We start from the raw sequence: 56,523 nt of genomic DNA, 5'->3' as shown, positions 1-56,523 counted from the left end.
TACAATGAGTATTGAAAGAAGGGCAATGTTAAGAGCATATGGAGCTGAATTACAACTAACACCAGGAAAAGAAGGGATGAAAGGAGCCTTAGGTCTAGCTAATGAATTGTCGTCAAGCATAGCCAATAGCTATCAATTTAATCAATTTGAAAACTTCGCCAATCCCGATATTCATGAAAGAACAACAGCTCAAGAAATATGGGCCCAATCTAATCATAAATTAGATGGACTAGTTACAGGGGTAGGCACAGGAGGAACAATTACTGGTTGCGCACGTTTTTTAAAAAAAGTTAATCCAAATTGTAAAATTTATGCTGTAGAGCCCAAAAAAAGTGCTGTGATTTCTGGAGAAAAAGCAGGATCTCACTCAATTCAAGGAATAGGAGCAGGTTTCGTACCAAAAGTTCTGAATACTAAATTAATAGATGAAATTATAAAAATAGATGACGATGAAGCGTTTTATTATGGACGTTTATTAGCCAGATTGGAAGGTCTTTTATCGGGTATCAGCAGCGGTGCAGCTCTAGCAGCAACTATAAAAATCGGGGAAAGGAAAGAACTAATGAATAAAAGATTGATAGTAATTCTTCCAAGTTTTGGTGAAAGATATTTATCAACAGCCATGTTTGAATCGAATACTGCAATTCAAGCAAGAAAAGATGGCTATCTTTAATCCCTCATTTAAACACAATGGAAAAAAATTTTTATGAAGAATTAGGCCTCGAAAAAAATGCAACCAAGAATGAAATTAAATCTTCATATCGTTCTTTAGTTAAGCAGCATCATCCTGATGCAGGCGGAGAAAAAGAACGATTTCTTGCTATACAAAATGCTTGGGAGACTCTAAATGACCCTGTAAAAAAAGAAAAATATGATAAAAAAATTTTCTCTTCCAGTACCTCATTTGATTCATTAAATGGAAATTGGGAAGAGAAAATTAATTCAAATAAGTATAGTTCTTCAACTAAAGACAAAGAATTAGAAAAATGGATTCAGGAAATTTACACTCCGATCAATAGATTAATTAGCCAAATAATTAAACCTTTGAATAATGAAATAAAAGCACTATCTGCAGATCCTTATGATGACCAATTAATGGAAAATTTTTGCAATTACATAACCCTTTCACAAAAGAAAATAGAAAAAGTTGAAAATATTTATAATAAGAAATTAGTACCAAATTCTATTTCATCTTTAGGCCTGGATCTTTATCATTGTTTTTCACAAGTAAAAGATGCACTATCAGAGCTTGATAGATATACACAAGGATACGTAGATGATTACTTATTTGATGGAAAAGAAATGATTAAAGAAGCAAAAAGGATCCAATCAAAGATGGCTATAGAGAAAAAAAATAAAAATTTTTAAATATAAAATATTTATTGAACATATTCTTTCAGTTGATCTAATTTCAACCAAACATCTGGAACAGGTCTGCACCATCGAACCTGAGCATATTCTTCTTTGACAGCAAGAATCTCTCCAGGACCTTCACAAACATAATTAGGTAAATCATCATCACTTGCAAGCGCCTCAAAACTTTTTATATATTTTGCTCTATCGACAAAAACTAAGCTTCCTTTCTTAAGAGGTTTCTTTGGAATAGAATCTGTCATAATAAAGTCTACAAAGCTATCTGAAATTTATTATACAAAATCTTATTTGATAAATATTTAAAAAAAATTGATTATGGAATAATAACTACAAACTTCTAAAAAATTTAATAGCCTTAATTGATAAATATCTATAAAATATGCGTCTATTACTACTTGGTTGTACTGGATTTGTTGGTAAAGAATTAGTACCAACACTACTTAATGAAAATCACGAGATATACATTGTAAGTAGAAAACCTATAAATCAATTAAAGCTTGATTTAGATTTCAATAAATTTAAATTTTTTCAAATAGATTTATCAAAAGAAAAAAACTGGACTAACGAAAATCTTCTAAATATTTTAAGAGAGACAGATGGAATTATTAACTTAATGGGAGAGCCCATAGCAGAAAAAAAATGGACTTATTCACAAAAACAGGAGATGGAAAATAGTAGAATTAACACTACGAAATTTATGATGAAGACTCTTAAAAATTTCAAAGTCAACCCAAAAGTTATTATAAATGGATCCGCAATAGGTTATTACGGGACAAGTTTATCGGATGAATTCACTGAAACAAGTATTGGAGGCAAAGACTTTTTAGCTAATCTTTGCATACGATGGGAAGAAGTTGCTGCTGAAAAACCATTTTTCTCAAGGTTAGTTATTTTTAGAATTGGAATTGTTCTGGAGGCAGATGGAGGTGCATTAGGAAAAATGCTTCCTATATTTAAAATTGGATTAGGCGGTCCAATTGGAGATGGTATGCAATGGATGAGTTGGATTCATAGAAGTGATTTATGTACCTTAATAAGTAACGCCTTAGTTGATAAAAAATATTCAGGCGTATTTAATGCTGTTGCTCCAAAGCCCGTATTAATGAAGAATTTTTCTCAGACTTTAGGGAAATGCCTTAATAGACCTAATTTACTCCCAGTGCCAGGAGCAGTTTTAAAAATATTGTTAGGCGATGGAGCAAAAGTTGTATTAGAAGGACAAAAAGTAATTAGCATTAAACTCAAAAATTTTAATTTTAAATATCCTCTTCTTGAGAAAGCACTTTACGCCTCCACCAAGAATTAATACCATTTACTAAAGCACCAATAATTAAAATTGTTATTAATGGGACTATTAGCGGATTCCATACTATCTGAATAAAATTAATAAAAATAAATATTCCATTAAATTGCATAATTATTGCAAAAACAAAAAATATTGCAAAAAAAATTACTGTAAATAAGTTTATTAACAACAAATTATCAATTATTCGTTTTAAGTTATTTTGATTATTTTCCTTAGTCATTTTTTATGACAAAATTCATATCATCAACCATCTTAATACAAGCTTTGTTTGCACCTAGTCTTTTTTTTGCATTTTCATTACATGCAATCAAAAACTTCTTATTTAGCTTAATTAGATATATTACCTTTATGATCAGGTTTATTGTCTGATTTATTTGATCATTCTTATTTTTATAATTACTGGCACAAAAAACATATTTTCCAAGCAAACGTCTTTGAGCTTCTGCAAAAGATTTTGTAAATTGTGGACCTTTACCTTCAATTTGAATAACTGGTTTTCCTAATCCAGTCGCTTGCTCTGCAGCTGTTCCTGCCATGCTGATACAGCATTTACTTTGCAATAATATTTCGTCAAAATTATTCCAATATACATTAACTTTTAAAGATTTATATTGAAATATTAAGAGATTATTCTCATTTATTTTTTCTAAGTATACCCATTTTCTATTTTTAAATATCTCCCTTATTTTTGATGAAGATAGAGAATTAACTATTGCAAAATTAAATTGAATTTTTTGCAAATAACTCAAACTCGAAAGAGCCTCCAACACTTCTAAAATCAAAACAAAATTATTTAAAATCTCGGGAAATCTACTACCTGGAAATAGTCCAATACTAAATTCAGATTTCTTTAACTCTTTATCTCTAAAAAAAAACTTATCCATAAAAGGATTACCCAAAAAAGATACTTTCTTTTTTAATTGGAAAGTTAAATCATTAGCCGTAAGAAAATCTCTTGTATATATTGATTTTGCCTTTTTTGAGATCAAAAAAAATTTAGAGGGCCATGGTAATTTCAACTTCCCTTCATAATGACTTGAATAAGCAACTAGATATGTAAAAAAATCTTTTTTACATACCCATGCAAAAAATATTGGCACAATATCGCCAACGACAAAAAAATAATTATATTTTTTTCTTATTTTGTAAGTTAAATATAATCTTTTTAGAAGATAAATTATTTCTCCTCCAAATATCTCATTTAATCTTCCCTTAAAAGAATTATAGCCAATACCTCCAGTACTAAATTCTTTAGTGTTTCCAATAATCTTAATTTTTTCTTTTTCGTAATGAATTCCTTTACCAACAATTGGTAAAGCCTCTACAGAAAAGCCACTATTTACCAATTTCTTAGCTATCAAGCTTCCAGATAAATCTTCTCCATGACCATTACTCAATAATAAAATTCTGGGCAATTTAAAAATCCAACCATTTTTTGACTTTGGTTAATTCAGGCCAATCTGGATATCTAATAAATCCGTCTTCAACCGATTCTTTCAACTCACTTTTAACATCTGGCATCATCATAGACATTTTTTTTATTAACTCAATATGATCCCTAACACCTTTATTATTGGTAGCCAAAAGAGCTAAAGACAAATTCATTCTTGCTTGCGGATCTTGCTGATTTAATCGAACAGCTTGTCTGGCAGCTGCCAAAGCTTCTTCATTATTTTTCAAGAGTAATTGAAGCCATGATAGACAAGTCCAGGCAGCAAAGTGATTTGGTATTTGCTGTATAATCTTTTGAAAATCTTGGACTATAGGAATTAAATCTTGCCCAGCCTTATATCTTGATAGAGCTGCATTGAAATCCTCTTCAATGGGATTAATTTCGTTATTCATTATTATTTAAACTGCAAAGGAGCTTCCACAACCGCAAGTTTGCGAAGCATTAGGGTTTACAAAATTAAACCCACCGCCTATTAATTCCTTACTAAAATCTAATTGCATTCCGTATATGTATATAAGACTTTTAGGATCGCAAACAACTTGAAAGCTTTGATCAGAATTCAATGAATAATCATAAACTTTATCATCGGGATTTATTTGATTACTTCCTATAAAATCCATTGTATAACTCATCCCACTGCAGCCTCCTGATCTTACCCCAACCCTTAGAGCTTTCTTGTCAATTTGTCCTTTTAATAAATTTGAAATTTGCTCGATAGCATTATTAGTAATTAAGATACCTTTACCATCATCAGAATTCTTAATTTCCTGTTTAAATTCTACATTTTCCATAAACAAAGATCTCCTACTATTTATAATATAAAAACTTAATTGATTGGTTGCATAGAACAAACATTATCCAAACTTGATTTGTTATAATTTAGAAAAAAGTGAAAATTGCAATAGTCGGTTCTGGATTAGCTGGTCTTACAGCCGCGGTCAATTTAGTTGAAAACGGCCACGAAGTAGAAATTTATGAGAGTAGGTCTTTTTGGGGAGGTAAAGTCGGCAGTTGGGAAGATAAGGATGGCAATCACATAGAAATGGGATTACATGTATTTTTTTATAATTATGCCAATCTATTTAAATTAATGAAAAAAGTGGGAGCTTTTGATAATTTACTCCCGAAAGATCATACTCATCTCTTTATAAATAATGGTGGCAATTTGAAATCTTTAGATTTCAGATTCCCCTTAGGTGCTCCATTTAATGGACTAAAAGCTTTTTTTACAACTGAACAACTTACTTGGGTAGACAAGTTCAGAAATGCTCTAGCTTTAGGGACAAGTCCAATTGTTAGAGGATTAATAGACTATGAAGGTGCAATGAAAATAATTAGAGATCTAGATAGAATTAGTTTTAAAGAATGGTTTTTAAATCATGGTGGAAGTGAAAAAAGTTTAGAAAGAATGTGGGATCCTATTGCATATGCTTTGGGTTTTATCAATTGCAAAGATATTTCAGCAAGATGTATGCTAACTATCTTCATGATGTTTGCTTCAAAAACAGAAGCCTCAAAACTTAATCTTTTAAAAGGTTCTCCTCATAAGTGGTTAACACAACCTATTGTCGACTACATCACAAACAAAGGGGCTAAAATCCATCTAAACCATAAGGTAGAAGAAATTATTTATGAAAAGGAATCTTCCTCTTATTCAGTTAATCAATTAAAAATATCTTCTCCTGAAGGAACTAAGACAGTGATTGCAGATAAATTTCTAGCTGCCTGTGATGTTCCTGGAATTAAAAAAATAATCCCAAAAGAATGGTATCAATTTAAAGAATTTGCAGGTTTAAAAAAGCTAAGAGCTGTTGCAGTAGCCACAATCCAATTAAGATACGACGGTTGGGTTACCGAATTACAAAAAGATAATACTGGAAACTCGCCCACTGGGCTTGATAACCTTCTATATTCTGCTGATGCTTCTTTCAGTTGTTTTGCGGATTTAGCACTAGCAAGTCCAGCAGACTATAGAAAAAAAGATATGGGATCACTACTTCAATGTGTTTTAACTCCTGGTGATAGATGGATGGGAAGATCTACAGAAAGAATTACAAAAGAAATAGATAAAGAAGTCCGCCGGCTATTCCCATCTTCAGAAAACCTTAAATTGCTTTGGAGTAACGTAGTACAAATTCCACAATCACTATATAGAGAATCTCCCGGTATGGAACCTTTTAGACCTGATCAAAAAACATCCATATCTAATTTCTTTATGGCTGGTAGTTATACTAAACAAGATTATATAGACTCTATGGAAGGAGCTACAATGAGTGGTCATTTAGCTGCGGCGGCAATTTTAGAGAAGAAAGCCGAATTAGCAAAAAATCTGGCAGTTAGTTAACTTATGGGTACTTGGCTAAAACATGACGTAATAACAGTAGTTAATGCACCTCTTGAAAATGTTTGGAATACATGGAGTGATTTAGACTCAATGTCACTTTGGATGAGCTGGATAGAGTCTGTAAAAACAGTAGATGAAGAAACCACAAAATTACCAGATTTAACAGAATGGACATTAGCTGCAAATGGTTTTAGGTTTAAATGGAAAGCTCAAATTACGGAAAGGATCGACAAAAGTAAACTTAAATGGAAATCTATAGGAGGTTTACCAACAGAGGGATCAGTAGTTTTTGAAAGCAAAAGTGACAAAATCACATCAGTAAATTTATCAATAACATATGAGCTCCCTAAAATGATTGCTCGATTTATGGAAGAAAATATTTTAGGCAAAATGGTTACAAACGAATTACAAGCGAATATTGATAGGTTTAGAGATTTGGTTGAAAAAAATTATACAAAAGATTTGTCTAACTAAAAATTTTAATTGCTACATCTAGCAGTCCTTCAAAAGTATATTTTTGTGCCTGACTATCAACTCTTCCAAAAGTCTTTTTGCATATTTTTGTTGTTTGAGGACCAATAGTTAACAATTTGGTTTTATCAAAATATTTTAACCATTCTTTACCAAGTGCTTTTTCTAATAAAAAAGCAGAATTTGAAACGGTTTTACCGCTTGAGAAAATAATTGCATCGGCTTTTTTATTAGAAATAAGATCAATTGTATCTGCAGGAATTGCCTCAGGACATCTAGTTTCATATGCAGCAACATCAAATACCTGCGAACCAGCCTTTCTAAATTGATCTGAAATTAGATCCCTACCACCTGTTTGGACTCTTGGAACAAAGACTCTAAGTCCATATCCAGATATTGGGAAATTATCAATTAAACTTTCGGCAACAAATTCTGGAGGGATGAAATCAGCCTTGATACCAAAATCATCAAGAGTTATTGCAGTTTTTTCTCCGACTACGGCAATTTTTGTTTTTTTAGAACACTCTTTTAACGAACTATTAAAATATTTAAGCCTCTTATCTACAAATTTAATCCCATTACTGCTAGAAAAAATAATCCAATGAAAATCATTTATTTGATTTAGTGCTTCGTCAAGAGGATTTAAATTATCAGGATCGCCAATACTTATTGCAGGGAATTCATATATATTAGCTCCCTTGCTTGTGAATATTTTTTTAATATCTTTTATCCCCTCTATTGATCGCGTAATAATTATATTTCTTTGATCAAGAGGTAGATCAACTATTGGCATCCTTATCCTCAACATTATTATTGTCTTGGTTGCTATTTTTTATTTCATCAAGAAGTTTCAAGACTGATAATCCTTTATCAAGAACTATATCGTCTTTAAAAATTATGTCTGGAACTCTCCTCATCTCTATTCTTTTTCCTAAATTATGCCTAATAGAGCTTTTAGCGCTATTCAAATTTTCCACAATTTCTTTCTTCACTGTCTCTTGAGCAGTAGAAGTGATGTAAATTTTACAGTATTGCAAATCACCTGATAAATCAATCTTGGAAATATTTACGAAATGATCTCTAACAAGATCACTTTCCAAATCATTTTGCAAGATAAGGGTTATTTCTTTTTTCAAAAGAGAAGAAACTTTTGCAAGACGGTAATTATTTGGCATTATGATTGTATATTTAATGGATTTGTCATCGCCTGCAAGACAAAATAAACAGTTATGAAAGCACTTAAAACAGAAGATATTAAACCTACTATTGTCAGTGGATTTGATCGATTCTTGAAAAAAGGTTCGAGCAGTGCAACAAGTCCCCCAATAATAATAGATATTAAATACTTGGGATATCTTGCAACATTAGAGAAAAATTCGCCCATTAGCTCCACAAATAGATTACTTTTTTAGCTAAGTTTTAACAAACATTAAACAGCATGATTACATTATATCAATTTAGGCATAGTGCTTTTTGTTTAAAAACAAGAATGGCTCTTCATGCAAAAAAACTACAATATCGAGTTGAAGAAGTAACACCTGGAATAGGTCAATTTGAAATCTTCAAATTATCAGGTCAAAAACAAGTCCCTGTAATAGTCGATAGTAATGATCAAATTATTAATGACTCTTCAACTATTTGCGAATATATAGATAAAAAAAATGATAATAATCCACTCTTTCCTGAAGAACCAATGTTATTTGCGCAATGCAAATTAATTGAAGACTGGGCAGATACTACAATGGCTACAACTTGTAGAAAAGCTTTAATAAAATCTGCGATAGAGAATCCACAGCTAAGAACTGCATTACTTCCGGATGAAATACCTTCTTCAGTTAAAAGTATTGTTGATAAATTACCTTTTGAAAATCTTAGTAAAATCTCTAATGTAGTTTTGTCTTCTAAAGATAATTTAGAGCTCCAAAAATTACTGGAAGCGTTATCAAAATCCTTGATCAACAAAAAATATTTAGTTGGAGGTAGTTTATCAATAGCAGATATTTCAATTGCAGCTCAATTATCCCTTCTTAAATTCCCAAAGTCTGCGGGGCCAATTCTTTCAGGAGAGGGCAGTCAAGAATACATCAATAACCCTTATCTAGAAAATCTTTTCATATGGAGGAACAATTTAGAAGAATATCTTTTTAGTGCTCACTCTCAATAAATTCAAAAGTCAATTGATATTTATTAGTTTTAATAGCATGGATAGAAGGATCACCAACTTTTGAACCATAAGAAGCAACATATTGCACTCCACAAATTGATGGTTTGATTGAATTATTAACTTCCAATATTTCTTCAGAACATTTTTGAAATTTACTAATTGTCTCTACCTGATTAATCCTTGAAGCACCTGGCTTATGCGCTGTTTGTATAACTAGCTCATCTGCAAAAAAAATATCATCATCTTGGATCTGATTTCTCCCTTTAATTCTTGATTCAATATAAAAATCATCTTTTAAATAAGTAATTTGATTATTAATAGATTTAGGATCATTTACAACCTTGATTAAGGTGTCACCAAATATTGCTTTTCCAATAGATTCAGAATTTTTTGCACGATTACCAACAATTAAATCTGAATCATTGTTAAAGAAATTTACTTTATAAATAACTGGCTCTTCTGAATCATTAATTATATCTTGAGAGGTAACAAGCCAATTCCCCTCGAACCATTTAGGATAAATTAAATCTTTAGAAGTATCAGATAATTTAAAATCTGGCAAATATAATTCTGGCCATTGATTTACACGATTTTCCAAAAAATCTCGTAAATTAAAATCTAATAGAGCAAAAGAACTTTCTAAAAAAATTCCTTGAAAAGTCAAGCAAAGAATTAATCCAAAAAGAATTTTCATTATGTCAAATCCAATAATAAGAGCATCAGATCATTATGTATTATTAGAGCCAGATTCAAAAGAAAAAATTGTATCAAAGCAAGAAGCAATTTTATGGTTGAAGAATTGGCTTAGTAAGACAGAAACACAAACAATATATCAAAATATAGAAGATCCTGATCAAGAATTTTTTGAAGAATTCTTGGAAAGCACTTATGAATTAGAAATAAAATTAGGTTATGTTATTAAATGGTTTGCAGTGAGAATTGAACCAGATTAACTAATTATTTCTTTATGAATCGCATTGATTATTTTCATAGCAACTTCTTCAATATTTTCCCTTTTTACCTGAATTCTTAAATCTGCTTGAGAATACAAATTTTCTCTAGATTGAAAAATGCTCATATACAAATCATTGATATTCTTTCCCTGAAGTAGTGGCCTGTTTTCAATTTCATTTTTCAATCTTTCAATTGCTATATCTTTGTCTAGATCTATCCACGCAATTATTCCCTGTCTTAAGATTCCCCAGTTTTCCAATTTGGTAACTATTCCACCCCCAGTTGAGATTACTAATGAAGGAATCTTGATAGTTTCTTTTAGGCAGTTTGCTTCTAATTCACGGAAATTATCTTCTCCTTCATCATTAAAAATTTGATTGATAGATTTTTTTGCCAACTTCTCTATCAATGAATCTAAATCAATGTATTTATACTTCAATAATTCAGCAAGCTTCAAACCAGTTTGTGACTTACCAGAACCCATCATTCCTATTAAAAATATGCTTCTGCCCTTGATAATATGAACTGTTTTTTCGATAATGGATTGTTCCATAAAGACAAAAGCGTATTTAAAACCTTAAGATAGTATTATCGCAGACAGATATGACTTCTACACAATCCAAACCATTACATGGAAAAGGACGTGAATGCGTCATAACTCGACGTGCCTGCTTTAGTTCTAGTCACCGTTATTGGCTTCCTGAAAAAAGCCCAGAAGAAAATTTATCTCTTTTTGGAAAGTGCAGTATTGCTCCAGGTCATGGTCATAATTATGAACTTATTGTTTCAATGGGTGGAGAACTAGACTCTGATGGAATGGTACTTAATCTCTCTGTTGTAAAACACTCTATTAAAAATAAGGTTACTGGACAATTAGATTTTCGTTTTTTAAATGATGTCTGGCCTGAATTTAATGTTAATAATCAAGAGGGTATACTTCCCACAACTGAAGCATTAGTAAAGGTCATTTGGAGTCGTCTAAAGGATGATTTACCTCTTACAAGTCTTAGGCTTTATGAAAACCCAAATTTATGGGCAGATTATTTTGGAAAAAACATGGAAGCATTTTTAACAGTTCAAACTCATTTTGCAGCCGCTCATAGACTTGCAAAAGAAGAGATATCCTTTGATGAAAATAAAAAAATCTATGGAAAATGTGCCAGAGTTAATGGACATGGTCATAACTATCTTGTCGATATAACTGTAAAAGGAGACATTGATAAAAGAACAGGAATGGTTTGCGACTTATCTGCCCTCCAAGAGATAATTAATGATTTGGTTGTTGAACAACTAGATCATACTTTTCTAAATAAAGACATCGAATTTTTCCATAATTGCGTTCCAACTGCTGAAAATATAGCTTTATATATTTCTGATATTCTTAAAAAACCAATACGTAAACTAGGTGCAACATTACACAAAATAAGACTCCAAGAGAGCCCAAATAATGCTGCAGAAATTTATGTTGATCAAAAGTTAACCAATTCATTGAAGCTGAAATTTGAAAATAGTTTAGTCACACAAACTTGAGTATCCCAAGAGTAATAATTGTTATAGCATCTAGTCTTGATGGAAGAATTGCATTTCCTGGAGGTGGAGAATCGCATCTTGGAAGCGAAGAAGATAAAAAAATGTTAAATCAAAACTTATCAATGGTTGATGCCACCATTTTTGGTTTAGGTACTTTAATAGCTCATAAATCAACTTACCTAATTAAAAATCGCTGCGAGACTAACGAAGCAAAAATTTCAAAAAGCCAACCAATTTCTATACTTGCTTCAAATAGCAATAAATTTGACAGGAATTGGGAATACTTTCGACAACCAATTAGAAGATGGCTAATTAGCTCAAATAAATTTGATAATTCGTCAAATAATGACTTTGAGAAACAACTCTTTTTTGAAAATTCATGGGGAAAAACTTTAATTTCACTCAAAAATCAAGGGATCAATGATCTAGCTCTTTTAGGAGGTGGAAAGCTTATAAATTCATTTATAAAAGAGGATCTAATAACCGATATAAAAATTACAATAATTCCAAAAATTATTGGAGGTAAATATACATGGATACCCCCTGAACAATCAAACGAAATTTTTAATCTCAAAAGACTATGGGAAATTAAATCAATTAAAAATTTAATGAATAATGAAATCCACGTTCATTACAAAAAAATTTGAAATAGATTCAATAATCAATGAACCAAAAAATACATAAAGTTGAAGTCAGATTGTCAATTAAGGAAATCTCCAAGGAAATATGGAATGAATTAGCAAATGAAATCAATAATCCATTTTATGAATGGACCTGGCTTAAAAACCTTGAAATATCAAAAAGTGTTTCAAGAGAAACTGGTTGGCAGCCTCTATATTTTGTTGCTTATAACAATGAAGAAATATTAGGAATTGCTCCACTTTTTTTAAAAAATCATAGCTATGGAGAATTCATTTTTGATCAGTCATTTGCAAGATTGGCTCAAGAGCTTAATTTAAATTATTACCCTAAATTAATTGGAATGAGTCCTTATAGTCCTGTCAATGGATATCAATTTCTTTATAAAAAAAATAAAGATAAGAAAGAAATTACAAATTTACTGATAAACCATATCGAAAGTTTTGCGATTACAAACAAAATTTTAAGTTGTAATTTTTTGTATATTGATGAAAGCTGGGGCAACCATCTTAAATCTTTGGGATACCATGAATGGATAAATTCCAGCAGTGAATGGAGGAGTAATGGAGAAAAAACTTTTGATGATTTTCTTTCTAGATTTAACTCTAATCAGAGAAAAAATATAAAAAAAGAGAGGAACTCAATTACTAAACAAGATATTAAAGTAGAAATTTTTAATGAAGCTAATATCAACCAAGAAATCCTCAAAAAAATGCATAATTTTTATGAACAGCATTGTTCGAGGTGGGGGGTTTGGGGAAGTAAATATCTAACATCTACATTTTTCGAAAAAATTGTTGATAATAAAAAAAATCTTTTACTTTTTAGCGCATCAAAAAATAATTCAAATGATATTTTTGCTATGTCAATGTGCGTTAAGAATAAAAACAACTTATGGGGTAGATATTGGGGTAGTGAAGAAGAAATATCAAATTTACATTTTGAATTATGCTACTACCAGCCAATTGAATGGGCAATAAAAAATAGTATTCATTTGTTTGATCCTGGAGCGGGCGGTAAACATAAAAGGCGGAGGGGGTTTTTTGCAAAAAGCACCATTAGCTTGCATAAGTGGTTTGACAAAAATATGGAAAATATAATTTATCCTTGGCTAAATGAAGTTAATAAACAAACCGAGATGGAAATTGATTTGGAAAATAAATCTATACCCTTTAAATAAACAATTATTTGGTTTTACCAAAGATTATATTATTAATATAGTTTTTATTAACTTCTAAGAATGGATTCTAGTAAAAGTTTCTATAAAAAAATAAAGATTGATAATAATCTATCCAACCGATATATAGACTTAGATCCAAACGGTTATTTTATTATAAAAGTAGATTTAGAACAAAATAAAATCATTTTAGAGCACTTTCTAAATAATATTAATGATGAAGGATATGCGCTTGACCCAGAAACAAATGAACCAATTAAATGCGACTCTCAAAATAAAAGAGTTAGTAATGAAGTTTTTGAAGGTATTAGTGCCAAACAACTTGGGATATTGATCACTGAAGAAAGAAATGACTTAATAACCAGATTCGATCATGCTCTATATTTAGGCAGGGAACTACAAAAAGCAGAAGAATGTTTATACAAAAAATTACCATATATCCAAGATTAAGAAATTAAACGAAACAATCTAATCTTTTCATCTGATGTTAAATTAAATAAAAATAAAAAAATTAATGAACATCATTTTCTATTTTGCATTTATTGGTTTTGGTTTTGGAGCTGCTTTCGCATTAGATAAGATCTTAAGAGCAGTTAAATTAATTTAAAAAAACTACAAAATTTCAATAGTCTCTCCATACAAATCATATTCATCCGCAAAAGAAATATTTGCTTCAACAAATTTACCAATATAATTTTTCAAATCATTATTAGCATTAATAGATAAAATCACATTTCCGTCAATTTCAGGCGCAAAATTGTAGGACCTACCTATTAATTCGTTATTATCTGATATTTTTTCTACCAAAATCTTCATTTTGGAACCAACATATGACTGATTTTTATCTTTAGAGATATTTTGTTGAACTGAAATAACGTTATCTTTTCTTGCCTCTGCAACCTCTGGGGATACTTTATTAGGCAAATCAAAAGCTACAGTTCCTTCCTCAGGAGAAAAAATAAACACTCCCACATGATCAAATTTGTGCCTATCCAAAAATTCGAGAAGATGTGCAAAATGTTCTTTTTTTTCTCCTGGGAATCCAACAATGAGACTAGTTCTTAATACAGCAGATGGAATTTCTTCTCTAATTTTCTCCAAAATTGATTCATTCAAAGAAGCTTGCCAAGGTCTATTCATACTCTTCAACACATCTGGATGACTATGCTGAAGTGGCAAATCAAAATAAGGTACTATATTTTTTGCATCTTTGAAAGCTTTAATAACTTCATCAGTTAAACCAGTTGGATAAGCATAATGTATCCTTATCCAAGGAATTTGAACTTTTGAAAGCTCATGCAAAAGTTTGGCTAATGAGGGTTTTCCATAAATATCTTGTCCATAATTAGTTGTTATTTGACTAATTAGTATTATTTCTTGAATACCCTGCTTTGCAAGACTTTTAGCTTCTGAAACTATAGATTCTATTGTTCTACTTCTTTGAGGACCTCTCAACTTAGGAATAATACAAAAAGCGCAATTATAGTTGCAGCCTTCAGCAATACGAAGATAAGCAACAAATTTGTTTTTATCTACAAAACGAGGTATTTCCTCATCTGCAATAAATTCGGGTATTTTTGAAACTTCATTAACAATTTCCCCTTTTTCTACTCTGTCTAAAACCTTGGCTATCTTTTGATAATCTCCTGTTCCAACCAAACCTTTTATTTCAGGGATTTCTTTTAGAAGTTCATCTTTAAAATGCTGAGCCATACAGCCTGCAACTATTACTTCCTTTCCTTGATTTGTATATTCTAGAATTTTTCTAATAGATTCTTCTCTAGCTGTTTCAATAAAACTGCAAGTATTTACAACAACAACATTTGCATCATTTATATTGCTGTCAACTTCATAACCCTCTTTATCTAATAAGCCTTGCATATGTTCAGTATCAACAAGATTTTTCTCGCAACCAACATGACTGAATGCAATCTTAGATAGTTTTTTTTCTTTAACATTTTGATTATTTTGTTTCACAAATTTAAAAATTAAAAAATTTTAACAGCATTTCGTACGCAACTCTCATGCCAAGATAATATTAGGATAGATCATGTAAATAACAAACTTACATTTTTTATGGCGCTTAAAGCTTTTAAAAGTAGAACTCATAAAGAGTTGAAATGGCCAAAAATCATAATCGCAATTCTTAGCACTATAGGCATAGTTGACACAGGTTCGATTACTTTAAAAAACTGGGGATTATTTACGTCGCTTTCATGCCCTGGGATACAAAATGGTTGTGAAACAGTTTTAAATAGTCCTTGGGGTACTTTATTTGAAAATAATCAAGTTAATATTCCTCTCTCATTAGCTGGATTTATAACGTATTTATCAATATTAGTTCTCACAATAATACTTTCAATCAATTTAATTTCTCCAAAAGAAAAGCTAAATAAGTTTTTCTGGTGGTTAATATTTCTAATTTCATGTGCTTCCTCTTCATTTAGCTTTTTGTTAATCAATATAATGTTTTTAAAGATTCAAGCATATTGTTTTTTTTGTATACTTTCAGCAATTATATCGTTTTCTATCTTTATAATCTCTATGATTGGAGCAAAGTTTGAAAGTAGAGAATCTATGATTTTTAGGGGTTTTATTGTAGCCATAAGTGTCCTGCTAGGAGGCCTAATTTGGTCAACTAATGTTGACCCTTCAAATGCTATTGATATTCAACGTCCCACTGAAAATGTATCACCAATAATTACAACTTCTAGTTCTCCCCAGAAAATCGAATTTGCAAAATTTTTAAAAGAAAACAATATTATTATGTATAGCGCGTATTGGTGCCCTCATTGCCACGATCAGAAACAACTATTTGGTAGAGAGGCAGTTAAAGAATTAGCAGTAGTTGAATGTGCTGAAGATGGTAAAAATAATGATTATGAGCTATGCCAATCTAAAGGAATTAGTGGATTTCCTTCTTGGGAAATAAATGGAGAAATAATTAGTGGTACGCGCGACTTGAATGAATTGGCAATAAAGACTGGATATCAAGGAAATTCTAATTTTTAATCAATCTTTTATGAATTTTTTGATCTAACTGCTGTCTAGTATGGCATTCCCAATTTTGATCTTTATCTGGAAAATCATCTCTAAAATGCCCTCCTCTACTTTCTTCTCTAAATAGACAAGCGTTTAATAAAGTTTTAGTTGTTATTTGTCTATTCTTTAAATCAAGCAAAAGGTTCAGTACCCTCCTATTTGGTTCACTAAGTTTAATTCTTTGATCAAATTTTATGTTTTCAAGACTATTTAATAAAGCATTTTTATGTAATTGAGCCATTTCATCTTGAATATTATCAAGAAATTTTCTCATCTTTTCCTTCTTTCGAGATACACCTAAATTTAACCAGCATAGTTTTCTTAAATCATCAATTTTTTCTGCAATTTTAGAAATTTGATCTTCTTTCGGATCTTCAATATCTAACTCTTGAAATGATTTATCTAATTTTATAAATTTAGGAGGATCATTCAAAACAATTGAAGACATTTTCCTCGCAAAAACAAGGCATTCCATCAGTGAATTACTTGCCAATCTATTAGCACCATGAACTCCAGTTGATGCAACTTCTCCTACAGCATATAATCCTTTTCTTGTAGAAGATGCACTTAAGTCAGTTTTTACACCTCCCATCCAGTAGTGAGCTGCAGGAGCTACAGGAATAACCTCATTTAAAGGATTAACCCCATAATCCTGACATCTACTTAAGATAGTGGGAAAACGCTCTACAATTTTTTCGGGATCAATATACCTAAGATCTAAGCCAACATGATCTACATTATTTTCATGCATATTCTTCATAATTGCTCTACTTACCTGATCTCTAGTAGCTAAATCACGATTTTTAAGATTTTTAACTGGGCTTTCACCATTTTTATCAACTAAAATAGCTCCTTCTCCTCTAAGTGCCTCAGATATTAAGAAACAAGGAGCACCATAAAATTTTAAAGCGGTTGGATGAAATTGAACAAATTCTAAATCTTCAATAGCAGCCCCTGCTTTCCATGCAAGAGCAATTCCTTCTCCAGAGGATTGAGCAGGATTAGTTGTGTTAGTAAATAAATGACCACCTCCACCTGTAGCCAAAACAACCGCTCTCGATTGAATCCAATATAAATTCGCTCCATCAAGAACCTTAACTCCTTTACATTCTTCATTTTCAATAAGAAGTTCAGTTACTCTTACACCCCTACAGTGAAGAATATTTTTTTTATTTTCAACATGATCTTCTAGAACTTCAACTAATGCTCTACCAGTACGATCTTTTACATGCAAGACTCTTCTTCGAGAATGAGCTGCTTCTAAAGTAGTAGCTAGTTGATCAGAACTTTGATCAAAAATCATGCCTAAATTCTGCAACCTATCCACGCAACCTGGGGCTTCTTTAACTAGCATTTCGACAGCTTGGAAATCACATAGTCCATCCCCTGCTTTTAAAGTATCATCAGCATGAAGATCGAATGAATCATCTTCCCTAATAACAGATGCTATACCTCCTTGAGCCCATCTACTAGAAGATACCTTGCTAGTGTTTCTATTTAAAAGAAGCACTTTTAAATTAGCGGGTAATTCAAGGCAAGTCATAAGTCCTGCAGCTCCAGCACCTATAACGATTACATCCCAATTATTTATCGGGATTGGTTCTTGCGAAAATGGAGGCCTAAGCATTAAACCAATCCACTAAATGTTGGTTGCAGAATTGCTAGAAAAATAAAAATACCATCAACAATTAATGTCGTTTGAATTACATAACTAGAGACCAATAGTGCTTTACCATTAGTGGTATTAATAGTCGCAGAATCAAAAATTTCTTTTGATATAAACCAAAGTATAAGTGCAACAAAAACAATAATAGATAAGGATTTTATTTGAATAAGATTCTCTGATGTTTTTTGAAGAATTAGAGGAGCAGTTTCAGAATCTGCTGTGATGACCTGCCTCCATTGATCCATTATTCCGATCAAAAATATTGTAATGTCAGTAACTGCAGTTCCAAACAAAGAAGAGATATAAAAACTAGAACCTATTTTCCAATTAGTACCAAGGCCAATTAAAGCAAATGGAAGAACTACAGCTTCCACAGGAATGTGCAGGATAGGATATGGACTTAACCATCCCCAGAATAAACATCCACCAAGCCAACTCCCAGATACGCCAAGTAATAATGAACTGACAATAAACCATTTATTTGATGGTTTTTTGTATAAAACAAATGCTCCCAAGAGGATTATAACAGTAAAACAAAGAGCACTAATTGGTTGAAATCTGACCCAAGGAGCTTGAATAAATATAGGTAAAATTACAAAAAAAGAAGACCACAATCTTAAAGAAATTGGCCTTGATAAAAAAGTACTTTCATATGAATCGACTTTTTTTTTCAATTCATAGTTGAAGCTATCTTTCACATCTAAATTTTTTGTAATTAATTCTTTCAATGGAAAAAATTTATTGGTTTATTTTAATTAATTGAAATCGTGTTTTTAAAAACTGCTAATTTATTATTTTAATAAATCAAGGGCCCTTAATTTCACAATATTATTGAGTATTTTAAAAGTATTTAATACACTTTGAGTCATTTATGAGTTTAAAATAAATATAAAGACTAATATCTGGAATTTAATTGTGTGGCAAGAAATTAATTACAAACAAGATTCTAACGATCTTATGGTTCCTAATATTGCTTATAAAATAAATCCTGCAGAAATTGAAAGTATCGAAGCTAATTCGATTGCTGAAGAAATAGGATTTGAATCAGGTGATTCAATAATTAGTATTAATGGAAAAAAACCAAGAGATTTAATTGATTATCAGATTCTCATTAGTGAAGAATTTTTAAACATATCAGTTTTAGATAAAAATCATGAAATTCACAATATAAGTATTGAAAAAGATCAAGACGTAAATTTAGGTATTAATTTTAAAGATGCATTATTTGATTCAATCAAGCAATGCAATAATAGATGTCCATTTTGTTTTATAGATCAACAACCAAAAGGTAAAAGGAAAAGTCTTTACGTAAAAGATGATGATTATAGATTAAGTTTCCTTTATGGTTCTTATCTAACCCTTACAAATTTAAAAAAAGAAGATTGGGAAAGAATTTCTAGGCAAAAACTATCTCCTCTTTTTATTTCTGTTCATGCTACTGATCCAGATACTCGAGAAAAATTATTAAAAAATAAAAATGCGGGAATAATTCTTGATCAAATCTCCTGGTTTGAAAAAAACTCTATACAAATACATGCTCAAATTGTCGTATGCCCAGATATAAATGATGGGAAAATTCTTGAGAAATCAATTTTGGAACTTGCAGACTTCTACAAAAAAACTTCTCAAACAGTACTTTCAGTTGCGATAGTTCCTGTAGGACTTACAAAATTTAGACCTGAAAATGATGGATTAAAATCTATAAGCTCGGAATATGCAATAAAAACCATTAAACAAGTAGAAAGGATTCAAGCTTGTTTACAAAAGAGTCATGGGACTCGTTTTTGTTGGCTAGCAGACGAATGGTATTTAATAGCAGGTAAAACTTTACCTAGTTACAAAACCTACGAGAATATGCCGCAAGAATCTAATGGAGTTGGCTCAATTAGAAGCTTTCTAAAAACATTAAGTGAAAAGACTAAAAATCTACCCCAAACAGTAAAAAAGCCAAAAAAAGTCAGTTGGATTGTTGGTAAATTAGTTTATGAAGCCCTCATTCCTACAGTTGAGAAATTAAACTTGATTGATGGGTTGACAATTAATTTGTACGGCTTACCAAGCATTTATTGGGGACAAGAGCAAGTGGTTACTGGACTTCTAACTGGAGAAGATCTAATTTATGGACTGCAAAATAAGGATTTGGGAGAGGGTATCTACATACCATCAATCATGTTAAAAATTAATACTGATTTGTTTTTAGATGACAAAAATATTAAAGAAGTAGAAAATCTATTGAATACCCAAATTCACGTTCTTGATGATTCTAATGATATTATAAGTACTTTAATTGGCAAATCTAATAAAACAAATAGTATAAAAAATGCTTAAAAAAGTAATAAATGCAATCTTATTTTTGCCTCTTTCAATATTTAGTAACTTTCTAGAAATAAAAGCCAACGAAAAACAAGGATTTATAGATAAAGTTTTAGAAGAAAAATCAAATAAGCCTTTTATTAGTTATCAAGACATAGAAAAAATTGTCTTAAATAGTCACGAGTTAAGATCATTACAAAATTTAGTTACCTCTGCAAGCTTTAATCTTTCTAGTCAAATTGCTCAAAGATACCCATCTTTAGATTTTCAAGCCAATGGGTTGCCCAAATATGTCGCAGGTAAAAATAACAATAGCAATTCAGCGACTTTAAAAACTTCACAATTTACGGCTAATCCATCTCTAAATATTAAATGGGATTTAATTGACCCCCTTAGAGGATTCGAAATTAAAATTGCCAGAGAAAATTACAAAATTGCAGAAAATAATTATGAGATTAAGAAAAAAGATTTAATTCAAGAAGCCAGAATAAGGTATCACAAATACCAAAAATCATATCAAGATATTCAAAATAAAAAATTTACAGTTAATTTATCAACTACAAGTTTAGATAATGCTATAGCGAAGTTAGATGCTGGAATTGGTACAAAATTTGAAGTTCTTGAAGCAGAAGCTCAATTATCTCGGGATAAACTATCTCTTAACGAAAAAAAAATAGACCATAAAATTAATAAAATTTCTCTCAAAGAGATTCTTAACATAAAGGGAGATTTCGAAATTAATAAAGAACAAAATCTAACAGGTTTCTGGAATCATAGACTGAATAAAAATATTAATGAAGGTTTAGATAAAAATCTTTCTTTGAAAAACCTCCTACTTCAACAATCTGTTAAAAAGAATCAGGCAAAAAGTTTTTTATCTCAAAATAAGCCAAATATTTATATCAGCAACACTTTCGCAAGTACATTTTCTAAGGGCGACTCTCTTTCCCCTAATATTGACTCTGAAGAATCTGGATCTAACTATACAAATACAATAAGTTTAAATTTTGGATGGAGAATTTTTAATGGTGGACAGAATAAAAACTCTTACAAATCAAAAATAGCAGATGCAGAATCTGATGAATATACTTATAAAAATCTAAAAAATGTTTTGACCACAAATATTAGCAAAGCATATTTGAATCTCAGATTGAATGAAGAGAGAATTATTTCGTCTCTTAAAGAAATTGAATCTAGTCAAGAGTCTGTAAGGCTTTCCAGGCTTAGATATGATGTTGGAATATCAACTCTAAAAGATGTACTTGTAAGGCAAAGTGAATTAAGTAATGCAAAATCAAAAAATATTAATGCTCTATATAGTTACAATTTAAATTTAGATGAATTAGAAAGATTAACTTTTCTTGAAATAAGTAAAAATTGTACAGATAACAATAATAATAAAACTAAAGATAGCGAATCTATTTGCAATATTTCAAAATGAATCCAACAAATTTAACCAATAAGCAACTAAGTGAATTAGATTCTCTATTTGAATTAGTTAGTCAACGACAAATAAAAGATTTTGGCAATATTAGTGCTAGCAATAAAGCAGACGGATCATTAATAACAAGTTGTGACTTATGGAGTGATAAAACAATTGTAGATGGTCTAGCTTCAATAGCTCCAGATGAGGGAGTCCTTAGTGAAGAAGGTGGTAAGTCAATTCCTAATACTAAAGCATATTGGGTAGTTGATCCACTGGATGGGACAACAAATTTTGCTGCAGGTATTCCATACTGGTCTATATCAGTTGCAAGGTTTGTTGATGGCAAACCTCAATCTTCTTTTTTAATAATCCCTACATTGAAAAAAAAGTTTGTATCCATTAAAGGTAAAGGTGTTTGGTTAAATAACCAAAAACTTGTGCCTAACCACAATAATCACAAAAGTGAATGCGTCTCTTTATGTAGTAGATCTATAAAAATTCTGCAAAAAAAACCAAACTCAATATTTCCTGGCAAAATCAGACTCCTAGGTGTATCGAGTTTAAATCTAACGAGTGTGGCGATGGGACAAACTTTCGGAGCAATAGAATCAACCCCAAAGATATGGGATATTGCAGCTGCCTGGCTTTTATTAGAAGAACTCAATTGTTCTATAAAGTGGTTAGAAACCGATCCTTTAAATTTAGTTATAGGACAAAACTTGAGCGATGTTAATTTTCCATTAATTGCTTGTAGATCAACAGAAAAAATTGAAATCTTAAAGCCATGGGGTAATTTGTTACTGGAAAAATAGTTGCATCATAAATAAATAATTGCTTGAAAAATTTCTTAATTAGATACAATAAAAAAATATATGAGATAAATATTTGAAGAAAATTAATATGCAACGAAGTTCAACCTGGATACTGAAGAGTTTGTGGGGAGCTTGTGAAAGATGGAGCAAATCTGATTGCATTGATCTAAGTGCTGCATTTGCTTACTACACACTTCAATCATTTTTTCCTATTCTTCTAATTTCTCTTTCAATAGCATCATGGTTCCTGGGCAAACAAGAGGGCCTAGATCAAGAAATCATTTCTATTGCAGCCCAAATTTTACCTCCTTCAGTAGTTGAATTAGTAGAAACAACATTATTTAAATTGATTGATCAAGGTTTTGGAGCAGGGATTCTAGGAGCTATGTTTTTACTATTTACAGCAGGAAATGCATATTTATCTCTCCAAAGAGGTTCAGATAGGCTATGGGAGGATGAACTTCCTTCCAAAAGAGTAAATTCTGCTTGGAGAGAGCAAGCTTCAAGGTTTCTCCGGAATAGAGTTGAAGCTTTTTTAGTAGTATTCTTTATAGGATTTTTAATGGTATTAGATCAAATTAGTGCAAATCTTAGAATGATACCAAGTAACGTCTTAGAAAATCTCTCAAAATCTAATAATTTAATTTCTGATTTATTTCTAAAGTTACCTCTTTTACAAGTTGGTCAATTTGCAATTCCACTAATTGGCTTCTCTTTAATGGCTCTTCTATTACAAGCTCTCTTGCCAAGTAGAAAAGTTCCTCTAAGACCACTATTGCCTGGATCTATTCTGATTGGGATTGGTCTAACAACCTTAAATTTAGCAGTAAGTAAAAGTATTCTTTCGCTTGGCGCAAGATTTCAAGCATATGGTTTTATTGGAGGCTTTCTTGTACTTACTTTATGGGTTTGGCTTTTAGGTGTGATTTTATATTTTGGACAGTGCTGGAGTGTAGTTATTGCTAGTATGACTTTAGTAAAGATAAGAAGAAAAAGAACTAATATGTAGTATGAATTATTTTCTTAAAGTAAATAAAACTCTTCTTTCATATTCATTGATCATACTTATAGTAATTCCTATTTTTGGGATTAACTTTTTAATAAGCTTTCTAGGTAACATCCTACTCCTTTTATTTCTTATTCCTCTTTTATTATTACTTTTAGTTTTTATAGGATTTAACTTTTACAAGTCAAAATCCAGTACATGTAATAATTGTGGTGCAATATCCTTAGGATTAAGTGATACCTGCATGAATTGTGGTGCAGATTTAAAGGATATTAGTATAAGAAATCAATTTAATAAAAAACCGAGTGAAAGTACTATAGAAGTTAAGGCAGAAGAAATTAAATGAGGACTTAACCTATTCCAATTTGTCTAAGGATACTTTGTCCAGTAATTAATTCAGTACTAAGACCAATTAAAATGCCCATCATTGCCATACGACCATTCCAGGTTTCAGCAAAATTTACAAATCCAAATCTCGGTTGTTTTTCATCGTTCATAATTAACTATATTTTCATATCTCCCATTTTAACGTTTTAAGGAAGAATTTATGATAAATAATTAATTATTTAATATGTCTAACACCATCAACAGGTCGATACTCATCTCCAGTTAATTCCTCATATACAATTGCTGGCAATCCAGTATCAAACATTGTTTGCAAGGCTTCCTTTAACATAGGATTCCAGCCTCCAGTACTTACTTTTCCATGTCTTACAGTCCAATCCCAAGTTCCTTGCAGATCTCTGGGCAATCTACCTTCTCTATCTCTGCGAGCGACTAAGTCTAAAGATTCTACTAAACCAACAATAATTGGATTTTTGCCATAAGAAGGAGTAAGGCTTAGTTCAAGCCTTACAGGATCTTCTTTAACCATTTTCAATCGAAACCTTGGTGGTAACTTAAGGGATCTTATGACTGCTGAGACAATTTTTGTTCTTAATTCCAATTTTTTTACCTTAGATTTTAAATTCGATTAATCAGTTGTTGAACCCTTTTCTTCTAGGGTTGGGTCATTATCATTTGAAAATCTTACTGTTAATAATTCCTCTTCAGTTATGTTTCCTGATTTATCTAAGAGTTCTGGATGTATTGTGTACTTTTTTTGTTGAAAGTTAGATTTATTGAAACGTTTTTGTTCTGTCCCTGATATGCCCCAACCATTGGACATCACTTTAAAAGCTTTCCACACTAAATAGGTCAAAGCCGCAGAATATATAATTGGAAATAAAAAAGACATCAAACTTATAAATTAATTAGATCTATGATTAGTATCATAGCCTGAAAAAAAGAAAATTAGCTATTTCAAGTTAATAAATTTTTCTCTTAACAAGATTAATTTTTTTTAGTAGTTATAGTAAAACTACACAAATAATGTGTATTTAATGGATTCGAAAAAAATAAAAAAATCAAAATTGAAAATTTACAAACATAATCAATTATTACTCTCCTCATTTATTGCGATGGGTATTTTATGTCCATCAAATGTAATATCCCAACCATTAACTACAAAAAAACTTAATGAAGTTAATATTTATTCAAACAAATCTTTCATAACTAAAGCTGTAGAAAAAGCCGGTTCATCTGTTGTGACAATTGATACTCAAAAATACGTCAAAACAAGAAAATTTCCAAGAAATTCTCAACTATTTATCGACCCATACTTTGAAAGATTTTTTGGATTAGATTTACCTAACGATAATCAGCCAAGGATAGAGCAAAACCAAGGGAGTGGATTTATATTCGCAGACGGACTTGTAATGACTAATGCTCATGTTGTAAATGGATCGGATAAGGTAATTGTTGGTTTAACCAACGGCAAAAAATTAAAAGCAAAACTTATAGGGCAAGACTTTTTTACTGATATAGCTGTACTTAAGATTGAAGGAAAAGGACCTTGGCCAAAAGCAAAATTGGGCGATTCAACAAAAATTAAAGTTGGTGATTGGGCAATCGCAGTTGGGAATCCATTTGGATTGGAGAACACAGTTACGCTTGGTATTATCAGTAATCTAAAAAGAAACGTGACTCAATTAGGCATATACGATAAAAAACTTGAGCTTATTCAAACAGACGCTGCTATCAATCCTGGAAATTCTGGAGGTCCACTACTAAATAGCAATGGAGAAGTAATTGGTATTAATACCTTGATAAGATCAGGTCCAGGAGCGGGTTTAAGTTTCGCAATCCCAATTAATAAAGCTAAGGAAATTTCCTATCAACTTATCAATAATGGAAAAGTAATGCATCCTATGATTGGTATAAGCCTAATAGATGATAGGGATTTTAAAACAAATAATAATGCCGTAAAAGTTGGTTATGTAGTACCAAATAGTCCCGCCGAAAGGAGTGGAATCAAAGTCAATGACATAATCATCAAAGTGGGTAATAAAGATATTAAAAAAGCTTCAGACGTTATAAGCCAGATAAGTAAAAATGGTATTAAAAAACAAATAAATATATTATTACAGCGTAGAAATAAATTTATTCGTTTAAAAGTAACACCAACTGATATTACTAATATATATAATAACTAAAAGTTTCAAACGCCATTCTGTTTAAGTATTTCCACACACCTAGAAATACAATTACTATTTTTCATATCACAGGTTGAAATGCATTCAAAATAACTTTCAATAGGATCCGAAATATGAAACTGTTTTTCTGAGAAATCATAATCTTTCATATGAATTATTAAAACTTATTCTTATATTTTTAAGATTAAGCAAGGAAGGTAAAATATGTAAATAAAAATAGGTTATCTTGCCTAGCTAAATGTAAACTTTATTAAAAGAAATCAAAAATTTTTCTAAAAATTATTATTTAGTAAATACTAATTATTTTTCCTTTTTATTTTTTTCTAAAAAATATTCATAATTTCCATTATATGAAAATAACTTTGAATCTTTAATTTCAATAATTCTATTTGCAACTTGCGAAATAAAATATCGATCATGAGAAATTATTAACAATGTACCTTTATAGTTCTTAATTGCTAATTCTAGATTTTCTTTAGACTGCAGATCCAAATGATTGGTTGGTTCATCCAGTAGAAGAAAATTACTTGGATTCATAATCATAAGAGCCAATGCTAATCTTGCTTTTTCTCCTCCACTAAGTTGTTTAATAAATTTAAAAACAGTTTCATTTTGGAAACCAAAACCTCCTAAAAATGTTCTTACTTTTTTTTGTGACCATTCTGGGGATTTATTATAAATTAAATCAATAACCTTTTCATCAAGAGAAAGTGCTTCAGCCTGGTTCTGTTCGTAATAGCTAGTAATTATATTATGTTTACCCAAAATAATTTCTCCAATTTCAGGAGAAATTATTTTCATGATTATCTTTAGCAATGTAGATTTTCCGCAACCATTAGGACCTAGTATCGCAATTTTATCCCCCGCAGCAACCTTCAAATTAACATCAAAAAAAAGAATTTTATCCCCATAACTATGAGACAAATTTTTGATGTTCAGAACTGATTTTCCTGAACGAGGAGAATCTGGAAAGTTAAAAGTAGGACTTTTTGATTTTGCAATTGGTAGTTCAATTTTAGAAATCTTTTTTAATTGTTTTTCTCGACTCTTTGCTTGTGAACTTCTAGTTGCACTAGCTCTAAATCTATCTATATACTTCTTCTGGATTTCAATTTCTTTTTGCTGCAATTGATATGCTTTATTTTGTGATTCTTCATTTAAAGACTTCTGTTCCACAAAAAAAGAATAGTTACCATTATATATTTCAGATGTTCCTCTATCTATAAAAATTATTTTCTTACATAATTTATCTAAAAAATATCTGTCATGACTAATAATAATAATTGCAATCTTAAGGGAAGATAAATATTCTTCCAACCAGAAAATAGTATCCAAATCTAGATGGTTGGTAGGTTCATCTAGTAAAAGTAAATCAGGATTTTGTAAGATTATTTTTCCAAGTGCAATTTTCATTTGCCAACCACCTGAAAAATTTCCAACTAATTTATCAGCATCTTGGATAGAAAAGCCTAATTTTGGTAATATTTTTTCTACATCAGATTGCATTTTATAACCACCTAAAGCCTCAAATTTTGCTTGATATTTTGCAAGTTGATGTACTAAAGTTTCGAATTCATAGGCATTCTTTTTTATATCCAAAGATTTCATTTTATTCTCAATTTCTGAAAGTTCAATGGAAACAATTTGTATATCTTTAAAAGAACTTTCTAATTCCTCTCTCACTGAGAGATTCAAATTACAATCTAACTCCTGTTTGAGATGGACAATTTTAGGATTTCCCTCTTTAATGATCGTTCCACTTGTTTGATCTTCCTCTCCAATTAAAATCTTAAATTGGGTCGACTTTCCAGCACCATTTGAACCAACTAATCCCACTTTTTCTCCTTTCTTAATCTCCCAACTAATATTTTTTAAAACAACATCTGTAGAATAAATCTTGCTTACACCTTCAAGTCTAATCACTGTTATAAAGATAGAATTTACAAAATCAAGGACTTATTTACTAAAAATATTTTGTGGAATAAGATTAACTTATGAAAAGAATAGAACAAATTGTAGTAATTTTCATAGCTGCAGGTCTGGCAATACCAAGTTATTGGTTTTTTTGGACTTTAGCTGGCGGCGGTGGCTACAATAAAAGATTAAAGCCAATGACAAATCAAGACAGTAATTATTCAAAACCTTTTCCTAAAGACCTCCTCGAGCCTTAACTAACCACATTTTAGTTGCCTCATCGTCAATAGTACTCAAATATTCAATAACCTCCTCTTTAGTCACAGAAATATTTAACTCGTTGCCAATATCGCATATTTTATCTAAAGCTTTTTTTGGATTCGTCAAAGCTGTCATAAACAAACTTTGTTTCTTTTTGGAGTCGTTTGCTATCAACTTATAGAGCTTTTCAGCATTACTAGACATTTTTTTAAAATCTATTTATTAATAGATTATTACTTCAAGCTACCTTTTGTTCATTATATTTCTTAATAGATAAATCATTATCTGTCTCTTTAATTTCTTTTGCTGATGCATCTGCCATACTTCTTGCGTCTAAACATAAAACCTTTCTTAATTTCGCAAAATTTGCTGCATGAGATTTTCTACCATCTTTTTGCGCCGAATACTCAGATTGTTGAAGAATATGGTGCAGATGAGTTAACAAATATGGACTAATTACAGCTGATACCAAAACATCACTATTTTCATTCTCGGAAGAATCAGAATGAAATAATCTTTTTTTCTTTTTATCAATAATCGAACTTTTAGGTGAATCAAGTTTTCTTGAATTTTTCATGAGGCAATAAAAACAATTAATTGATACAGGCATATATTTCCTTACTAATAATATACACAAAGATAGTATCCTTGACTAACTGTGTATACTTATAAGTAACAGTTATCCACTTTGACTCATGGCTACCCGTCAACATTCAACAAATGGGAAGCCTAAATCCCCTAGAATTCAAGTAGTCCTTCCCGAATTAATTTGTGAGCAGCTAACGATTGCAGCAACTAATGAATCTAGAACAGTCAGTAATATGGCAAAAGTGTTAATTCAAGAAGGTATACAAAAATACTTTGAGAAAGAGTGCAAATCAGTTATTTCAGAACATAATGTAAATACAGATAAATTTAGAGACGAACTTGAGAAACAAAGCGTAAAAAGATTAAAAAGAGCTCCTCAAAGGATTAGATACTATAAAAAATCTGACTAAAAATAACTAATTTTGAGGCAATTTCTGTAAATCTGCAGTTTTTCCCATAACTACCAAAATATTTCCTCTTTCCAAGATATATTTTGCAGGAGGATTCACTGTTAACTCTTCCGCAGGGCCTGCTGCAAGAACATTTACTAAATAATTTTTCCTCAAATTTAAATCTCTCAAAGATCTTCCAATAAATTCCTCTGGAACAGTTATTTCATCTATACCAGTTTGATTATCTAGCTCTAATCTTTCAATTAGATTTGGTCTAACCAGTTCTAAACCTAATCTTTCGCCTTGCATTCTGGAAGGGAAGACCACTTTATCGGCACCTACCCTTTTTAACATTTTTTCATGCAAGTCACTCGTCGCTCTTGCTATTACTCTTTTCACTTTGCTCCCTTCACTATCCTTAGCAATAAGTGTTGTAGTTATACTTGCTTCAATAGGTTCACTTATACCTACTACAACAGTATTCATTTCAAGAATTCCAGATTCCTTCATAGACTCTTCATCAGTACAATCTACAACTCTAGCTTCTATTGAAGGTTCCAATTGCCTCAAATCATCAATAGCTTTTTCTGAATAATCTGCAGCCAAAACATCTGCACCATTACTTATAAGTTCTCTACAAACTGCGGTTCCAAATCTTCCAACGCCAACAACTGCAAAAGTGAGAACTTCTTTTTCTCTCTTTTGAGACCACTGCCACCAATCCGCCATAATAAAACTCAGTCAATCCTAAACATAAAGATCAGCCCTAGGATAGCCAATTCTCTTTTGTCTATCTATTCTACTCTTATAAAGAGCCTGCCAAAGTGCACTTAATAACAAAAGAATGCCAAGTCTTCCTACAAACATACCGACAATAAGAATAAATTGGCCAAAATGATTTAATTTTGCAGTTAAACCAATGTCAAAACCAACTGTTGCAAATGCAGATATGCAAGTGAACAGAATTTCTAGAAATGTAAAAGATTCTTTTTTAACAAACGTATTAGTTGTACTTAGCAGCATTGCCATTAAAAGAACGAAAAGCAAAGAGCCTACCGTAATTCCAACTGCCTTCAGAATAACCTTATCTGAAATTAATCTATTGCTAATAATTACATCTTTCTGACCTCTTAAGGTTGATCTTGTTGCAGCCATTAAAGCAATAAATGTAGTTGTTTTTATGCCTCCACCAGTGCCTCCAGTACTTGCTCCGATAAACATCAATGTCATTAATAACAAGAGACCCGTATCTGATATGGAGTTCAAGGAGATCGGGTAATTTGTAAAACCTGCAGTTCTTGCACTCACTGTTTCAAAGATTGATGATAATAACTTTTCAAACAAATTCAAATCATTGAAAAATTGACTATTTAGCAATGTTTCAGTGATAAAAAATCCTAATGATCCGATTAAAATCAAAGAAAAGCTTGTCCTAATAACTAATCTGGAATGAAGGCTTAATTTTTTATATGAAAGATTTTTTTTGTTACTCCAAATATCATCAATTACCCTCCATCCAAGTCCACCCATAACAATGAGAAAAACAAACACACTATTAACCAAAAAATTTGTTCTATATTCTTGAAGACTATTTGACCATAAAGAAAAACCTGCATTGTTATATGCAGATATGCTATGAAAAATAGCGGACCAAAGTCTTTCCCAATTATTTTGAATATCTACAAATCCAAAAGAATATAAAATAATTGCGCCAAAAGAAATTATACAAGTTGCAGTAATAGCAATGCTTTGAAAAGTTCTACCAATCCCTCCTACTCCAAATTCATCCAAAGTCTTTCCTTTGTCCAATCTAGTTCTAAGCTTTGCCCCCTTTACAACGAAACCTTGTAAAAAAGTCGTAATAGCCATTAATCCTAGGCCACCTGATAAAAGCATAAAAGCCAAGAAAACTTGGCCAAAAAAATTTAAATCAACACCAATATCTATTATGGATAAGCCAGTAACGGTTATAGCAGAAGTAGATGTAAAAAATGCTTCCCATAAACCAACCTTTGAAGATGAGCATAGAGGGGAACTCAAAACTAAAGTTCCAAAAAATATAATAAATAATCCTGTAACAATAGTAAATTGAGGTACAGATAGTTTTCTGTAAGCATCTTTTAACTTATAAACATTACTTGTTAATTTCACTTTATTTATCTAAAATTTAAAATTATCAATGCTGGAACTGTCAATGACATTATAAGTGTTAATCCAGCTCCGTATTTTGCAATATCAAAAAATCTATATCTTCCAGGACCGTAAACCATTAAATTTGTTTGATAACCCATTGGAGTCAAGAAAGATTGACTAGCTCCGAACAAAACAAGCATTATTAAAGCAGTAGGTGAAATGCCTAAAACATTTGAAAATTCAATAGCAACAGGCAAAATTAAAGCAACCGAAGCAGCATTACTAATAAATTGGGTAAGGATAACGGTCGATACAAAAATTACCACAAGTGCAAAATACAGGGGCATACCATTAAGTGCAAAATTGAGATTGACTGCTATTAAATCTGCTAATCCTGTGACTTGCATGGCCACACTAAAACACGAGAGTGATCCCAGTAATAAAATCACGTCTAACCTAATTGATTTTTGTATTTCTGCAGGTCTTAAACATCCAAAAGCAACCATGGCAATAACTGCTAAAAGAACTGACCCGACTAATGGGATATTAGTAACAGAAGGCAAAACAACCATTCCGATAGCAATTGCAATCGATATAGGTTTTTTAATCAAGACAGGTAAATCATCTTCAAATTGATCTAAAATAAGCAAATCATTACTGGCTTGTAATCCTCTTATTGAATCTAAAGGCGCTTGCAATAATAAGACGTCTCCAGCTCTTAAAACAGCTTGACCTAATCTCTCCTGAACAGTTTGCTGGCCTCTTCTAAGTGCTAAAACTGTTGCATTATGACGCTGCCTGAATCTTAATTCTCGCAAACTTGCACCTGCTAAAGTTGACCCGGCTGGCAATAAAGCCTCGAAAGTTTTAGTACCTTCATCATCTGAGAACACATTAGCTCCGCCGAAAGATGTTTTATTCTCTCCTAATAAAATGGTATGTTCCTGCTGAAGTCTAAATAAATCTGCTCTTGTAACGCGTATTATTAATCTATCATCCGGTTCAATCTTTCTATCTGCCAAGGGGGGAAGAATAACTTTTCCATTGCGTTGCAACTCAAGAACATCAACGTCAAATCGTCTTTGCAATCTACTATTTCTGACAGATTGTCCAACTAATTCTGACGCAGAGGGAATAGTAACTTCAGTAAAATAAATATTCATATCACCTTTTTTAATAAAATCCTTATCTCTACCTCTATCTGGCAAAAGCATGTCAGATACTAAAATCATGTAGGTTGTACCTATCAGCCACACAGGAATTCCAATTGAAGTCAAACTAAATAATTCCAAAGCTCCATAACCTAATTGCTGACTAATATCACTTACAAGAAGATTCACTGAGCTACCTAATAATGTCAGAGTTCCACCTAGTAAAGTAGCAAAAGAAAGAGGTAATAAAACTTTAGATGGTGATATATTTCTCCGCTCACACCAGCCTTCAATTAAAGGTAACAAGGATGCGACTACTGGAGTATTAGGTACAATTCCCGATATTGGAGCAACCAAAAAAGCTATTAATGAAATTAATTTCCTTGGCGTTCTAATACTTTCAGAAGCAATCAATTCTCTTACTCTGTCTAAGGCTCCACTTTTAAATAATGCAGAGGAAACTGCAAATAAACCCATAAGAGTAATTAAGGAGGGGCTACCAAATCCAGCCAAAGCTTTTTCAGGGGAAAGAACCCCTGTAGATATAAATATTCCAACACATAACAAACCAGTCAATTCTGGAGCAATTGTATTTTTGATAAACAAAATTATTGACATCATTAAAACAACTACCGTTATAAACGCATCATAATTATTACTAACAACTGCAATTAAATTCATATGAAACTTATTTAACTCAATATACCCAAAAACAATATTTCAAAAAAGTTTAATTAGAGTTATCTTTTTAAAAAAACTTTTTAAAAATAGATTTTTTTTGAAATATCCATGAAGATGCAGATTTTATACTTTCATTAATATCAGGCAATTTAGAGGCATAAATAAGCCTTCTAGCCTCAAAAGCCAATTTACCCGATAAAGTAACCCCAAGCCCAGAAATTGAAGCTTCACCTATTCCTAAGCTAATCATTTCACCATTGTCTTGAAATTCAAAAGGTAAGGGATCTTTTCCTTGAATTAATAGTGCTAGATTTTTAGCGAGATGTTTTCCTTCCTGCATAGCAACCTGAGCTGTTATAGGTAACTCCTCCATTCCTGAAATGATTGAAATATCGCCAAGAGCAAAACAATTGTTATGGTTTTCTATTTGCAAATTATTATTAACTAAAATTCTTCCATATTTTTTTGTTATGTAATCAGTTTCCAAGTAAGACAAATTAGGTTTAACTCCGGCAGTCCAAATAACAATATCTTTATCCAAAGAAGTTATTCCATCCTCACTAGAAATACTAATTTCAGTTTTCGAGACTTCTTTAACTGTAGAATTTAAAAGAATGTTGATTTTTCTTTTTTCTAATGCTATCTCGGCTTGTTCTCTATTAAAAATTTTGTTTCTACTAAGAATCTCATTAGATTTTTCTATTAAACTAATTTGAAATTGATCTGTAAATATATCTTGAATTTTACATGCCAACTCGATACCAGATGGACCACCTCCCACTATGAATAACTTTTTATGAGAAGAAGTTTTTTGTGATTTTGTTAAAAAAGATTTTAATTTATTTAGATCATGAAAATCATTAAAAAAGTAACAATTTTCTTCTACACCTTTTATAAAAAAACTATTTGGAATAGATCCTGTACAAATAACAAGATATTGATAACTTAATTTTAATTCGTCACTAAATTCAAGAATATTTTCTTTGAAGGAAATCTTTGTTAAACAATTTTTTAAAAAAGTTATGCCTGCATCAGAAAAAATATTTGCAAATTTTGGAGTGGCTTCCCAAATTCTTATTTCTTTACTTAAAACTTCATACATCAAAGGTTTAAATATAAATTTGGATTCTGAATCAACTACAAGAATTGGTAAGGAAGGATTCAGATTCTTTAAATTCAAAGCAACTGTCATTCCGGCAAAACCTGCTCCAACTATTACTATTGGTTTTTGTATTGATTTCATTAGCGAAATATTGTTATGCGTAAATGTATTATTAAACTATACGAATAATTTTCAAATTGAGCGAAATAAAATTAATCTCATAACCAACTTGAAGAATGATTGAAAACATCCACGAAGATATTCAACCTAACTTGAGCAAATATAATCAAGAACTAATAGCGTTAAAGGCTCAAGAAATGATTACATGGGGTTATAAAAAGTTTGATAATCAATTTGCAATTACAACAAGTTTTGGTATACAGTCATCAGTTATTTTAAATATGGTCAGGAAATTATGTCTGCAGAAAAAAATTAAAATATTTTGGATAGATACAGGTTACCTACCACCAGAAACATACCAATATGCTGAAAAGCTTATTGAAGATTTGTCCTTAGAAATAGAAGTTCTGCAAAGTGAATTATCCCCAGCAAGAATGGAGGCTATATACGGAAAACTTTGGGAAACAAATAAAACTAGTGATCTAGATAAGTATCATGAATTGAGAAAGATAAAACCTTTAGAAAATGGTCTAGAGAAATATAATATTCACTGCTGGGCAAGCGGTGTCAGATCAAGCCAAACAGAAAATAGAAAAGAAATGAAATTCCTAGACATAATTCGTCAAAGACTTTCTTTAAGGCCTTTATTAAATTGGACAAATAAAGATATTTTTTATTACATGGAAGAAAATAATTTACCTACCCATCCACTTTTTAGTAAAGGTTATTCAACTGTAGGTGATTGGCATTCCAGCTCTCCCGACGGCAATAAAACAAAAGGGAGAGCAACAAGATTTGGGGGGATTAAACAAGAGTGTGGAATACACACTAATAATTAAATTGATCATAAAAAAATGGTCTCAGATATAAATTTTTTATTAGTAGGTAATAGTAGGCTTCATTGGGCTAAATATTATAAAAATCAATCAAAATTCTTTCATACCAAAAAAGAGCAAAAAGTTCCTGAAAATATAGATCTTGATCAGTTAATCTGGGCTTCTGTAGGAAAATTACCTGATTTTTTTCTGAAAGGAGAAAATCAAATAAAAACTAAAGATATTAGTTTATCAAATCTCCCTGATTATTTTGGGGTTGATAGAGCTCTTGCCTGTCTTGCAGCTTTAAATATTATTGCAAACCCTTTGAAAAAAGATTTGCTAATTGCAGATTTTGGAACAATATTATCAATAACAAAATTAAATTCAAATGGATCTATTATCGGTGGGCAACTTGTTCCAGGTTTTCTGACACAATTAAAATCAATGGGACAAAACACAAAAAATCTTAAAGTTCCCAAAAAATATAATATTCCAACCAAAGATTTTTTGTTTAACACAGAAGAAGCAATCTTAAAAGGAGTAATCAACTCTCTTACTGGTGTGATTAATAGTTTATTTAATCCCAAAAAGGATATTTTAATAATATGTGGAGGAGACTCTGAATTACTCACAAAATCTCTGAATACTCAAAAAGAAAATATTATCAATGCTCCTAATTTAGTTATGGAGGGGATGATTATTCACCACCTGTCCGTAAGAAAATTAGCTTAACCCAAGGTCTGCAATTATATGATCAGCCATTATTGCTGCTTTTACCTTTAAGTAAATTTTTTCGATGTTACCTTCAGTATCAATTAAAAAAGTATTTCTCATCATTCCCATATATTCTTTTCCCATGAATTTCTTCATTCCATAGCTATAGTAATCAGAAGAAACTTTGAAAGGTTCAGGATCAGTTAAAAGAATAAAAGGTAAATTAAATTTTTCTATAAACTTCTGATGAGAAGATGCATTATCTTTACTAATACCAAGCACAACAATATTATTTTTTTGGAGTAAATCCCAATTCTCTTTAAAACTACATGCTTCTTTAGTACATCCTGGAGTATTATCTTTTGGATAAAAATATAGTATTATTCGTTTACCTTTAAAACCACTAAGAGAAACTTCTTTATCATAAGAATCTTTTAATTTAAATTCTGGTGCTTTGTCGCCAACCTTAAGAGCCATTGAAATTATTAAATGAGTATGAATATAAAATACCAAAAATTTGGTTTTATGAGATTAAAGGTGTGCAAGATGTCGCAACTATAGAAGAAATTAAAACTGCAAAAAACCTAACAAATTCAAGATCAAAGATTTTCTTAGAAACAAGAGCTTATTTGCGACAATCACTTTCAACACTTTTTGATTTAGACCCCCTAGAAATTCCAATTAATGCTAATCCTGGAGAACCTCCAAGTTTACCCTCTGGTATGGGAAATATCAGTTTAAGTCATTGTAAAGATGCCATTACTATAGTCTGGTACAAAGGCAAAATAGGGATTGATATTGAGAGAACAGATAGAGATTTTAACCATTTAAAATTTGCAGAAAAATATTTTTTTCATACCAATAAATCAAACCATAATAATTATTTAACAAAAAATATGATATTAAATCAATGGTGTGCTGTTGAAGCGGCTATAAAATGGGATCATGGAAAATTATCTAAAGACATTAACCATTGGCAATTTTTTGAAAAGCCAAAAGAGTTAATTCATAAGAAGAAAAACATACATTTAAATTATTCACAGATTAACTTCCATAATTGGACTATAGCTTTAGCCTACGAAGAAAAAACTTCTTTTAATCCTGAGATTATTTGTTGTTCGAAAAATTTTTAGTTTTCTTTTCTTCTAAGCAGTTCTTCATATTGAGTTTTTTCCCATCCATTATTATTTGGTTCCCATATTTTTAAATCTCTTAAAGATTTAGGAAGATATTCTTGTGCGACCCAATTACCTGGATAATTATGAGGATTGACATAACTATTAGAATTATTTTTTAAATGAAGTGGAACATCAAAAGCGTTAGTAGATTTGATTGTTTCAATTGCTTTAAAAATACTTTTCGTACTATTACTTTTTGGAGACATAGCTAAATATAAAGCAGCCTGCGTTAAAAAATATAATCCTTCTGGAAAACCAACTCTATCAAAAGCATCACAACAGGATTGTACAACTACTATGGCATTAGGATCAGCTATTCCAATATCTTCACTGGCAGATATAAGTAGTCTTCTAAAAATAAAATTAGGATCTTCACCAGCCTCAAGCATATTCGCAAGCCAGAATAAAGTTGCATCTGGATCAGAACCTCTTATGGACTTGATAAAGGCACTTATTACATCGTAATGATTTTGACCATTTTTATCGTAAAGAATATTTTTCTTTTGAATTGCATCCTCTGCTATTGAGAGATTAATCTTAATTTCTTTAGCATCATTTTCAGCAGTTGTTTCTATAGCCATCTCTAGCGCATTGATTAATGTTCTTGCATCACCGCCAGAAAATTTAATTAAATGACTCATAGCATCTTGAGTTAAATAAACCTTTTTTGAATCATTTTTTTTAGAATAGTGATTTATGACTTTTTGTATTATTTTCTGCAAATCATTTTGTGACAAAGGAAGTAATGTAAAAATACGAGACCTACTAACAAGCGCTTTATTAACAGCAAAGAAAGGGTTTTCAGTTGTAGCACCAATAAAAGTTATAGTTCCATTTTCTATTGAAGGTAATAAAGCATCTTGCTGAACTGACGTAAATCTATGAACCTCATCGATAAATAAAATTGTTTTTCTTTTGGAATTTATTAATCTATCTTTTGCATTAGCGATTTCATTTCTTAATTCTTTAACACTTGATAATACTGCATTTAACTTAATTAATTTTGAACGAGTATTAAAGGAAATAATTTCAATTAGAGTAGTTTTCCCAACACCAGGAGGGCCAGAAAAAATAAAATTACTAATCTTATCGTTTAATATTGCACTTCTTAAAAGCGAATTCTCATTCAGGATTGGTTGTTGACCATAAAAATCTTCCAAATTCTTTGGCCTTAATTGATCTGCCAAAGGTGCGTTATTTTCTATTTGAGAATAATTATTAAATAAATTTTCTGAATGCATATAAATAAAATCAAAAAATCATTACTTTCAAGTCTATGTAATTACTGTAGGAGTTTCCATTTGAGTAAGTTTTGAAATGTTTAATAAAGCATCCAAATCATTAATTAGAGGTTTCAAAGCGATCTGAGGATTTAACGAAAGATTCTGTTGAGGATTGAAAAATTTCTCAAAGTAAAGTCTTAATGTTGCACCCTTAGTTCCAGTTCCAGAAAGGCGCACAATTACTCGTGAATTATCATCAAGCACCAATCTTAAACCTTGATTTTCACTTGTGGAATTATCAACGGGATCTAAATATGAAAAGTTATCTGCAACTTTAACTAGATGGCCAGCAAAACTATTTCCTTTTAAATGTTCGAGCATAGAAGTTAGGTTACCAAAGATTTGATTAGCAATATTTGAGGGAATTGCCTCATAATCATGTCTTGAATAATAATTCCTACCAAATTGTTTCCAATGATTCTGTATCAAATCACTTACCGAGCATTTTTTCTCAGCTAAAACTTGTAACCAATACAAAACTGCCCATAGTCCATCTTTCTCTCTCACATGATTACTACCTGTTCCGAAACTTTCTTCTCCACATAAAGTAATTAAATTAGAATCTAAAAGATTTCCAAAAAACTTCCAGCCAGTAGGTGTCTCGAAACAAGGTATATTTAATGCTCGAGCAACATTATCAACCGCTGAGCTGGTTGGCATGGATCGTGCCACGCCTGTAATACCATCTTTATAACCAGGGACATATTTTGTGTTAGCAGTAATAACTGCCAGGCTATCACTAGGATTTACAAAACATCCACTTCCTAAAATCATATTCCTATCTCCATCTCCATCGCATGCAGCACCAAAACTATAAGATTTTTTATTTAATAACAAATCAGCCAAGTGGGATGCGTAAGTAAGATTAGGATCAGGATGTAAACCTCCAAAATCTTTTAACGGGTTACCATTCATGACACAATCATGTCCAAGACCCATTTTTTCAACAAAAATATTTTTTGCATATGGGCCTGTAACCGCATTCATTGCATCAAAGATTAACGAGAAGTCTTTTTTTAAAAAATCACTAATTTGATCAAAATCAAAAATTTTCTCCATCAAATTAGAATAATCTTTTAATCCATCAATAATTTCTAAGGTAGTTTCACCGTAAGTATAAGTTCCATATTCACTAAAATCAGGTAATTGAATATTACAAATTTTATAACTAGTTAGTAATTGTGAAGCTTTGAAAATCTTATTAGTAATTATCTCAGGAGCTGGGCCACCATTAGAGATATTCAATTTCACTCCAAAGTCGCCATCAATCCCACCAGGATTATGGCTTGCAGAAAGAATAATTCCACCAATAGCATTTTCTTTTCTAATTAAATGTGATGTCGCAGGAGTAGATAATAAACCGTATTTTGGAACAATAACCTTTTGAACTTTATGAGCAATGCATATTTTGACAATTTTTTCTATTGCTTCAATATTGCCATATCTGCCATCACCACCAACTACTAATGTTGAACCTTTTAAATCTTCCAATGATTTTAAGATTGCTTCAATAAAAACTTCTAGATAATGTTCTTCCTGAAACTTTAAAGTACTTTTTCTTAAACCAGAAGTGCCTGGTTTTTGATCTAGAAAAGGAGAATTGATATTAATTACACTAACTTGAGTCATATTTTTTAGAAACTTACAGAAATCTAACTAAATTAATGAGGCATTTCGGAAGTTCTTAACATAGCGATAAACCATAATGAAGAAATTAATAATGCACTAAGAATTCCATAGTTAACACCAAATTTGGAAATTGTAATTGGAACTATTAGTGGAAATGTTAAGGCCCCAAACAATGGAGTAAAAGCTACAATTTTTTTCAGCATTAATTTAATTTATTAAAACCATTCAGTCCGAGCATTATCTTTTTCATTAGTATCGTCAAGTGGTGTAGTTCTATCAAATTTCATTGATATACTTTTTTCTTGCTCACCAGATACATCAACAGCTTTAATATCATATTTTTGAGTCCCATCTCTAAATGGAACTTGAATTCTAAAAGTACCATCTGCAGCAAGAGGTACATCTTCTCCACCTATTGTCAGTTTTGCAGAAGGCTCTGTAGCTCCATAAACAATTAATTCAGCATCAGCAACGAGCCAAAAAGATCTATTTTTAACAATTCCGCTTCCAGAATCATTTAAACCTGATGACCATTTACCAGCACCTGAGTCTGTAATATTATCATTGAGGTTGGTTGAATTTACATTTTCCATAAATTCTTCAGAACCAACTTTTCTTCTGAGAGGAATGTTAGTTGCTGCTTGATATAGCCTTTCATGCATACCATTTTGTTCAGAAACAACAGGATTTGAAGTATCTAGGATTGACTCAGAAGTAGAATCCAAATTAAAAGGTACAAATTTATCAAGAATTTGCTCAGAAGGATGAGAGCCAGGAACGTGGCTTATAGAAGAAAATGCCAATGACATCCAGTTAAAACCATATTTGTAACCTAATTCAACTTTATAGTCTCTATCTGCAAGTGGGATTGGTAAGTACCATTCAGTACTATAACTATCAACTGCTATCTCCCTAAGTGTTCCTTGATTAAAGTTGCTTCCTTCAGAACCAGATGCATCAAATAATCGTAAGCATAATTTATTGGCTCCCAAAGATTGTGCTTTTTCTCTATCTGCATCAGAAATTTGCCAAAAAACATAAGCCCAATCTGGATCTCGGGGTAGGAAAACTACATTTGTTTTAACTTCTTCACTACTTTCGAAAGCATTAGCATTGGACTCAAAAGTTTCTTCAGATTTTGACTGGGGAGTAGTATATATTTTTTTTATAGATTTTTCTTGATATTTGACTATTAAATCAACTAAAACAGCTTTTGTTTTGCGACTGTACAGCGGAACTGATAATTTACTTGCTTCTTGACGTAATTGTCTGAGGGTAAGTGAGAGTAATTGATCTTTATTCATGATCCCATCAGCCACTTTAAATTCTCCGTTTTTGTTTGGGATCAGTATGTTCTTTTTTTTTAGAAATTGTGTGTCTTTTTGTCCTGTCGTCAGGATCCTCTGACTACTAAAAAATTCTCAAAATTGATATTTCTCTTCAAAACAGTTGGTATCAAAGCAATTAATAAATTTTCAGATCTTTTTTAAATGTAAATTAATTTTCTTTTTTTTTAAATTTTATTACCTGAATTTGTTAACGACTCAACAAAAATAAATTTTTTCTTCGGGATCAATTAATAAGGGCATTCAGCGTTGTTTAACTAAAAGTACTAAATCATCTATCTCTAAATCGTCAATACTTTTACCTATTTTTTTTGAAAAAGTACTTAATTTTTTCGAAGTGGATTCTAACTGCTCATAAAAAAGATCACTAAATTTTTTATCATCAAATTTTTTAGATTGGTTATCACACCATTCTCTCAGGGGATTTTTATTTTGATATTCAAAACTATTATCTAAATTGATAATTTTTAAAATCTGGAGGCAATGAGCGAGTATTCTTAAATGATGTTTCTGCATTATAGGTAGATCAAGATTATCAATTTCTTGAATAGTTTCTATATTTAATGGGTTAGACAAGGTATCAAGATGATTAGACATTAATTTTTAGTTTTAATAAAGGGAAAAAACTCAATATTGGGGTTATCTTTCGTTTAAAGTATATAAAGCTAATTGTAATAAGTTATTTTTGATAACATGGTCAACGAAAATTTAGTGAAAGATGTAGTAAAAGAGCCTTACAAATATGGTTTCGTTACTGATATTGAAACTGAAAAAATAGCAAAGGGATTAAATGAAGATATTATAAGATTAATTTCGCAGAAAAAAGAAGAGCCAAAATTTCTTCTTGATTTTAGATTAAAAGCCTTTAAAAAATGGCAGAAAATGAAAGAGCCTGATTGGGCAGGATTAGGATATAAACAAATTGATTATCAAGATATAATTTATTACTCTGCTCCTAAGCAAAAAGAAAAAATCTCTAGTTTGGATGAAGTTGATCCCAAACTTCTTGAGACTTTTGACAAATTGGGAATACCCCTTACGGAGCAAAAAAAACTCACAAATGTAGCAGTAGATGCTGTCTTTGATAGTGTTTCTATAGCCACAACTTTTAGAGAAGAACTTGCTGAACATGGAGTTATATTTTGCTCAATTAGTGAAGCAGTAAAACATCACTCGGATTTGATTGAAAAATATTTAGGTACTGTAGTTCCACCTAGTGATAATTATTTTGCAGCACTAAATTCTGCTGTTTTTAGTGATGGTTCTTTTGTTTATATCCCAAAAGGTGTTAACTGCCCTATGGATCTATCTTCTTACTTCAGAATTAATAGTGGAGATTCAGGACAATTCGAAAGAACACTAATCATAGCTGAAGAATCAAGTTCTGTAAGTTATTTAGAAGGTTGTACAGCCCCAATGTTTGATACAAATACCCTTCATGCAGCAGTTGTAGAGCTTATAGCATTAGACGACGCCTCAATAAAATATTCAACAGTGCAAAATTGGTATGCAGGTGATGAAGAAGGTATTGGCGGAATTTTTAATTTTGTCACCAAGAGAGGAAAATGTTTAGGTAAGAGAAGTAAAATTAGCTGGTCTCAAGTTGAAACAGGGTCTGCAATTACATGGAAATATCCTAGCTGTCTTCTTTTAGGGGAAGAATCTGTAGGAGAATTTTATTCAGTGGCACTCACCAATAATCTTCAGCAAGCAGATACCGGCACAAAAATGATCCATATTGGTCCTAAGACCAAATCAACTATTGTTAGCAAAGGTATTAGTGCAGGTAACTCAATAAATAGCTACAGAGGTCTTGTCAAAATGGGAACAAAAGCTACAGGATCAAGAAATTACAGTCAATGTGATTCAATGTTAATAGGGGACCAAGCTTCTGCAAATACATTCCCTTACATCAAATCTCAACAACCCAATTCCGAAATTGAGCATGAAGCAAGCACATGTAGAATCTCAGAAGACCAACTTTTTTATCTCCAAAGCAGAGGTATAGAATTTGAGGAGGCAGTATCTATGATGGTCAGTGGTTTTTGCAGAGATGTATTTAATCAATTACCTATGGAATTTGCTGCTGAAGCAGATAAGTTACTGGCACTTAAACTAGAGGGATCAGTAGGTTAATGAATCAATTTCTAAACAGAAATGCAAAGTAAAATGAAAGAATCAGATCCAATTTTAGAAGTTGAAAATCTCTATGCATCTACTGATAATCTTCCAATTTTAAAGGGGGTTTCACTTACTGTCTATCCTGGAGAAATCCATGCCATTATGGGAAGAAATGGCTGTGGCAAAAGTACTCTTTCGAAAATCATTGCAGGACATCCCTCGTATAATATTACAAATGGCGACATAAAATTTTTAAGTGAAAACATCAACTCTCTAGAACCTGAAGAGAGAGCTCAATCAGGAATTTTTCTTGGTTTTCAATATCCAATTGAGATTCCAGGTGTAAGTAATCTTGAGTTTCTTAGAGTTTCAACTAATGCTAGAAGGAAATTCCTAAACAAAGAAGAATTAGATACTTTTGATTTTGAAGAATTAGTTAAAGAAAAGTTAGAAATTGTAAAAATGGATCATGCATTCCTATCAAGGAGTGTAAATCAAGGATTTTCCGGAGGTGAAAAAAAAAGAAATGAAATTCTGCAAATGGCTTTACTTGAGCCCAAAATAGCAATATTAGATGAGACCGATTCTGGTCTAGATATTGACGCTCTAAGAATAGTGGCAGCAGGAATTAAAAAAATATCTAATGCAGAAACTGGAATTATACTTATTACCCACTATCAAAGATTATTAGATGAAATTAAACCAAATTATGTCCATGTTATGTCAGACGGACAAATCATAAAAACTGGTGAGAGCGATCTTGCTCTAGAGCTTGAGAGAAAAGGATACGAATGGACTGATAACTTTATAAAAGAGACCTAAATAAATGGAAATTATTGAAAAAATAAAAACCAATAAATCTAATGATAATCTAACAGAAATACAAAAAATCTGTCTAGATAAATTAGAATCAAGTCCCCTCCCTAGTCCTAAAAGTGAACAATGGAGACTTTCAAATAAATCAAAATTTTCAAACTTTTTAAACTACTCGGTTAATGAAAAAGATCCAAAATTTGATACCCCTTTTCCGAACACTTCTCAAAGTACGATTAGGTTAGTAATTGGTGATAATTGCCAAATTAATTTAATTGAGGAAAATTATTCTATAAAGCAACTAAATGAGGATGAATTAATTAAATATATCAAGGAACAGATATCTTATTTTGATCAAAACGAAAATTGGAGTGACTTACTAAATCTGTCTTTAAACTGTACAAAGAATATCTTGGGATTAAAAATAAATGGATCAGCAATCCCTCCCATTGAAATCTTTAGTCACGCATCAAGTAATTCTTTAAACGCAAAAACCTTGGTAATATTTTTAGAAAAGAATTGTGATATTGATTTATTACAAGTAAATCTTGGTAAAGACAACTCTTCATTATCTCAATCAACGTTCTTTTGTTTAGAAGAAAATAGTTCCGTAAACCATGGTGTTGTTTCTTACGGTGAAAACAAATCAAATCTATTAAATTCTCTCAATGTCATTCAACAAAACAATAGCGAATACAATTTAGGATCTTTACATTTCAAATTTAATTATGCAAGATTTGAAATTCGTATTAAACAATCTGAAGGAAACGCAAAAACCAATATCAAAGGAATGCAAATAACAAAAAAAGATGAACAAATTTCTACTTTTACAAAAATAGACTTTCATGGCCCAAATGGATTTCTAGATCAAATCAATAAATCACTTGCTGACGATAAATCCCATGCAATATTTGAAGGTTCAATAATAGTTCCGAAAATTGCCCAGAAAACTGATGCTTCTCAATTAAGCAGAAATTTACTTTTATCAAATCTCGCACAAATAGATACCAAACCTCAATTAGAAATAATTGCTGATGATGTCAAATGCAAACATGGAGCTACAATTTCACAACTAAATGAAGAAGAACTTTTTTATATGCGGACAAGAGGGATTACATTAAAAGAAGCAAGTAAACTACAATTAAGTTCTTACTTTCAAGAAATAATTTCATTTATTCCCATTTCAAAAGAGAGATGGGATTTGCTTGATAAACTTTTAAATGAAAATTAATGGAAACAATTCAAAATTTTCCTGAAATAACTAAGAAAGACTTTCCTCTTTTAAATAAGAACTTAAAAAGTAGTGAGCAAATTATTTATTTAGACCATGCTGCAACCACTCAAAAACCAATACAAGTCTTAGAAAAAATTAATGAGTATTATAGAAACTTTAATGCCAATGTACATAGAGGCGCTCATCAATTAAGTGCTAAAGCGACAGAAGAATTTGAAAATGCAAGATATTTAATTAGCAAATATATAAACGCGAATTCAACAAAAGAAATTATTTTCACAAGAAATGCTACTGAAGCAATCAATCTAGCGGCTAGATCATGGGGCGAATCTTCATTAAGAGAAAACGATGAAATTCTCTTATCAATAATGGAGCATCATAGCAATATTGTTCCATGGCAAATGGTTGCAGCAAAAAATAAATGCAAATTAAAATTTATAGGTATAGATAAAAATGGGAAATTAGATATCGACGATTTCAAATCAAAACTAACATCTAGAACGAAGATTGTTAGTCTAGTGCATGTTAGTAATACTCTAGGTTGCTGTAATCCAATCAAAGAGATAACTAAATTAGCTAAACAAAAAGGTTCTCTAGTGTTAATAGATGCATGTCAAAGTTTGGCCCATCAAAAACTAGATGTAATTGATCTTGATATAGATTTTTTAGCGGGTTCAGGACATAAGCTTTGCGGTCCTACAGGTATTGGCTTCCTCTGGTCAAGAAAAGAAATTCTAGAAAAAATTCCTCCTCTCTTTGGAGGTGGCGAAATGATTCAAGATGTTTTTGAAGAGACAAGTACTTGGGCAGAACTACCACATAAATTTGAAGCTGGAACTCCAGCCATTGCAGAAGCAATAGGTCTTGCAGAAGCAATTATTTATATAAACACTATTGGATTGAATGAAATTCATGAATATGAAAAGACTATTACTAAATATTTATTTGAAAAATTAAATGAAATAGAAAATGTTGAAATTATTGGTCCATCGCCCGAGATAGATCCAGACAGAGCATCACTTGCCACCTTTTATGTAAAAAACATACATTCAAACGATATTGCTGAAATTCTTGATTCAAAAGGAATTTGCATCAGAAGTGGTCATCATTGCTGTCAACCTCTTCATAGATACATTGGAATTAAATCTACGGCGAGAATTAGCATGAATTTCACAACCAATAAGGAGGAAATTGATATATTTATAGAAAAATTAAAAGATACTATTAATTTTCTAAAAATCAATTCTTAAATATTCAAAGCATTTTTTAAAAATTCCTGAGATTTTTGCATTACTACTTTTTTATTTTCAATATTTTTAAACCCATGCCCCTCATTTTCAAAAAACATAACTTCTGAATATTTATTATTTCGGATCAAAATTTCTTGAATTTTTAAAGTTTGTTCATAAGAAATAACTTTATCTTTTTTTCCATGAAACAATAAGATAGGTTTTTTTATTTTGTTAATATAATTAATCGGCGATCTATTTATATAATCATCATGATTTTTTGAATAATTTCCTACCAAAGAATTTAAATAATCTTTTTCAAACCTATGAGTGTTGTAATGCATATCCTCAAGATCAATAACAGGATATTTACAAATTGCAGCTGCGAAAATAGACCCATATAATAAACAATTTAGAGCAGTTAACCCACCAGCACTATTACCAAAAATTACTACTTTATCACTATCAACTAGATTTAATTTAATTAATTCAAGAGCTAGTGCTTTGCAATCATAAGAATCAACAATACCCCATTTATAATTCAACCTCTCTCTGTACTCTTTGCCAAACCCAGAAGATCCTCCATAATTAACTTCAGCAACAAAAAATCCCTTCGAAGTCCAATATTGAACTTCAGAATTATATGATCCGTCAAAGAATGAAGTTGGTCCACTATGTGCTTTAACTAGTAGAGGTGGCTTTCTAAATTTTTCAACAATCGGCCTGTATAACAAAGAATGAGTTGCTTTATCTTCAAAACCCTTGAACCAAAAAGATTCAGGTTTTGAACAATCTTTTATATATTCAAAATATATTTCATTAGAAAAATTTGATGAAACTTCTTCTGCAAAATCAATTTCAAGTAAATTTCCCAAAAAATCAGATCCATAACCTTTAAAAGCCAATTTATTCTCAAAAACACTAAAATTAGTTATTGATGTAAAAGGAGTTGAAAATTCTTTAACCAATTCAAGATCTTTATATTGTTCCACTATTAAATTATTTTCTTTTTTTGCTAGGCAAAATAAATTTTTTATAGTCCCTGAAAAAAATGTTATTCCGGAGACCCATTGTGGTGCTCCATATTCAATCAAATTTCTCTCTACTCTTTTCTTAATCAAAATATTCTCAATTTCACTAACATCTAAAAACAATAAGTTCCACCATCCGGAACTATCTTCAGAAAATACTAAAAGTGTTTCACTTATCCAATAGGGTTGAAAAAAAGAAACATTTTTTTTGGCATTTATAAGCTTATTTGAAAATTTCTTTATTTTTTGAATCTCTCCATCTAAATCTATTTGAGCAAAAAACAGATCATTTTTCTCCCAGGGCATGTATGGAGAATCCCACTCTATCCAAGAAAGTAAGTTAGCAGAAGTATTAGAAGATAATTCTCCAGCAAAATTTTTAAATTTTTTTATTCGATGAATATCTTGTTTAGTTTTTTTTAAGTTTAAAGAAAATAAATAATCTCTATTATTTATTTCGCAAATACCATACAAAAAATTGTTTTCAGAAATGACAAATGAAGAATCGAAATTTCCATCAATTGATTTAGATAGTTGTCTAGGTTCTTGAACTGAATCGAGATATTTATTTTGACTTCTATAATTTGACGCTGCCTCTTTAAAAATTTGAAACCATACTGCCTTAGTAATCTGATCTATCCATATCAAATAAAAATTATTTTTAATATTTATACATTTATAAGATTTACCACCATATCCATGAAAATTATTTTTAATATTATATTTTTTACTTGTTAATTTCTGAGGAAACGCCTCTTTTTCGTTAAATGGTCTTACAAAAATAGCATTCTCATCTTGAACTTCACCAACAACATCAATCCAAAAAATGGTATCCCTAATAATAGTTAATTCCTTAAAAGCTTTTTTTTTAGATTCAGTTGGCCTAACTTTTAACTTATCATCATTACTCATTTAAAAAAACTATAAAGAAAGTAAATTAAAGTGCTAGTATTTTTATAGCTAAACTCTTAATTAAAAACTTTTTTAACGTGGCAAACCATTTTTCACAACTTGCAAAAAAGTCAAAAATAAATGTAAGCTCAGAAAAAATTGCAAAAGAACAAACAGGTAAGCCATCTCTAGACATTTATAAACTTGGTGATGATGTATTAAGACAAAATTCCAAAAGAATAACTAAGGTTGACGAATCGATTAGAAAACTTGCTAGAGAAATGCTTCAAAGCATGTATGCAGCTAAAGGAATTGGACTTGCTGCACCTCAAATTGGTATCAACAAAGAGCTTCTTGTAATAGATGTAAATTTTGAAGATTCAGCAGCAGAACCTTTAATATTAATCAATCCAGAAATTACAGACTTTGGAACAACCCTTAATTCATACGAAGAAGGCTGCTTGAGTATCCCTGGCGTCTATTTGAATGTAGTAAGACCATCAACTATAAAATTAAAATTTAGAGATGAAATGGGGAGACCACGCAAAATGAAAGCAGATGGACTTCTAGCGAGGTGTATTCAACACGAAATGGATCACTTAAACGGAATATTATTTGTTGATAGAGTTACATCAAAAGATGATTTGAACAAAGAACTTATAAAGGAAGGGTTTAACGAAAAAGACGTAATTTCTATTAATTAATCTCATGACTGAAACTACAATATTTCAAAAAATAATTAATGAGGAAATTCCCTGCGATAAGCTTTATGAAGATGAATTTTGTATTGCATTTAATGATATTCAGGCGCAAGCTCCAGTACACTTTTTAGTGATTCCTAAAAAACCAATTATCAATTTATTAGATTGTATTGAAGAAGATGTAAATTTATTAGGCCATTTACTATTTGTAGGTAGCAAAATAGCTAAGTCAAAAAATTTAACTAATTGGAGAACAGTAATTAATACTGGATCAGAATCGGGACAAACAGTTTTTCATTTACATATTCATTTTTTATCTGGAAGAAAAATGAATTGGCCTCCAGGTTAAAACTCTCGAAATAAATGTTTTTCGTTTATAAATAAGTAAAAAGAAAAATGAATACACCAGATTCCTTAAAGACAGAATCCAAAAATTTATTAAATTTAATCTCCAAAAATTGGGAAGAATTAGATGACTCACTCAAAAGTAAGTTAAAAAAAATTCTGAGCGTTTTAACTTATAAATGGCAATTACAAATTTTATTTAATTTACCTTTTCTACTATGGTGGGCATTAGATAAGTCCTTTCCAAAAGTACATGAGTTTGATGCAACAATTTTGAATTACTTAAATTTACCTGACTGGGCACTTTCATTTATTGGCTTTAGTCAATAGACTTCTAAAAGATATAATTTATTTTATAAAATTCGTCTAGTAATGAATAAAGCTGTTAAAAATAAATCCAAAGTACTCTATCAATTACAAAAATTAAGGAAGTTATCTCAACCATTTTTTCTGCCAATAGATCAATGTAATGGATTTCAATTCATATGGCTTTTGGTATCTCTTTTATTTTGTGTTGGTGGAGTAGTGCTTGTTGGTCTTACAGGAATAATAAGTTTTTTTGAAAGCTTTAAACCTATTTTTCTTGAAAAGTATTTCGGAGGGGTGGTAAATACTGTCAATTCAATTTGGGCTGGTAGCTGGGGATTACTTTTTTCTGCCTTATTTCTGATTGGATCAGGAAGCTTTTTTAGCTTAAGACGTCAATTAAAAAACCGTAGATGGTTACATTGGTTATTCCTTGCGATAATTGTATTAATGCTTTTAGCTGTTAACGGAATAAACGCAGGAATAGGATTTATAGCAAGAGATTTAACAAATGCTTTAGTAGGTAAACAAGAAGATGGATTTTATCGGATATTAGGGATTTACGCTTGTTGCTTTGCTGTTGCTCTACCAATTCGTGTTTCCCAAATATTTTTTACATATAAATTGGGAATAATTTGGAGAGAATGGCTTTCAAAAAGTTTAGTCAAGGATTATATGACTAATAAAGCTTATTACCAATTAAATCCCAATGATGAAGATCAAACTGATGTAGATAATCCTGATCAAAGAATCACAGATGATACAAGAGCTTTTACAGGGCAAAGTCTATCTTTTACATTAGGTATTTTTGATGCACTACTAACGTTTTCACTTAATATTCTAATTTTATGGAGTATCAGTACAACACTTACTTTTTCTTTATTTGGTTACGCTGCATTTGCAACTTCTATACTTATAATTGCTGGTAAAAATCTTGTAAAAATAGACTTTGATCAACTCAGATACGAAGCAGATTTTCGATATGGATTGGTACATATTAGAGATAATGCTGAATCAATAGCTTTTTACTCTGGGGAGAATCCTGAGCGAAGTGAAACTGAAAGGCGATTAGGAGAAGTGGTGAGAAACTTTAATTTACTGATTATATGGAGAGTAATAATTGACGTCATGCGAAGATCCATTAATTATGCTGGAAATTTCTTTCCATATTTAATAATGGCAATTCCTTACTTTAAAGGTGATATTGATTATGGGCGCTTTATTCAGGCAAGTTTTGCATTTGGAATGGTCGAAGGTTCGTTATTTTTCATTGTTAATCAAATAGAAGAACTTGCAAAATTCACTGCTGGGATCGGAAGATTAGAAGGATTCCAATCAAAAGTCGAATCTATTAGTCAAACTAGCCCTAAAAGCAATCAAAACGTTATTTCAGATTATACCTCCATTATTATTAACAATGCTGACCTTTGCCCACCAGGATCAAATAAAACAATAATTAAAAATTTAAATTTAAGCATCGACAATAACCAATCACTTTTAGTTGTAGGACCTTCTGGATGTGGAAAAACATCTTTACTAAGAATGATTAGTGGTTTATGGCAACCCGATCATGGAGTAATAAAAAAACCAAAAATTGGGGAATTATTATTCATACCTCAAAAGCCTTATATGTTACTAGGTTCTTTAAGGGAACAATTATGTTATCCCACAGAAGTTAAAAAATTTAGTGATGAACATCTTACTTCTGTACTGCATGAAGTAAATTTACAAACCTTAGTGGACCGTTATCCTAATCTTGATATCAAACAAGATTGGCCAAGAATTCTTTCTCTAGGCGAACAACAAAGATTAGCTTTTGCAAGACTCTTACTAAATTCTCCAAGATTTGCAGTACTTGATGAGGCAACAAGTGCTTTAGATATTGAAACTGAAAAAAAACTATATAGTTTACTAAAAGAACGAGAACTCTCTCTTATTAGTGTTGGACATAGACCTAGCTTAAAAGATTTTCATGAAAACATATTAGAATTAAATGGACAAGGAGACTGGAAATTATTGACTTCTGAAAAGTATAATTTTAATGATTAGCAAAAAAAATGAATTCTAAAGAAGAACAAACCAACTCAGAAGTCACTAATTTAGAGAATGAGAGTTCTATAGAAAAACAGGAAGATGTAAATTACATCAATAAACAAAATGCAGAAATTAAATTAGATGAAAAATCAATAGATTTTGAAGATGCATATAAATTCGGATGGAGTAATTATTCTGAAATAACTAATGGAAGATTTGCAATGATCGGATTCCTAGCAATAATACTAATTGAATTATTTAGTCAACAATCGTTTCTAAAATGGGCAGGAATCTTATAATTAATCATCAAATCTAGAACTGTTATCTCTAGGTTTCTTTTTGTTTGTTCCAACGGTATATCTACCATTTTGATTTTTTGAACTTGATCTGTCTGAAGAGCTTACTCTGCGATTCTGACGAGGGTTTTTTACTTGATTAGCATCTTTGAATGAAGCATCTTCTACTTGCTCTGTTGAAGTTTGCTGCCTAATAGGAGATCTTGTAGGTTTCTTTCGTAATGGAGAAGAATCATCAGGAGGAGAAGTATTATCTTTTCTAGATACTGAGCGATTGATTCTGGGTCTTGATCCTTTTTTAACTTCATTGCGAGATAAGTTTCGTCTCTCACCAAAGTTATTTATTTCTGATTGATTACTATTTCTATCTTCAGGAGTTTGTCTTCTTCTTCTTCTAACTTCGTCATTTTTAAACTGATTTGCTTCTCTTATAGTTGACCGACCTCTACTTGCAGCAGCAGAAGGTATAGCTCTTGAAACATTCCTCCTAGGAGGTCTCTCCTCCATATAGTCATCTTCAAACTCATCATCCTGAGGTTTAAATCTTCTTGATGGTATCTCAGCTTCTTCAAACCTATCATAATCTTCATTAAATCGACCTCTAGAATTTCTGGGCACATCAGAAATAGGATCATCATCAAAATAAGTTGACCTTCTAGCTTGATCAGTAGCAACTCCCCTCAATCGCACACTTTCATATGCGAAAAAAACTGTGGTTCCAGCTAACAAAAACTGACCAAACTGAAGAATAGGATCTAATCTCCAGCCTTGAAAAAATAATATTCCCCCGCACAAAAGTCCTATAGCTGCGAAGAAAACATCATAATCTCTTGCTAATGCAGGTTTAAAAGACCTTAAGAAATAAAGACCTCCTCCACATACTGCAAGAACTATACCAACAATACTGGCCCAATTGAGACTAGCATTGACCACATTCTTTCTCCAAAATTTATTTTTTAAAGGGTGACTTAAATCACCCTATATATATAGTGTACTTAAAACTTCTACAAAAACTAGCGTCTTCCAGTAGAAGTACGATTGAGGGAGTCTTTCTGACTCACAAAAATTAAAAATGCAGTGGCTGGAATAACAATAAGTAAAGCGGCAGCAATAAAACTACCTATCATTCCAACTGCTGAATTATTTGCAACTTCAGAAGAAACATCTGCAGCTAGTAATAAATTTGAGATTTGAAACACTTTTTAAATTTTAAATTCTCAATTTATAATACGAATTAAATACGTTTCAATGGGTTATTTATTAAGATGAATTAAATAATTGTGATTTCCTTGCTTATAAACGTTCTCCAAATTTTAGATGTTAGTTTAGGAATTTCTCTATCATATCTAACCTTAGTTTTTTTAATAAGATTAATTCTGACTTGGTACCCAAAAATTGATTTAACTAAAGGTTTATGGTTATTAATTTCAATACCATCAAGCTCTATTCTTAATTTAACAAGAAAATTAATTCCCCCTATAGGAGGAGTAGATGTAGGACCGGTAATTTGGATTGGAGTTATAAGCTTTTTAAGAGAAATTTTAGTTGGTCAACAAGGGCTTATAAAACTTGCATTGCATACACACATAACATAGAGGTAATTTAATTATTCCTCAGTAATTTGGCAATAATTCTTCTTCTACATATTTAGTATGTATCTTACCTTCCTTAAATTTAGCTTTATTCAGTAACGTTAGATGAAAGTTAATTGTTGTAGGAATTCCCGTTACAGCACATTCATTTAAAGCCCTATTCATACGTTTAATTGCAGTATTACGATCTTTCCCCCAGACTATTAATTTACCAATTAAAGAGTCATAGAATGGGGGTATTTCATAACCGGTATAAACATGACTATCCACCCTTACACCAGGGCCACCAGGAGGAAGCCACCCAGTTATTTTTCCAGGCGATGGTCTGAAATTATGAGCAGGATCTTCAGCATTGATTCTACATTCGATGGCATGACCATTTAAATGGATATCATCCTGATTAAATTCCAAGTTTGCTCCGCTTGCGATTTTAATTTGCTCAGCTATTAAATCAACTCCTGTAACCATTTCAGTAACAGGATGTTCAACTTGAATCCTAGTATTCATTTCCATGAAATAAAAATTATCATCATCAACTAAAAATTCAACTGTACCAGCTCCTTCGTAACCGATACTTTTTGCAGCGGCAATAGCTGCATTTCCCATTTTTTTTCTTAGTTCAGTATTAATTGCAGGGCTGGGAGACTCTTCCAATAACTTCTGATGTCTTCTTTGAACTGAACAATCTCGCTCTCCTAAATGAACAACATTACCCGACCTATCCGCCAAAATTTGAATTTCTACATGTCTTGGCTTCTTTATAAATTTTTCCATATATAAACCATCATTACCAAAAGCTGCTTCTGCTTCACCCTGAGCTGCTTTAAACATTTTTTCAAGATTATCAGCCTTTTCAACCAACCTCATACCTCTTCCACCTCCTCCAGCAGTGGCTTTTATAATTACCGGATAACCTATATTATCTGCCAATTTATAAGCCTCATCAACATTTGATAACAAGCCTTTACTTCCAGGCACTGTTGGAACTCCTACTGCCTCCATAGTTTCTTTAGCTGTAGATTTATCTCCCATAGATCTAATAGCTTTAGGAGATGGGCCAATAAAAACTATGCCGTGATCATTACACATCTCAGCAAATTTATCATTTTCAGCAAGAAATCCATAACCAGGATGAATAGCATCAACTCCTCTCGATGTAGCAGCAGCAAGTATATTTGGAATATTTAAATAACTCTTATTACTTAACGAGTCTCCAACACAAACCGCTTCATCAGCAAGCTGAACATGCAATGCTTTTTTATCTACTGTGCTAAAAACTGCAACTGTTGCAATACCTAGTTCTCTACAACTTCTGACAATTCGCAAAGCTATTTCTCCACGATTAGCAATTAAAACTTTTTCAACCATTATGAAAATTAAATTGAAGAAATGAAAATGACTTAAAATAAAAATTCTTTGCCAAAGTACTTAACAAAATTTTTTTAGTGATCAGAGGACATTTTTTACAATACAACCTAGAACGTTATATATGTATAAATATTTGTTTTATGCAATAGAAAAATAATTCATCATATTCCAAAATTCTCTTTTAGAATTACATCCTTATTTCAGTCAATAATGTATTATATCTTTAAGGTTTAGTTACCCGCCGGTGCTTGAAAACCCTTTGCGGACGTGGCGGAATTGGTAGACGCGCACGTCTAAGGAGCGTGTGGCTTAGGCCTTGCGAGTTCAAGTCTCGCCGTCCGCATTTATTTATTCTGGTTCAACTGCAATGAAAAAAAAATCAGTTGCAGTAGTTATAGTTTCTAATGGTCCTGGTGAATTAGCTACATGGGTAAGTCCTGTAGTAGATGAGCTTAACAAAATAAATAAATCTCTATTTAATGATAATAAACTCGATTTCACTCTTAGATTAGTCCTTGTTCCTTGTCCAAATGCGACTGGTAAAGAATTTTTAGTTGCAAATTCATGGAATAAATTTGAATTAATCATAAAATCCAAGAGTTTTTGGAAATTTTTGATAAAGCCATGTTCTTTTGGGAATTGGCCAAAAAAAGGGGTGGTTATTTTCCTTGGGGGGGATCAATTTTGGAGCATTTTACTAGCTAAAAGATTAGGTTATTTAAATATCACATATGCTGAATGGATTTCGCGATGGCCTCAATGGACAAACGAAATTGCTGCTATGAATGTAAAAGTAAAAGAGTTAATTCCTATAAGATATCAATATAAATGTCAGATAATTGGCGATTTGATGGAAGATATCAAACTTAATAGTGCAATATCATTAAAAAACAAAGAAAAACATCATATTGCTTTGTTGCCTGGTTCTAAAAAAGCAAAGCTCTCTGTTGGAATTCCTTTCTTCTTAGAAATTGCAGATCATATAGCTGAAGAAAATAAAAATATAAATTTTATAATTCCCATTGCACCAACCACTGATAA

The 56,523-nt window shown here is 31.1% G+C and carries 68 protein-coding genes and 1 tRNA gene (2 of these 69 running past the window's edge); 36 read left to right on the top strand and 33 right to left on the bottom strand.

Translation table 11 applies throughout. The features are described from left to right. Window positions 1-673: the 3' portion of a cysteine synthase A gene (cysK, locus tag EU96_RS07985; protein ID WP_032525831.1), read on the top strand. The gene continues 296 nt to the left of window position 1, outside the view; the window shows 673 of its 969 coding nt (coding positions 297-969); the start codon falls outside the window, past its left edge; it ends in the stop codon at window positions 671-673. Window positions 674-690: 17 nt separating this feature from the next. Beyond that, complete coding sequence (locus EU96_RS07990) at window positions 691-1,368, top strand: DnaJ domain-containing protein (RefSeq protein ID WP_032525830.1); 678 nt, start codon at window positions 691-693, stop codon at window positions 1,366-1,368. A gap of 11 nt (window positions 1,369-1,379) precedes the next feature. Here the strand turns inward: EU96_RS07990 and EU96_RS07995 are convergent, their stop codons facing one another. Further along, window positions 1,380-1,616, bottom strand: a complete 237-nt coding sequence (locus EU96_RS07995) for an NAD(P)H-quinone oxidoreductase subunit O (protein ID WP_032525829.1) — start codon at window positions 1,614-1,616, stop codon at window positions 1,380-1,382. A gap of 137 nt (window positions 1,617-1,753) precedes the next feature. On the opposite strand from EU96_RS07995, the gene EU96_RS0108940 reads away from it, so the two are divergent. After that, the gene (locus tag EU96_RS0108940) at window positions 1,754-2,680 is read left to right on the top strand and encodes a TIGR01777 family oxidoreductase (protein WP_032525828.1); all 927 of its coding nucleotides are present in this window, start codon (window positions 1,754-1,756) and stop codon (window positions 2,678-2,680) included. Here the strand turns inward: EU96_RS0108940 and EU96_RS10510 are convergent. Genes EU96_RS10510 through EU96_RS08015 form a run of 4 tightly spaced genes read right to left on the bottom strand, consistent with a single transcriptional unit; the run spans window position 2,631 to window position 4,924 of the window. Further along, a complete protein-coding gene (locus tag EU96_RS10510; RefSeq protein WP_032525827.1) occupies window positions 2,631-2,900 on the bottom strand; it encodes a hypothetical protein in 270 nt (89 codons plus the stop codon). The genes EU96_RS0108940 and EU96_RS10510 overlap by 50 nt on opposite strands. Then, a complete protein-coding gene (locus EU96_RS08005; RefSeq protein WP_032525826.1) occupies window positions 2,893-4,095 on the bottom strand; it encodes a lipid-A-disaccharide synthase-related protein in 1,203 nt (400 codons plus the stop codon). The genes EU96_RS10510 and EU96_RS08005 overlap by 8 nt, the downstream gene beginning before the upstream one ends. Window position 4,096: 1 nt before the next feature. Then, complete coding sequence (locus EU96_RS08010) at window positions 4,097-4,525, bottom strand: tetratricopeptide repeat protein (protein ID WP_032525825.1); 429 nt, start codon at window positions 4,523-4,525, stop codon at window positions 4,097-4,099. Between the two features lie 6 nt (window positions 4,526-4,531). Continuing rightward, window positions 4,532-4,924, bottom strand: coding sequence for a HesB/IscA family protein (locus EU96_RS08015; RefSeq protein WP_032525824.1), 393 nt, complete (start codon window positions 4,922-4,924; stop codon window positions 4,532-4,534). Between the two features lie 98 nt (window positions 4,925-5,022). On the opposite strand from EU96_RS08015, the gene zds reads away from it, so the two are divergent. After that, complete coding sequence (gene zds / locus EU96_RS08020; RefSeq protein ID WP_032525823.1) at window positions 5,023-6,477, top strand: 9,9'-di-cis-zeta-carotene desaturase; 1,455 nt, start codon at window positions 5,023-5,025, stop codon at window positions 6,475-6,477. Window positions 6,478-6,480: 3 nt separating this feature from the next. Beyond that, window positions 6,481-6,951 carry an SRPBCC family protein gene (locus tag EU96_RS08025; RefSeq protein WP_032525822.1) on the top strand — a complete coding sequence of 157 codons (471 nt, stop codon included), beginning with the start codon at window positions 6,481-6,483 and terminating at the stop codon, window positions 6,949-6,951. On the opposite strand, the gene EU96_RS08030 is transcribed toward EU96_RS08025, so the two are convergent. From EU96_RS08030 to EU96_RS09700, 3 genes are read right to left on the bottom strand one after another with little or no spacing between them, the layout of a single operon-like run. Continuing rightward, window positions 6,944-7,741 carry a uroporphyrinogen-III synthase gene (locus EU96_RS08030; RefSeq protein WP_032525821.1) on the bottom strand — a complete coding sequence of 266 codons (798 nt, stop codon included), beginning with the start codon at window positions 7,739-7,741 and terminating at the stop codon, window positions 6,944-6,946. The two genes, EU96_RS08025 and EU96_RS08030, sit on opposite strands and share 8 nt — an antisense overlap. Beyond that, on the bottom strand, window positions 7,728-8,123 hold the full coding sequence (gene rbfA, locus EU96_RS08035) for a 30S ribosome-binding factor RbfA (protein WP_032525820.1): 396 nt from the start codon (window positions 8,121-8,123) through the stop codon (window positions 7,728-7,730). The genes EU96_RS08030 and rbfA overlap by 14 nt, the downstream gene beginning before the upstream one ends. Then, entirely contained in the window at window positions 8,123-8,332 is a 210-nt protein-coding gene (locus tag EU96_RS09700; protein WP_072014679.1) for a DUF751 family protein, read from the bottom strand. Before EU96_RS09700 ends, rbfA begins: the two co-directional genes overlap by 1 nt. Window positions 8,333-8,386: 54 nt before the next feature. Here EU96_RS09700 and EU96_RS08045 point away from each other — a divergent pair, with 54 nt between their 5' ends. After that, complete coding sequence (locus tag EU96_RS08045; protein WP_032525818.1) at window positions 8,387-9,112, top strand: glutathione S-transferase family protein; 726 nt, start codon at window positions 8,387-8,389, stop codon at window positions 9,110-9,112. On the opposite strand, the gene EU96_RS08050 is transcribed toward EU96_RS08045, so the two are convergent. Next, the gene (locus tag EU96_RS08050) at window positions 9,093-9,806 is read right to left on the bottom strand and encodes a DUF6816 family protein (RefSeq protein ID WP_080735236.1); all 714 of its coding nucleotides are present in this window, start codon (window positions 9,804-9,806) and stop codon (window positions 9,093-9,095) included. The genes EU96_RS08045 and EU96_RS08050 overlap by 20 nt on opposite strands. Before the next feature lies 1 nt (window position 9,807). On the opposite strand from EU96_RS08050, the gene EU96_RS08055 reads away from it, so the two are divergent. Further along, window positions 9,808-10,065: a chlororespiratory reduction protein 7 gene (locus tag EU96_RS08055; protein ID WP_032525816.1), complete on the top strand. Its 258-nt coding sequence runs from the start codon at window positions 9,808-9,810 to the stop codon at window positions 10,063-10,065. On the opposite strand, the gene EU96_RS08060 is transcribed toward EU96_RS08055, so the two are convergent. Then, window positions 10,062-10,619 (bottom strand): shikimate kinase, encoded by a 558-nt coding sequence (locus EU96_RS08060; RefSeq protein WP_032525815.1) that lies wholly within the window; start codon window positions 10,617-10,619, stop codon window positions 10,062-10,064. The genes EU96_RS08055 and EU96_RS08060 overlap by 4 nt on opposite strands. A gap of 50 nt (window positions 10,620-10,669) precedes the next feature. Here EU96_RS08060 and EU96_RS08065 point away from each other — a divergent pair, with 50 nt between their 5' ends. The 5 genes from EU96_RS08065 (at window position 10,670) to petL (ending at window position 14,019) form a co-directional block, all read left to right on the top strand. Beyond that, a complete protein-coding gene (locus tag EU96_RS08065) occupies window positions 10,670-11,596 on the top strand; it encodes a 6-pyruvoyl trahydropterin synthase family protein (RefSeq protein ID WP_032525814.1) in 927 nt (308 codons plus the stop codon). Next, entirely contained in the window at window positions 11,593-12,243 is a 651-nt protein-coding gene (locus EU96_RS08070) for a dihydrofolate reductase family protein (protein ID WP_032525813.1), read from the top strand. Before EU96_RS08065 ends, EU96_RS08070 begins: the two co-directional genes overlap by 4 nt. A 17-nt stretch (window positions 12,244-12,260) precedes the next feature. Beyond that, window positions 12,261-13,415 carry a peptidogalycan biosysnthesis protein gene (locus tag EU96_RS08075; protein ID WP_032525812.1) on the top strand — a complete coding sequence of 385 codons (1,155 nt, stop codon included), beginning with the start codon at window positions 12,261-12,263 and terminating at the stop codon, window positions 13,413-13,415. 60 nt (window positions 13,416-13,475) lie between these two features. Then, complete coding sequence (locus EU96_RS08080; protein WP_032525811.1) at window positions 13,476-13,862, top strand: DUF4346 domain-containing protein; 387 nt, start codon at window positions 13,476-13,478, stop codon at window positions 13,860-13,862. A gap of 64 nt (window positions 13,863-13,926) precedes the next feature. Next, on the top strand, window positions 13,927-14,019 hold the full coding sequence (gene petL, locus EU96_RS0108935) for a cytochrome b6-f complex subunit PetL (RefSeq protein WP_032525810.1): 93 nt from the start codon (window positions 13,927-13,929) through the stop codon (window positions 14,017-14,019). 5 nt (window positions 14,020-14,024) lie between these two features. Here the strand turns inward: petL and rimO are convergent, their stop codons facing one another. Next, window positions 14,025-15,389 (bottom strand): 30S ribosomal protein S12 methylthiotransferase RimO, encoded by a 1,365-nt coding sequence (rimO, locus tag EU96_RS08085; protein ID WP_032525809.1) that lies wholly within the window; start codon window positions 15,387-15,389, stop codon window positions 14,025-14,027. 99 nt (window positions 15,390-15,488) lie between these two features. Here rimO and EU96_RS0108930 point away from each other — a divergent pair, with 99 nt between their 5' ends. After that, window positions 15,489-16,424: a vitamin K epoxide reductase family protein gene (locus EU96_RS0108930; RefSeq protein ID WP_032525808.1), complete on the top strand. Its 936-nt coding sequence runs from the start codon at window positions 15,489-15,491 to the stop codon at window positions 16,422-16,424. On the opposite strand, the gene nadB is transcribed toward EU96_RS0108930, so the two are convergent. Further along, window positions 16,414-18,081 carry an L-aspartate oxidase gene (gene nadB / locus EU96_RS08090; protein WP_032525807.1) on the bottom strand — a complete coding sequence of 556 codons (1,668 nt, stop codon included), beginning with the start codon at window positions 18,079-18,081 and terminating at the stop codon, window positions 16,414-16,416. The genes EU96_RS0108930 and nadB overlap by 11 nt on opposite strands. Then, window positions 18,081-18,848, bottom strand: a complete 768-nt coding sequence (locus tag EU96_RS08095) for a DUF3120 domain-containing protein (protein ID WP_032525805.1) — start codon at window positions 18,846-18,848, stop codon at window positions 18,081-18,083. The genes nadB and EU96_RS08095 overlap by 1 nt, the downstream gene beginning before the upstream one ends. 187 nt (window positions 18,849-19,035) lie before the next feature. Here EU96_RS08095 and EU96_RS08100 point away from each other — a divergent pair, with 187 nt between their 5' ends. The 5 genes from EU96_RS08100 (at window position 19,036) to EU96_RS08120 (ending at window position 24,023) form a co-directional block, all read left to right on the top strand. Beyond that, window positions 19,036-20,448, top strand: a complete 1,413-nt coding sequence (locus tag EU96_RS08100) for a TIGR03279 family radical SAM protein (RefSeq protein ID WP_032525804.1) — start codon at window positions 19,036-19,038, stop codon at window positions 20,446-20,448. Further along, entirely contained in the window at window positions 20,441-21,874 is a 1,434-nt protein-coding gene (locus EU96_RS08105; RefSeq protein WP_032525802.1) for a TolC family protein, read from the top strand. Before EU96_RS08100 ends, EU96_RS08105 begins: the two co-directional genes overlap by 8 nt. Further along, on the top strand, window positions 21,871-22,671 hold the full coding sequence (locus EU96_RS08110; RefSeq protein WP_032525801.1) for an inositol monophosphatase family protein: 801 nt from the start codon (window positions 21,871-21,873) through the stop codon (window positions 22,669-22,671). Before EU96_RS08105 ends, EU96_RS08110 begins: the two co-directional genes overlap by 4 nt. Window positions 22,672-22,759: 88 nt before the next feature. Beyond that, the gene (locus EU96_RS08115) at window positions 22,760-23,680 is read left to right on the top strand and encodes a YihY/virulence factor BrkB family protein (protein WP_032525800.1); all 921 of its coding nucleotides are present in this window, start codon (window positions 22,760-22,762) and stop codon (window positions 23,678-23,680) included. Window position 23,681: 1 nt separating this feature from the next. Continuing rightward, window positions 23,682-24,023: a hypothetical protein gene (locus EU96_RS08120; RefSeq protein WP_032525799.1), complete on the top strand. Its 342-nt coding sequence runs from the start codon at window positions 23,682-23,684 to the stop codon at window positions 24,021-24,023. A 4-nt stretch (window positions 24,024-24,027) separates the two neighbouring features. Here EU96_RS08120 and EU96_RS08125 read toward each other — a convergent pair whose 3' ends face one another. The 3 genes from EU96_RS08125 to EU96_RS0108925 all read right to left on the bottom strand — a co-directional run bounded on the left by EU96_RS08125 (window position 24,028) and on the right by EU96_RS0108925 (window position 24,914). Beyond that, entirely contained in the window at window positions 24,028-24,174 is a 147-nt protein-coding gene (locus tag EU96_RS08125; RefSeq protein ID WP_032525797.1) for a hypothetical protein, read from the bottom strand. 65 nt (window positions 24,175-24,239) lie between these two features. After that, complete coding sequence (locus tag EU96_RS08130; RefSeq protein WP_032525796.1) at window positions 24,240-24,623, bottom strand: hypothetical protein; 384 nt, start codon at window positions 24,621-24,623, stop codon at window positions 24,240-24,242. Between the two features lie 27 nt (window positions 24,624-24,650). Next, window positions 24,651-24,914, bottom strand: a complete 264-nt coding sequence (locus EU96_RS0108925) for a DUF2973 domain-containing protein (protein ID WP_032525795.1) — start codon at window positions 24,912-24,914, stop codon at window positions 24,651-24,653. A 145-nt stretch (window positions 24,915-25,059) separates the two neighbouring features. On the opposite strand from EU96_RS0108925, the gene EU96_RS08135 reads away from it, so the two are divergent. Then, the gene (locus tag EU96_RS08135) at window positions 25,060-26,211 is read left to right on the top strand and encodes a trypsin-like peptidase domain-containing protein (protein ID WP_032525851.1); all 1,152 of its coding nucleotides are present in this window, start codon (window positions 25,060-25,062) and stop codon (window positions 26,209-26,211) included. Between the two features lie 300 nt (window positions 26,212-26,511). On the opposite strand, the gene EU96_RS08140 is transcribed toward EU96_RS08135, so the two are convergent. After that, window positions 26,512-28,134 (bottom strand): ABC-F family ATP-binding cassette domain-containing protein, encoded by a 1,623-nt coding sequence (locus tag EU96_RS08140; RefSeq protein ID WP_032525794.1) that lies wholly within the window; start codon window positions 28,132-28,134, stop codon window positions 26,512-26,514. 71 nt (window positions 28,135-28,205) lie between these two features. On the opposite strand from EU96_RS08140, the gene EU96_RS10115 reads away from it, so the two are divergent. Further along, the gene (locus tag EU96_RS10115; RefSeq protein WP_193741289.1) at window positions 28,206-28,382 is read left to right on the top strand and encodes a hypothetical protein; all 177 of its coding nucleotides are present in this window, start codon (window positions 28,206-28,208) and stop codon (window positions 28,380-28,382) included. Here the strand turns inward: EU96_RS10115 and EU96_RS08145 are convergent. Beyond that, the gene (locus EU96_RS08145; RefSeq protein ID WP_032525793.1) at window positions 28,360-28,590 is read right to left on the bottom strand and encodes a hypothetical protein; all 231 of its coding nucleotides are present in this window, start codon (window positions 28,588-28,590) and stop codon (window positions 28,360-28,362) included. The genes EU96_RS10115 and EU96_RS08145 overlap by 23 nt on opposite strands. A 34-nt stretch (window positions 28,591-28,624) precedes the next feature. After that, complete coding sequence (locus tag EU96_RS08150; RefSeq protein WP_032525792.1) at window positions 28,625-28,963, bottom strand: hypothetical protein; 339 nt, start codon at window positions 28,961-28,963, stop codon at window positions 28,625-28,627. 118 nt (window positions 28,964-29,081) lie between these two features. Between EU96_RS08150 and EU96_RS08155 the strand changes: the two genes are divergently transcribed. Further along, entirely contained in the window at window positions 29,082-29,384 is a 303-nt protein-coding gene (locus tag EU96_RS08155) for a ribbon-helix-helix domain-containing protein (RefSeq protein ID WP_032525791.1), read from the top strand. A 6-nt stretch (window positions 29,385-29,390) separates the two neighbouring features. On the opposite strand, the gene EU96_RS08160 is transcribed toward EU96_RS08155, so the two are convergent. The 4 genes from EU96_RS08160 to EU96_RS08175 form a co-directional block, all read right to left on the bottom strand. Then, window positions 29,391-30,095 (bottom strand): potassium channel family protein, encoded by a 705-nt coding sequence (locus EU96_RS08160; RefSeq protein ID WP_032525789.1) that lies wholly within the window; start codon window positions 30,093-30,095, stop codon window positions 29,391-29,393. 18 nt (window positions 30,096-30,113) lie between these two features. After that, the gene (locus tag EU96_RS08165; protein WP_032525788.1) at window positions 30,114-31,517 is read right to left on the bottom strand and encodes a TrkH family potassium uptake protein; all 1,404 of its coding nucleotides are present in this window, start codon (window positions 31,515-31,517) and stop codon (window positions 30,114-30,116) included. Window positions 31,518-31,522: 5 nt separating this feature from the next. Then, window positions 31,523-33,331 (bottom strand): SLC13 family permease, encoded by a 1,809-nt coding sequence (locus tag EU96_RS08170; RefSeq protein ID WP_032525787.1) that lies wholly within the window; start codon window positions 33,329-33,331, stop codon window positions 31,523-31,525. Between the two features lie 67 nt (window positions 33,332-33,398). Continuing rightward, on the bottom strand, window positions 33,399-34,574 hold the full coding sequence (locus EU96_RS08175) for an NAD(P)/FAD-dependent oxidoreductase (protein ID WP_032525786.1): 1,176 nt from the start codon (window positions 34,572-34,574) through the stop codon (window positions 33,399-33,401). Window positions 34,575-34,669: 95 nt separating this feature from the next. Between EU96_RS08175 and EU96_RS08180 the strand changes: the two genes are divergently transcribed. Both EU96_RS08180 and EU96_RS08185 read left to right on the top strand, forming a co-directional pair. After that, window positions 34,670-35,392, top strand: a complete 723-nt coding sequence (locus tag EU96_RS08180; RefSeq protein ID WP_032525785.1) for a phosphoadenylyl-sulfate reductase — start codon at window positions 34,670-34,672, stop codon at window positions 35,390-35,392. Window positions 35,393-35,407: 15 nt separating this feature from the next. Then, window positions 35,408-36,103, top strand: coding sequence for a type III pantothenate kinase (locus EU96_RS08185; protein ID WP_032525784.1), 696 nt, complete (start codon window positions 35,408-35,410; stop codon window positions 36,101-36,103). Here EU96_RS08185 and bcp read toward each other — a convergent pair. After that, window positions 36,095-36,562, bottom strand: a complete 468-nt coding sequence (gene bcp / locus EU96_RS08190; protein ID WP_032525850.1) for a thioredoxin-dependent thiol peroxidase — start codon at window positions 36,560-36,562, stop codon at window positions 36,095-36,097. The two genes, EU96_RS08185 and bcp, sit on opposite strands and share 9 nt — an antisense overlap. Between bcp and EU96_RS08195 the strand changes: the two genes are divergently transcribed. Further along, entirely contained in the window at window positions 36,562-37,218 is a 657-nt protein-coding gene (locus EU96_RS08195; RefSeq protein WP_032525783.1) for a 4'-phosphopantetheinyl transferase family protein, read from the top strand. The genes bcp and EU96_RS08195 overlap by 1 nt on opposite strands. On the opposite strand, the gene EU96_RS08200 is transcribed toward EU96_RS08195, so the two are convergent. From EU96_RS08200 to EU96_RS08220, 5 genes are all read right to left on the bottom strand, one after another. Beyond that, the gene (locus EU96_RS08200) at window positions 37,215-38,504 is read right to left on the bottom strand and encodes an AAA family ATPase (protein WP_032525782.1); all 1,290 of its coding nucleotides are present in this window, start codon (window positions 38,502-38,504) and stop codon (window positions 37,215-37,217) included. The two genes, EU96_RS08195 and EU96_RS08200, sit on opposite strands and share 4 nt — an antisense overlap. Before the next feature lie 33 nt (window positions 38,505-38,537). Then, window positions 38,538-40,175 carry an alpha-D-glucose phosphate-specific phosphoglucomutase gene (locus EU96_RS08205; RefSeq protein ID WP_032525781.1) on the bottom strand — a complete coding sequence of 546 codons (1,638 nt, stop codon included), beginning with the start codon at window positions 40,173-40,175 and terminating at the stop codon, window positions 38,538-38,540. Between the two features lie 32 nt (window positions 40,176-40,207). Beyond that, window positions 40,208-40,378, bottom strand: a complete 171-nt coding sequence (locus EU96_RS09985) for a hypothetical protein (protein WP_011375642.1) — start codon at window positions 40,376-40,378, stop codon at window positions 40,208-40,210. Between the two features lie 12 nt (window positions 40,379-40,390). Further along, a complete protein-coding gene (locus EU96_RS08215; protein ID WP_032525780.1) occupies window positions 40,391-41,494 on the bottom strand; it encodes a DUF4912 domain-containing protein in 1,104 nt (367 codons plus the stop codon). 270 nt (window positions 41,495-41,764) lie between these two features. Further along, window positions 41,765-42,118, bottom strand: coding sequence for a hypothetical protein (locus EU96_RS08220; RefSeq protein ID WP_032525779.1), 354 nt, complete (start codon window positions 42,116-42,118; stop codon window positions 41,765-41,767). A 96-nt stretch (window positions 42,119-42,214) separates the two neighbouring features. On the opposite strand from EU96_RS08220, the gene sufB reads away from it, so the two are divergent. From sufB to EU96_RS08240, 4 genes are read left to right on the top strand one after another with little or no spacing between them, the layout of a single operon-like run. Beyond that, window positions 42,215-43,657 (top strand): Fe-S cluster assembly protein SufB, encoded by a 1,443-nt coding sequence (sufB, locus tag EU96_RS08225; RefSeq protein WP_032525778.1) that lies wholly within the window; start codon window positions 42,215-42,217, stop codon window positions 43,655-43,657. Window positions 43,658-43,678: 21 nt separating this feature from the next. Beyond that, on the top strand, window positions 43,679-44,464 hold the full coding sequence (sufC, locus tag EU96_RS08230; protein WP_032525777.1) for a Fe-S cluster assembly ATPase SufC: 786 nt from the start codon (window positions 43,679-43,681) through the stop codon (window positions 44,462-44,464). Window positions 44,465-44,468: 4 nt separating this feature from the next. After that, the gene (locus EU96_RS08235; protein ID WP_032525776.1) at window positions 44,469-45,686 is read left to right on the top strand and encodes a SufD family Fe-S cluster assembly protein; all 1,218 of its coding nucleotides are present in this window, start codon (window positions 44,469-44,471) and stop codon (window positions 45,684-45,686) included. Next, window positions 45,686-46,939, top strand: a complete 1,254-nt coding sequence (locus EU96_RS08240; RefSeq protein WP_032525775.1) for an aminotransferase class V-fold PLP-dependent enzyme — start codon at window positions 45,686-45,688, stop codon at window positions 46,937-46,939. The genes EU96_RS08235 and EU96_RS08240 overlap by 1 nt, the downstream gene beginning before the upstream one ends. Here EU96_RS08240 and EU96_RS08245 read toward each other — a convergent pair. Continuing rightward, on the bottom strand, window positions 46,936-48,861 hold the full coding sequence (locus EU96_RS08245) for an alpha/beta hydrolase family protein (protein ID WP_032525774.1): 1,926 nt from the start codon (window positions 48,859-48,861) through the stop codon (window positions 46,936-46,938). The genes EU96_RS08240 and EU96_RS08245 overlap by 4 nt on opposite strands. A gap of 77 nt (window positions 48,862-48,938) precedes the next feature. Between EU96_RS08245 and def the strand changes: the two genes are divergently transcribed. The 5 genes from def to EU96_RS08270 are packed head-to-tail and all read left to right on the top strand — an operon-like array spanning window position 48,939 to window position 52,525. Beyond that, on the top strand, window positions 48,939-49,544 hold the full coding sequence (def, locus tag EU96_RS08250) for a peptide deformylase (RefSeq protein ID WP_032525773.1): 606 nt from the start codon (window positions 48,939-48,941) through the stop codon (window positions 49,542-49,544). 4 nt (window positions 49,545-49,548) lie between these two features. Continuing rightward, window positions 49,549-49,890 (top strand): histidine triad nucleotide-binding protein, encoded by a 342-nt coding sequence (locus EU96_RS08255; RefSeq protein WP_032525772.1) that lies wholly within the window; start codon window positions 49,549-49,551, stop codon window positions 49,888-49,890. A 47-nt stretch (window positions 49,891-49,937) separates the two neighbouring features. Next, entirely contained in the window at window positions 49,938-50,216 is a 279-nt protein-coding gene (locus EU96_RS08260) for a hypothetical protein (RefSeq protein ID WP_032525771.1), read from the top strand. A 42-nt stretch (window positions 50,217-50,258) separates the two neighbouring features. Beyond that, the gene (locus tag EU96_RS08265) at window positions 50,259-52,241 is read left to right on the top strand and encodes an ABC transporter ATP-binding protein/permease (RefSeq protein WP_032525770.1); all 1,983 of its coding nucleotides are present in this window, start codon (window positions 50,259-50,261) and stop codon (window positions 52,239-52,241) included. An 8-nt stretch (window positions 52,242-52,249) separates the two neighbouring features. Continuing rightward, entirely contained in the window at window positions 52,250-52,525 is a 276-nt protein-coding gene (locus EU96_RS08270) for a chlorophyll a/b-binding protein (protein ID WP_032525769.1), read from the top strand. On the opposite strand, the gene EU96_RS08275 is transcribed toward EU96_RS08270, so the two are convergent. Beyond that, window positions 52,526-53,455: a Ycf66 family protein gene (locus tag EU96_RS08275; protein ID WP_032525768.1), complete on the bottom strand. Its 930-nt coding sequence runs from the start codon at window positions 53,453-53,455 to the stop codon at window positions 52,526-52,528. An 80-nt stretch (window positions 53,456-53,535) separates the two neighbouring features. After that, on the bottom strand, window positions 53,536-53,721 hold the full coding sequence (psbX, locus tag EU96_RS08280) for a photosystem II reaction center X protein (RefSeq protein ID WP_032525767.1): 186 nt from the start codon (window positions 53,719-53,721) through the stop codon (window positions 53,536-53,538). Window positions 53,722-53,811: 90 nt separating this feature from the next. Here psbX and EU96_RS08285 point away from each other — a divergent pair, with 90 nt between their 5' ends. Then, complete coding sequence (locus tag EU96_RS08285) at window positions 53,812-54,117, top strand: YggT family protein (protein ID WP_032525849.1); 306 nt, start codon at window positions 53,812-53,814, stop codon at window positions 54,115-54,117. A gap of 18 nt (window positions 54,118-54,135) precedes the next feature. Here EU96_RS08285 and accC read toward each other — a convergent pair whose 3' ends face one another. Further along, a complete protein-coding gene (gene accC / locus EU96_RS08290) occupies window positions 54,136-55,482 on the bottom strand; it encodes an acetyl-CoA carboxylase biotin carboxylase subunit (RefSeq protein ID WP_032525766.1) in 1,347 nt (448 codons plus the stop codon). Window positions 55,483-55,743: 261 nt separating this feature from the next. On the opposite strand from accC, the gene EU96_RS08295 reads away from it, so the two are divergent. Beyond that, window positions 55,744-55,825: transfer RNA gene (locus EU96_RS08295), tRNA-Leu, on the top strand. 24 nt (window positions 55,826-55,849) lie between these two features. Next, window positions 55,850-56,523 carry the 5' portion of a hypothetical protein gene (locus EU96_RS08300; RefSeq protein ID WP_032525848.1) on the top strand. 592 nt of this gene lie beyond the right edge of the window, so 674 of the gene's 1,266 nt are visible here — the first part of the coding sequence; it begins with the start codon at window positions 55,850-55,852; its stop codon lies off the right edge, out of view.

The sequence above is a fragment of the Prochlorococcus marinus str. MIT 9302 genome (genome assembly GCF_000759975.1).
GTDB lineage: Bacteria > Cyanobacteriota > Cyanobacteriia > PCC-6307 > Cyanobiaceae > Prochlorococcus_A > Prochlorococcus_A marinus_M.
The sequence above is the reverse complement of the archived record's forward strand: the minus strand, read 5'-3'. Positions and strand labels throughout refer to the sequence as shown.

Coding starts and splice junctions, on each gene's coding strand:
- EU96_RS07990 (WP_032525830.1), top strand. CDS start 691: ATGGAAAAAAATTTTTATGAAGAATTAGGCCTCGAAAAAAATGCAACC.
- EU96_RS07995 (WP_032525829.1), bottom strand. CDS start 1,616: ATGACAGATTCTATTCCAAAGAAACCTCTTAAGAAAGGAAGCTTAGTT.
- EU96_RS0108940 (WP_032525828.1), top strand. CDS start 1,754: ATGCGTCTATTACTACTTGGTTGTACTGGATTTGTTGGTAAAGAATTA.
- EU96_RS10510 (WP_032525827.1), bottom strand. CDS start 2,900: ATGACTAAGGAAAATAATCAAAATAACTTAAAACGAATAATTGATAAT.
- EU96_RS08010 (WP_032525825.1), bottom strand. CDS start 4,525: ATGAATAACGAAATTAATCCCATTGAAGAGGATTTCAATGCAGCTCTA.
- EU96_RS08015 (WP_032525824.1), bottom strand. CDS start 4,924: ATGGAAAATGTAGAATTTAAACAGGAAATTAAGAATTCTGATGATGGT.
- EU96_RS08025 (WP_032525822.1), top strand. CDS start 6,481: ATGGGTACTTGGCTAAAACATGACGTAATAACAGTAGTTAATGCACCT.
- EU96_RS08030 (WP_032525821.1), bottom strand. CDS start 7,741: ATGCCAATAGTTGATCTACCTCTTGATCAAAGAAATATAATTATTACG.
- rbfA (WP_032525820.1), bottom strand. CDS start 8,123: ATGCCAAATAATTACCGTCTTGCAAAAGTTTCTTCTCTTTTGAAAAAA.
- EU96_RS09700 (WP_072014679.1), bottom strand. CDS start 8,332: ATGGGCGAATTTTTCTCTAATGTTGCAAGATATCCCAAGTATTTAATA.
- EU96_RS08045 (WP_032525818.1), top strand. CDS start 8,387: ATGATTACATTATATCAATTTAGGCATAGTGCTTTTTGTTTAAAAACA.
- EU96_RS08050 (WP_080735236.1), bottom strand. CDS start 9,806: ATGAAAATTCTTTTTGGATTAATTCTTTGCTTGACTTTTCAAGGAATT.
- EU96_RS08055 (WP_032525816.1), top strand. CDS start 9,808: ATGTCAAATCCAATAATAAGAGCATCAGATCATTATGTATTATTAGAG.
- EU96_RS08060 (WP_032525815.1), bottom strand. CDS start 10,619: ATGGAACAATCCATTATCGAAAAAACAGTTCATATTATCAAGGGCAGA.
- EU96_RS08065 (WP_032525814.1), top strand. CDS start 10,670: ATGACTTCTACACAATCCAAACCATTACATGGAAAAGGACGTGAATGC.
- EU96_RS08075 (WP_032525812.1), top strand. CDS start 12,261: ATGAACCAAAAAATACATAAAGTTGAAGTCAGATTGTCAATTAAGGAA.
- EU96_RS08080 (WP_032525811.1), top strand. CDS start 13,476: ATGGATTCTAGTAAAAGTTTCTATAAAAAAATAAAGATTGATAATAAT.
- petL (WP_032525810.1), top strand. CDS start 13,927: ATGAACATCATTTTCTATTTTGCATTTATTGGTTTTGGTTTTGGAGCT.
- EU96_RS0108930 (WP_032525808.1), top strand. CDS start 15,489: ATGGCGCTTAAAGCTTTTAAAAGTAGAACTCATAAAGAGTTGAAATGG.
- nadB (WP_032525807.1), bottom strand. CDS start 18,081: ATGCTTAGGCCTCCATTTTCGCAAGAACCAATCCCGATAAATAATTGG.
- EU96_RS08105 (WP_032525802.1), top strand. CDS start 20,441: ATGCTTAAAAAAGTAATAAATGCAATCTTATTTTTGCCTCTTTCAATA.
- EU96_RS08110 (WP_032525801.1), top strand. CDS start 21,871: ATGAATCCAACAAATTTAACCAATAAGCAACTAAGTGAATTAGATTCT.
- EU96_RS08115 (WP_032525800.1), top strand. CDS start 22,760: ATGCAACGAAGTTCAACCTGGATACTGAAGAGTTTGTGGGGAGCTTGT.
- EU96_RS08120 (WP_032525799.1), top strand. CDS start 23,682: ATGAATTATTTTCTTAAAGTAAATAAAACTCTTCTTTCATATTCATTG.
- EU96_RS08125 (WP_032525797.1), bottom strand. CDS start 24,174: ATGAACGATGAAAAACAACCGAGATTTGGATTTGTAAATTTTGCTGAA.
- EU96_RS0108925 (WP_032525795.1), bottom strand. CDS start 24,914: ATGTCTTTTTTATTTCCAATTATATATTCTGCGGCTTTGACCTATTTA.
- EU96_RS08135 (WP_032525851.1), top strand. CDS start 25,060: ATGGATTCGAAAAAAATAAAAAAATCAAAATTGAAAATTTACAAACAT.
- EU96_RS10115 (WP_193741289.1), top strand. CDS start 28,206: ATGAAAAGAATAGAACAAATTGTAGTAATTTTCATAGCTGCAGGTCTG.
- EU96_RS08145 (WP_032525793.1), bottom strand. CDS start 28,590: ATGTCTAGTAATGCTGAAAAGCTCTATAAGTTGATAGCAAACGACTCC.
- EU96_RS08150 (WP_032525792.1), bottom strand. CDS start 28,963: ATGAAAAATTCAAGAAAACTTGATTCACCTAAAAGTTCGATTATTGAT.
- EU96_RS08155 (WP_032525791.1), top strand. CDS start 29,082: ATGGCTACCCGTCAACATTCAACAAATGGGAAGCCTAAATCCCCTAGA.
- EU96_RS08160 (WP_032525789.1), bottom strand. CDS start 30,095: ATGGCGGATTGGTGGCAGTGGTCTCAAAAGAGAGAAAAAGAAGTTCTC.
- EU96_RS08170 (WP_032525787.1), bottom strand. CDS start 33,331: ATGAATTTAATTGCAGTTGTTAGTAATAATTATGATGCGTTTATAACG.
- EU96_RS08175 (WP_032525786.1), bottom strand. CDS start 34,574: ATGAAATCAATACAAAAACCAATAGTAATAGTTGGAGCAGGTTTTGCC.
- EU96_RS08180 (WP_032525785.1), top strand. CDS start 34,670: ATGATTGAAAACATCCACGAAGATATTCAACCTAACTTGAGCAAATAT.
- EU96_RS08185 (WP_032525784.1), top strand. CDS start 35,408: ATGGTCTCAGATATAAATTTTTTATTAGTAGGTAATAGTAGGCTTCAT.
- bcp (WP_032525850.1), bottom strand. CDS start 36,562: ATGGCTCTTAAGGTTGGCGACAAAGCACCAGAATTTAAATTAAAAGAT.
- EU96_RS08200 (WP_032525782.1), bottom strand. CDS start 38,504: ATGCATTCAGAAAATTTATTTAATAATTATTCTCAAATAGAAAATAAC.
- EU96_RS08205 (WP_032525781.1), bottom strand. CDS start 40,175: ATGACTCAAGTTAGTGTAATTAATATCAATTCTCCTTTTCTAGATCAA.
- EU96_RS09985 (WP_011375642.1), bottom strand. CDS start 40,378: ATGCTGAAAAAAATTGTAGCTTTTACTCCATTGTTTGGGGCCTTAACA.
- EU96_RS08220 (WP_032525779.1), bottom strand. CDS start 42,118: ATGTCTAATCATCTTGATACCTTGTCTAACCCATTAAATATAGAAACT.
- sufB (WP_032525778.1), top strand. CDS start 42,215: ATGGTCAACGAAAATTTAGTGAAAGATGTAGTAAAAGAGCCTTACAAA.
- sufC (WP_032525777.1), top strand. CDS start 43,679: ATGCAAAGTAAAATGAAAGAATCAGATCCAATTTTAGAAGTTGAAAAT.
- EU96_RS08235 (WP_032525776.1), top strand. CDS start 44,469: ATGGAAATTATTGAAAAAATAAAAACCAATAAATCTAATGATAATCTA.
- EU96_RS08240 (WP_032525775.1), top strand. CDS start 45,686: ATGGAAACAATTCAAAATTTTCCTGAAATAACTAAGAAAGACTTTCCT.
- EU96_RS08245 (WP_032525774.1), bottom strand. CDS start 48,861: ATGAGTAATGATGATAAGTTAAAAGTTAGGCCAACTGAATCTAAAAAA.
- EU96_RS08255 (WP_032525772.1), top strand. CDS start 49,549: ATGACTGAAACTACAATATTTCAAAAAATAATTAATGAGGAAATTCCC.
- EU96_RS08260 (WP_032525771.1), top strand. CDS start 49,938: ATGAATACACCAGATTCCTTAAAGACAGAATCCAAAAATTTATTAAAT.
- EU96_RS08265 (WP_032525770.1), top strand. CDS start 50,259: ATGAATAAAGCTGTTAAAAATAAATCCAAAGTACTCTATCAATTACAA.
- EU96_RS08270 (WP_032525769.1), top strand. CDS start 52,250: ATGAATTCTAAAGAAGAACAAACCAACTCAGAAGTCACTAATTTAGAG.
- accC (WP_032525766.1), bottom strand. CDS start 55,482: ATGGTTGAAAAAGTTTTAATTGCTAATCGTGGAGAAATAGCTTTGCGA.